Source organism: Streptomyces sp. NPDC012508 (genome assembly GCF_042902595.1).
Classification (GTDB): Bacteria; Actinomycetota; Actinomycetes; order Streptomycetales; family Streptomycetaceae; genus Streptomyces.
This window is the reverse complement of the sequence record NZ_JBIBEO010000002.1, coordinates 392,573-447,188: the sequence shown is the minus strand read 5'-3', so window position 1 is coordinate 447,188 and position 54,616 is coordinate 392,573. Positions and strand designations below refer to the sequence as shown.

Here is a 54,616-nt window from a genome sequence, read left to right as displayed (position 1 = left end):
TCGACGGCGTTCTCGCTCCCACCGACAAGCAGCGTGAGAGGGCCGGCACGGACTACCGCAAGTGGCAGAAGCTCTGGGAGAAGAACGGCAACCCGGGCGACCGTGTCATGGAGATGTACGCCCGCTACAACGCCCAGTACAACAACGCCACCGGGTACAAGAACTGGGACGACTGGAAGCAGATACGCTGGCTCGCCCCGCACGGCAACCCTCCGCGCGGATTCGCGTTCATGCAGCGGATGGTCAAGAAGTACAACATGGTCGGCCCGGACTGGTGGTGCGAGGACACCCTCGAATACACCGACGAGAAGGGCAACAAGCAGGAACGCCGCATCGACGCCCGCAACCGGGCCAAGGGCATCAACGTCGAGGCCAAGTCCAACGGTCACATCGAGAACGACCAGTTGAAGGGCGACAAGCAGCTCGCCAAGCAGTACCCGAAGGACAAGTTCCAGTACCTGACCGGGCAGACGACCGAGAAGGGGACCAAGGACAAGGTCGCCGCCTTCAACAAGGAGATGAAGGAGGCCCGGAACACCAACGAGCGGCAGGCCAACATCGTCGAGCGCCGTTCGAACGCCATCGAGCGCCCGCTGAAGCCGAACGTCTACACCAGCTCCGACCCGCGCTTCAACGCCGACCCGCTCAAGGCCGGACGCTCCTCGATCATGGACCAGGCCCTTCGCTCGGGGAAGACCCCCCAGGAAGCGGCCCGTATGCAGAAGCAGTACGAGGCCAACAACCGGGGCGGCTACTTCAACCGAGGTCCCGGCGGCATCGACTTCTCCAGCATGGAACTCAACTACGTCTCCACCCCCGCCAAGGGCAAGGGGATGCGGTACTCCATGAAGACCACATACGTCCCCGACTCCCAGGGCAAGCCCGGGTGGGGCGGTGAAGCGCGTCTGAACCTCGCCAACGACGCGTTCTTCACCTGGCTGGCGCTGACCCCCGACAAGTTCTGGGTGAACCTGAACCCGGTGCAGCCCGACGTCATCATGGACAAGGAGTTCGCCAAGACCGACGCCGGCCGCATCCTGCTGGAGGCGGACCTCACCCTCAAGCACGACTACGCCGACGCGATGAACCCGGACAAGTACGAACGCGGGGAGCGCTTCTGGCGCGCCGCGCCGCGTACTCCCGAGGGAGCGCCGTGCCTGCCGATCATCCGGCAGTGGATCACCCCCAAGACGGCGACGGTCCGCGAGCAGGACGGCGGCATCTACATCCTCGACGCGCCGCTTAAGGTCAACATGGAGGTGGCCAGCGGCCCCAACAAGCCGCCGAACACCTGCAGCATCACCGAGGCGCAGTCCAAGCAGGCCGAAGCGCTCATCCGCAGTGAGATCCTGCCGGAGGTGGAGCGCCGCGTGAACGAGGAAGCCGGCTACGCCGACCTGCGCTACGTCTACCGTTCGCGTGTCGCCGCCGAGCACGTCCGCCGCGCGGACGCCGCCCAGCCCACCGACTTCCGCACGGTCATCAACAGCAACGACGTCAAGCGGTGGCCGCTCAGGGGCGAGAACAAGGACTGGGACAAGAAGACCGTCTACGACAAGTACGTCCACTCGTTCAAGAACGGCGACTACAAGTTCGAGCGGGTCTACGACGGCAAGGTCTGGATCCTGTCCATGGGCGGGGTCGACTTCTCCAAGTCCCCCAAGCGCAACATCACTCGGACGCAGTTCAACGTCCAGCACCGTGACCTGGACAAGACCACGAAGACCTCCCTGCAGACCGAGACCACGCACCGCGGTTCCGAAGAGGTCTTCCTCGGCTCCTCGGGTGAACGTGACGGCGGCGGTGGCGATCCCACGCCGACGCCGACGCCGACGGACCCCGGCAAGCCCACCGGGCAGCCGACTACGCCGGCACCCGACCCCTCCACGCCCGGAGGCGGCGACCACAGCACGCCGCCGGCGACGAAGGACCCCGAGGGCGACCTCGCCGACACCGGCAGCAACACCCCCGTCGGCCTGATCGTGGGCATCGCGGCGGTCCTCGCCGCAGCCGGCGGAGCACTGCTGTGGTGGATGCGACGCCGCAGGACGACCGGAGGCTAGGCCCTCCGGGGGCACCTGGTGACAGGCCCTGGCGGCGGGCCGGGAGGCGCGAACGTGCCGACCCGCCGCCGGGGCCTCCTCGGCCGACGCGTGAAGACTCCAGAGGTGGCCGACCCGTGAGCCCGACGCCGCCCGATGCGACAAGACTCCCGACAGCTACCTCGCCGGTCTCCACCTGCGCGCCTCGATGATCTGGATCAAGGACCTCACCATGACCACCCGGTGATCACGACGCGGGCTGCCCCTAGGTGACGCGCTGAGGTGCCGGACGCCAAGGGCGGGCAGGAGTTGAGTCAACGGTCAACCAGCCGTGGACGCGGGGCCTCACCCGTGGAATCCGCGTCGGTGTCGTCGGTGCCGACCGGGCCGCGGGGAAGCATCCGGTCCAGCCACTTCGGCAGCCACCAGTTGGTCCGGCCGAGGAGTGTCATGGTCGCCGGTACCAGCACCATGCGTACGACCGTGGCGTCGATGAAGATCGCGGTGGCCAGGCCGAGCCCGAACATTTTGGTGGAGGGGTCCTCGGCGACGGCGAAGGACAGAAAGACCGCCACCATGATGAGGGCGGCCGAGGTGATGATCCGGGCGGTGCGCGAGACGCCCTCAACGATCGCCGTGCCGTTGTCGCCAGTGCGCAGGTACTCCTCGCGTACGCGGGAGAGGAGGAACACCTCGTAGTCCATCGACAGGCCGAACAGGATGGCGAAGAGGAACATCGGGATGAACGACACGATCGGAACCGTCGCTTCCAGCCCAATGAGTGCGCCTCCCCAGCCCCACTGGAAGACCGCGACCATGATGCCGAAGGCCGCGCCGATGCTCAGCAGATTCAGCAGTACCGCCTTGAGCGGTACGAGTATCGAGCGGAACACCAGCATCAGCAGCAGGAACGACATCGCCAGCACGGCGGCGACGAACACCGGCAGGCGTTGGCTGGTGCGTCGGCCCACATCGGACAGGCTCGCGGCGGCGCCGCCGATGTGGGCCCTGGCCGGGCCGTGCCCGATCGCCGTGGGCAGCACGTCGGTGCGCAGCCGGGCGATGGTGTCGGCCGTGGCCTTGTCCTGAGGGCTGGTGGTCGGGAACACCACGAGGGTCGCGATGCCGGTGGCCCGATCGATGTGCGTCGGCGCGACGGATGCGATGCCCGGATCCGCCGCGACCGCCCCGACGAGTCGGTCCAGCACTCCCGGATCACCGGTGGGGTCCGCGGCGATGACGAGGGGACCGTTGGTGCCCGGGCCGAACCCCTCGGCGACGAGGTCGTAGGCCCGGCGCTCGGTACGGCTGTGGGGCAGTGAGCCGTCGTCGGGCAGGCCGACGCGCAGGCCGAGCACGGGCAGCGTCGCCGTCAGCAGCAGCCCCGCCGCGCCGACCGCGTACGGCACCGGGCGCCGGCCGACGTGCCCGATCCAGCGACGCCACCCGGCGGCGTGGGCGGCGCCTGCCGCCGGGTTCCGCCGCCGTGCGAGTCGGCCCAGCTTCCTGGTCTGCAGAGCCCGGCCGATCCGGCCGACCCGGGCCAGGCGTGGGCCGGCGGCGCCGAGGAAAGCCGGCAGCAGCGTCACCGACGCGAGCACCATGGTCAGGACGACGATCGAGACGGCAAGCCCGCCCACCGTCATGAACGGCACGTTCGCGACCGCCATGCCGAGGATCGACACGACGACGGTTCCGCCGGCGAACACCACCGGCCGCCCCGCCGTGGCCACCGCTCGTCCGGCCGCCTCGTGCGGATCGAGCCCGCGCGCGAGGTACTCCCGGTGCCTGGCGAGCACGAACAGCGCGTAGTCGATGCCCACTCCGAGCCCGACCATGCTGCCCAGGACCGGTGCGAAGGTGGGGACGTCCGTGACCCCCGCCAGTACCGTCATCGTGGCGACCCCGACGGTCAGTCCGAATACCGCCATGCCGATCGGCAGCGCGGCGGCGACGAGCGAACCGAACGCCAGGAACAGGATCGCGGCCGCGGCGACGAGGCCGATCAACTCGCTCACGCCGCCGTCGGGGTCGGAGAAGGCGTAGAAGAGGTTCCCGCCCATCTCGATGCGCAGGGGCAGTTCGGCGCGCAGCCGGTCGCCGAGATCGACGAGGGCGTCGAGGTCTTCGGCCGACAGCCGGCTCTGGTCGGGGTACTGCACCCGGACGACCGCGATCCGCCCGTCGGCCGAAACGAGGCCGCCGCGCACGGCGGTGTCCCCGCCCGCGTCGAGCGCTCCCGCCGGGTCGCTCGTGCCGAGCACGTGCGGCAGCCGCTTCACCTCGGCCCGCAGCCGCGTGAGAGCGGTGCGCGCGCTGTCGTCGTCGAAGAACGTCGCACCGTCGTCGAGGGGGGTGACGACCAGTTGCGCGGTCATCCCCTCCTGGCCGGTGCCTGCCCGCTCGATCAGTTCCGCTGCCCGCTGGGAGTCCAGTCCCGGAGCGGTCATCGAGTCCGCGGTCCGCCCGCCGAAGGCGACGGCGGCGAGGACGGCGAGCGTGGCGGCGATCAGCCATGCCGCGATCACCCGCCAGGGATGGCGGGCGGCGCTTGCGCCCAGGCGCAACAGTGCTTTCGAGAGCATCGGGTCCTCCAACCACCTCGTCGGCCGTCCTTGTACGGCCGCCGATGCCGAGGCTCGTCGCCACGGCGCTCCGCGACATCGGCCCGCGGGCCGCGGATCCGTCGGCCCAGGGGCGGAGTGACGACCCGTCCTTTCGGCCGATGCGCGGCACGCCGCGGTCCCTAGGCTGAGAACCGTGCTCCGAGACGACCTGCGAACCCTGTGGACCGAACCCCGGCCGCCCGACGCGCCCGCCCGGGTGCGGCGGGACTGGGCGCTGCTCGCCGCGGGCCTTGCCGGTGTGGCGCTGGAGGCCACCCTGCGCGAGAACGTCGTGTGGCGGCCGGTGGCGGTGGTGCTCGCCGTATGGCTGTGCCTGCTGCCCCTGTGGCGCCGGACCCGCCCGCTGGCGATGGTGACGCTGGCGTTCGGCTCGGTGATCCTGCTTCCGGTGGCCTCGCTCGTCGCCGCACCGCGCGAGCCCGTCGGCCTGTACACCGGCGCGGTCGTGCTCGTGCTGGTGTACGCGCTGCCCCGGTGGGGATCGGGACGGGAGATCGTGCTGGGCGGCGCGGTGATCGTCGCGGCCGGCGCGCTGTGTGTCGTCACGGACGAGACTCCGGTAGTCGAAAAGGTCGTGGGCTTCGTCTTCCTGCTGCTGCCCGGCGTGGTCGGGGCTGCCGTGCGGTTCCGGGTGACCGCTCGCGAGCGGCAGTTGGAGCAGGTGCGCTCCCGCGAGCGCGAGCAGCTCGCCCGGGAACTGCACGACACGGTGGCCCACCACGTGTCCGCCATGGTGATCGTCGCCCAGGCGGGCCGGGTGCTCGCCGGCACCGACCCGTCCGCCGCCGTCGAGGCGCTGGAGGGGGTCGAGGAGGAAGGGGCGCGCACGCTGGAGGAAATGCGCGCCATGGTCGCCGCGCTGCGCGACCGCGGGGTCGGCGCCGAGCTGGCGCCCCCTGCCGGAGTCGCGGATCTGGAGCGCCTGGTGCGCACCCCGGGTGGTCGCCTCAGGGTCGACCTGGGGCTCGACGGCGAACTGGACGCGCTGCCCCCGGCCGTGGACGCGGCCGTCTACCGGATCGTGCAGGAGTCCGTGACCAACGCGCTGCGCCATGCGGTCGACGCGACCGAGCTCGTCGTCCGGGTCGCCGCGGAACGGCACACGGTACGGGTGAGCGTGCGCGACAACGGCCGGCGCACCGGCCGGGGTCGCGACGGATACGGACTTACCGGACTGCGCGAGCGCGCGACCCTGCTCGGCGGCACACTACGAGCCGGCCCGGGTACCGACCGGGGCTGGCATGTCGAAGCCGAACTGCCGAGAGCGAGGAGCGAGAGCGGTGTCCATTCGCGTCCTCGTCGCTGACGACCAGACGATCATCCGCACCGGGTTGCGGATCATGCTGAACGCCCAGCCCGGCATCGAGGTGGTCGGCGAGGCCGCCGACGGGCGGGAGGCGGTACGTCTGGCCCGCGAACTACGCCCCGACGTCTGCCTGTTCGACATCCGCATGCCCGTACTCGACGGGCTCGAGGCCACCCGGCTGGTCGCCGGCCCGGGCGTCGCCGACCCGCTGGCCGTGGTCGTCATCACCACGTTCGACCTCGACGAGTACGTCTACGGCTCACTGCGTGCCGGCGCCCGCGGATTCCTCCTCAAGGACACGGGACCGGACCTTCTGGCGCAGGCCGTACGGTCGGCGTCCGACGGTGAGGCGCTCATCGCGCCCAGCGTCACCGTCCGTCTGCTCCAGGCATTCGCGGACCTGCCCGCCGGCCGGCCCGTGGCCCAGCCGGTCTCCCCCGTCACCGCCCGCGAGGAGCAGGTGCTCCTCGCCGTCGCTCGCGGGCTGACCAACACCGAGATCGCCGATGCGCTGCACATCAGCCTCAGCACGGTGAAGACGCATCTGGCCAGCCTGATGGCCAAACTCGGGGCCCGCAACCGGGTCGAGATCGCGATGTGGGCCTACGAAACGCGCCGTATCCTCCCCGGGACCTGAGGGTGGGACGACCCAGACCGGAATCCCCGTCTTTCAGGACGGGGAGTACGTCAAGGACTCAGGCGGTGAACGCCAGGCCATGGCCGTTCCGTTCGCGCCGCCGACGAGACGCGGCACCTCGACCGAGGCCGCGGCCCCACCCCTCCCGTGCCCCGTACGACGTGCGGCTCCCGGCCTCGCCGGGAGAGGATGGGCGCATGCTTCTGGCACGACTCGCCGACGCGTCCCAGCAGGTCGCCGCCACATCTTCCCGCTCGCGGAAGATCGCGGTCCTGGCCGAGCTGTTCTCGGAGGCCGTGCCCGAGGAGAGCCCGCTCGTGATCGCGTACCTCTCCGGCCGGCTCCCGCAGGGGCGTATCGGCGTCGGCTGGAGCGTCCTCAAGAACGCGATCCCGCCTGCCGTACCGCCCGCGGAGCGCCCCACCCTCACCCTCGCCGGGACCGATGCGGCGATGACCGAGCTCGCCGCCGTCTCCGGTGCCGGGTCGCAGACCGAGCGGGCCCGCCTCGTCCACCAGCTGATGGGCGACGCCACCGTGGAGGAGCAGGAGTTCCTGATCCGGTTGCTCTCCGGGGAGGTACGGCAGGGGGCCCTCGACGCCATCGCCCTCGAAGGGGTCGCGCGCGCGGCCACCGTGCCCCCGGCTGAACTCCGCCGGGCCGTGATGCTGGAAGGTTCGCTGCCCCGCGTCGCCCAGGCCGTGCTCGCCGACGGGCCCGCCGCCCTCGACAGGTTCGCGCTGAGGGTGGGCGTCCCCGTACAGCCGATGCTCGCCCACACGGCCGGTTCGGTCACCGAGGCCGTCACGGGTCTCGGAAGGTGCGTGGTCGAGGAGAAGCTCGACGGCATCCGAATCCAGGTCCACCGCCAAGGCGACGAGGTGAGGGTGTTCACCCGCTCGCTGGACGACATCACCGGCCGGCTGCCCGAAGTCGTCGCCGTCGCCCGGGAGACGGCCGCCGACCCGTTCATCCTGGACGGTGAGGTCATCGCCCTCGACCCCGCCACCCGTCGGCCGCTGGCCTTCCAGGACATCGCATCCCGGGTCGGCTCCCGGGTCGACGTCGTCACCGCCAGCGCCACGCTGCCCCTGTCACCCGTCTTCTTCGACGTGCTCGCCGCTGATGGCGAGGTCCTCATCGACCGGCCGGGTCAGGAGCGCCACGCCGCCCTGGCCCGCCTGCTTCCCGAGCACCGGCGGGTCCGCCGCTTCGTCGTCGACGACCCAGACGCGCCCGAACAGGTGGTGGCGGCGGAGCGGTTCTTCACCGACACCCTGTCCCGAGGGCACGAAGGTGTGTTGGTCAAAGCCCTGGACGCGCCGTATGTGGCCGGCCGGCGCGGCCGTACCTGGCTCAAGGTCAAACCGGTGCACACGCTCGACCTCGTCGTCCTCGCCGCCGAATGGGGCCACGGCCGCCGAACCGGGCTGCTCTCCAACCTCCACCTGGGCGCCAGGGCCACCGACGGGACGTTCGTGATGCTCGGCAAGACCTTCAAGGGCCTCACCGACGAGATGCTGCGCTGGCAGACCGAGAAGCTGGGCGAACTCGCCGTGGACGACGACGGCTTCACCGTACGCGTACGGCCCGAGCTCGTCGTCGAGATCGCGTACGACGGCATTCAGCGCTCCACCCGCTACCCCGGCGGGGTCACACTGCGCTTCGCCCGTGTCGTACGGCACCGGCCGGACAAGCCGGCTTCCGAGGCGGACACCGTCGAGAGAGTCGTCGCCGGAGCATGACCCTGGGGGCCCGCTCACTCTCCGCCGGGGTGGCTCAGTCTCCGTTGGTGTAGCGGTGCCGCACCCAGAGCGGCAGCGCGTACCAGCACAGCAGGTACCAGGCGACCAGACCGGTGACCAGCCACGGCACGTAGTCGTCGTCCGTGGCCACCCGCAGGACGAGCAGCAGAGCCGAGGTCAGCGTCGCGAGCAGCAACATGAGCCCGAGGAACGTCAGCCGCGAAGCCCAGGCCACGGTCTGGGGCTTGATCCGCCGCCCTGCCACGATGCGGTGGAAGGACACCGGCCCTATCAGCGCCCCCGTCGCCGCCGCGCCCAGCGAGACCGTGACCACGTAGATGGTCCGGTCGGTATCCGACAGGTCGGAGAACCGCGGTGCGAAGACGACGGTGAGCAGGAAGCCGAACAGGATCTGCACGCCCGTCTGGGCGACCCTGATCTCCTGCATCAGCTCGCCCCAGCGCCGGTCCGCGCGTTCCTCCGGCGTCTCGTTGCGCCCACGGACGAGCCTGCCGGCGTCCGTCTGCTCCTGGGCTGGTCGAGTGGACACGGAACCTCCTGTTGTCGTCCTCCTCTTCGCGGGTAACCGCAGGGAGCCGCTTCAATCCTGCGTCGCCCGAGCCAGGGGGCGACCGCACCCGCCCAGGGTGTACGGGAACGTCGCGGGACGCCCCGGCGCGAGGGATGCTGGAAGCGTGGCAGGACCACAGGAACGCCTGGCAGCGAGGAGATGAGCGACGTGTACGACACGCACATCGACACGGATGTCACCGTGCAGCTGAGCGATTGCGACCGGGAGGACGCCAAGGCGGTCTTCGATGTCCTCGACCATGTCTACAAGCTCGAGGACATGAGCGCGCCCGGACCGAAGGCGGCCACCGCGCCCGCCCCCACCGTCTGGATGGCGACGTTCGACACTGCCGGCGGGCGCCGGGAGGAGGCCCGCCCCGTGCCTCTCACCGGGATGGTCGGGGCCCTCCTGACCGGTGGGTACCGCGCGGTGGACGAGGTGGAGAAGACCCTCGCCGCCACCTTCGACGTACAGTCGCTGCAGTCCGTCTCGGGCGACCAGGAGACCGAGGCCCGGCTGCTGCTCGCATCCCGCTGACCCGGCCGGCCACGCCGGCCCACTGACACCCCGGGCGGAGCGGACGGGCGCCGTCCGGGGCACACGTCTGCCCCGAACCCCCTATGCATCACGTGTATACACCCTGTGTAGAGTGCTCCGTACGTCACGACGCGATGCCCCTGACCAGGCGCGCGTCGCCATTCGAAGCCGTCTACGGGGAAAGCGGGTTGCAGCATGTTCCGAACCGATACGCGGAAGCGCAGGGGATCGGCCGTCGCCCTTCTGGCGGCGGCCTCGCTCATGCTCGCGCTCACCGGCTGCGGGGTCGACCCGATCACCCCGGCCGACGCCAGGGGCGACGCCGCAGGATCGGACGACAAGCAGGGTGCGCACGGAGCAACCGGATCGGCCGAACCGGTCGACTGTGCCCGGACGAAGTGCATAGCGCTGACCTTCGATGCCGGCCCCGGCAAGGACACGCCTCACCTCCTCGACGTGCTCAAGGAGAAGAAGGTCCCCGCCACGTTCTTCCTGCTCGGCAAGAAGCACGTCGACCGCTATCCCGAGGTCGTCAAGCGCATCGCGGACGAGGGGCACGAGGTCGCGAACCACACATGGACCCACCGCATCCTGACGGATCTGGAGGCCGACGAGGTGCGCGACGAGCTGTCCCGCACCCAGGACGCCATAGAGAAGATCACCGGCAGCCGCCCCACTCTGATGCGGCCCCCGCAGGGGCGGACCGACGACACGGTCTCCGAGGTGAGTCGCGACCTGGGTCTGGCGCAGATCCTGTGGAGCGTCACGGCCAAGGACTACTCCACGACCGATTCGGAGCTCATACGGAAGCGGGTGCTCGAAGGAGCGCAGGGGGACGGGATCATCCTGCTTCACGACATCTACGACGGGACCGTCCCCGCCGTGCCGGGCATCATCGACGAGCTCAAGGAGCGGGGCTTCACCTTCGTGACGGTTCCTCAGCTCCTCGCGCCCGGCAAGGCCGAACCGGGGGCCGTCTACCGTCCGTGATGTGAGACGCACGAGCGGTTAAAACGGGGTGAGGTGTCTCACATCGGACAGCCTGGGCTCCGCGGAACCCGTCTTGAAGGTTTATCGTTCATCAATGTGTGACGGCGAAGGGGCCCGGTCCCCAGGTCCCCCCCTTGCGGTGACCGCTCTTCGTTGTCGCGGCAATCGGCCCCGGTTGGAATCCCCCGTCCAACCGGGGCTTTGTCGTTCCCCGGGCCGCGCCTGTGGTCGTTTCGCAGGCGTGGGCCGCACATGAGCGGCGCGCACTCCGGCGCGTTCAACCCCTTCGAGTGACTCCTCGCATGCCCTTTCCGCGGCCGGGCAGTGATCGTCACGGGCTGTGACGAACCCGTCGCCGGCCCGCTGACCAGGGACGTCATGAGGGGGCCGCCATGCCGAACACGACCGCGCACATCCGTCGCGTGCTCGGCACCCTCGCCGCCGGGCTCCTGCTCACGGGATGTGTCACGACCGAGTCCCGTCCGGCCGTCCCACCGACGCCGCAGGCCCAGGACGAGCTGCTCAGAACCGTCGAGCGCACCCTCGTCGACCGCTGCCTCGACGCCCGCGGACTCAGCCTCGCCCGGCGGCCGGACACTCCCGAGGAGGACCGGCGCCTCCAAGGGGCTCTTTTCGGAAGGGGCCCCCGCGAACTGTCGCTCACCCTGGCCACCGGTCACACCGTCACCGCCCACACCGACGGCTGCCTCGCCTCCGCCCGGCAGACCCTGTACGGAGACCAGAGGCGCTGGTTCCGCGCGCAGGTGACCGTCGACAACCTGCGCGCCGAGGCTCAGAACCGGATGAAGGACGCCCCCGCGCACCGGGCCGCCCTCGCCCGCTGGAACCACTGCGCGACCCCCTCCGGCCGCCCGCCCACCGAACGCCCCGACCCCGCGGTCGTCACCCGCTGCGACACGGAGAGCGGCCTGGCCGAGGTGCGGGAACGGCTGGAACCCGCCGAGCTGGCGACAGTGCGCGCCCTGCGCGCCGACCAGCTCACCACCTACCAGCAGCTGCGCACCCGCGCACTGCGGCGGGCAGCCGAGCTGTCCGCAACCCTCACCGCACAGGAAGGCAACAACGCTTCATGAAGCGCATCCTCACCACCGCGGCCGCGGCCCTGCTCGCCCTCACCGGCGGACTCGCCCTGGCGGCACCCGCCCAGGCGGCGGATTGTCCGAGTGGTGAATTCTGTACATGGCAGGAAGCCAACTTCGGCGGCCAGCGCGCCAACTGGAGTGGCGACGACGGCTGGTGGGAGAGCTGGATCGCCGACACCGACTCCTCCTGGGCCAACCACGGCATCTCGGGACCGGGCATCAAGGATCACGTCCGGGTCTACGAGAGCGCCCATCAGGGCGGCGCGATGACGATCTGCCTGACCCCAGGGCAGGAGGTCGGCTACAACGGCGTCGCCAACGACCGGGGCGACTCCCACACCTGGGCGATGAGCTGCTGAGCCGTTCCTCGTCCCCTGACCCGCTCCCGCACCTCCTGGGTGCGGGGCGGTCAGTTCTCGGCGCCGAGCCACAGGTCCGGACCGAAGACCTCGTAGTGGACGGCCGAGGCGGCGACGCCGCCCGCCAGCAGGTCTCCGCGTCCCTGACGCATGAAGGGCAGCGGGCCGCACAGGTACGCCGTCACGCCCGCGGGCAGGTCGAGGGTGCTCACGTCCGCGCGGCCCGGGCGAGCGTCCGTCGTCCCCGGCTGTTCGTACCAGAGGTGCAGGGAGCCGTTCGGCAGTGCGCCGACCAGCCGGTGCAGCTCCGAGCGGTGCGCGTGGTCCGCGGGGGAACGGTCGGCGTGCACGACGGTGACCGAACGGCGCGGACACCTCGACGGTGTCGCCCACGACCGCGTGGTCGTGCAGCCAGGTCGACACCTCGCCCACCGGGTCGCCGTCCACCCGCTTCACCGTGATCCTCCACTGAGGGCGGTCCGGCGCGGCGGAGAGGCTGTACTGGCGGATCTGCCGGGCGCCGTCAGGCAGTCCCACGCGGACGCTCACGTACTGCCCCGGCCGGAACGACCCCGTCGGACGTCCGCCGGTGTGGCGCAGGACGAAGGAGGCCGTGTCGGCCGTCTCCTGTTGCCGTTCGACGATCTCCATGGGGCGGCGGACATCGCCCTCCGCGACCCCCTTCTCCGCGTAGAGCCCGGCCTCCAGCGAGATCAGGGCGTTGGCCATCAGCCAGTAGACCTCGTCCCAGGCCTGGGCGACCTGCGGTGTGACGGCCTCGCTGAGCACGTCGACGATCGCGGCGAAGAGGTGCTCATGGACGACCTTGTACTGGTCGGACGTGACGCCCAGCGAGGCGTGCTTGTGGGCGACGCGGGAGAGCATGACGTCCGGACGCGTGTCCGGGCTCGCCAGGAGCGCCCCGGCGAAGGCGGCGATCGAGCCGGCCAGTGCGCGCCGCTGGTCGCCGTTGGCCTGGTTGCCGCGGTTGAAGAGGTCGCGCAGCAGCGCGGGCCGGGCCGCGAACAGCCCGGCGTAGAAACGCTCGGTGATCTCATCGAGCGCGGCTCCGACGGCGGGGAGGGTGGCTCGGACGACGGGGGCGGCCTGCTCGGACAGCATCGAGTCTCCAGGGGCGGGGTCAGCGGGAGCGGCGCTTCGAGTGGTGGCTCCAGAGCCACACGCCACCCACCACCACGGGAGCGGCCACAATCACGAGGGCGAGCAGCGGCCACCGGCCGCCGCCGAGCTCATGGTCCGAGAAGAGGACCAGGGCCGCAGCCACCACCGGGACGACGATCGACGCCAGCGCCCGCAGCGCGGACGCCACCATCTCCGGCTGGAGACGGCCGGTGCGGGGCGGACGCGGGTCTCGGGTGCCGAAGTAGAAGAGGGTCGCCCGATCCGTCAGCCGGGTGGTGGCGCGGTGGTACGTGACCCCCAAATACGGCAACCACACGAGCGGCGCCACGAGACCGGTCAGGAGCACCACGCCGAGGAGCGCCCACTGGCCGAGCCGGGCGAGCCTGCCCCGACCGCCGTCGTCCGGAGTGAGGATGCCGAGGAGCCGGGCCATCCGCATCGTCAGGTTCCACAGTGAGGCGATCCGGCCGGGGCGGGGCCGTGTGTCGTCCTCGGCCGGCTCGGGCCGGGCGCGCAGACCGGCCTCGGCGGCCGCCGTGTCCGCGTACACCCCCTGCAGGACCAGGAGCTCGGCGGCGCGTTCGGGGGCGCTGGTGTCCTGACCGTTCAGGCCTGCCAGTTCGAGGATCGTCCGCGCCTGGATCAGCAGGGCACCGCAGAACGCGACGGGGATGAGCAGGATGAACGGCCCGCCCACGAACGCCCCTTCGGTGGTGACCGTCCGCCGGCCACGCGCCGAAACCAGGGCCCGGAGTTCGGCGGGAGTCGCCTCCGGGCGCTCCCGGCGCAGCCGCTCCACTGCACGGCCGGCCGGCGGGCCCATGTGCCGCAGGGCGAACATCGCGAGCAGCTCCGGCAGTCGGCCCGGTTCGGCCCATGCCTCCCGCAGCAGCGAGCGGGAGAGCACGGGAGCCGGTGTGTCGGCGGAGCCGTTCCTCAGGACAGGACCTTGGCCTTCGCCCTCTCGAACTCCTCGTTCGTGATGGCGCCCTTGTCCTTGAGATCGGCCAGCCGGGCGAGTTCGTCCACGCTGCTGCCCTTGGTCGCGTCACCTGTACCCGCGGCCTGGCGGATGTACTGCTGGAACGCGGCCTCGTTCTCCTTGGCCTGCTTCACGTCGCGGCGGCTCATGCCCTTGCCGCGCGCGATCACGTAGACCAGCACGCCGAGGTAGGGGAGGAGGATGCAGAAGATCAGCCAGCCGGCCTTGGCCCAGCCGTTCAGCTCGTGGTCCCGGAAGATGTCGGTGATCACCTTGAACAACAGGAAGAGCCACATGATCCAGAGGAAGAACCAGAGCATGGTCCAGAAGACGTTGAGGAGGGGGTAGTCGTCCATTCCTGCGCTCCGTTCCGGCGGCGGCCGCAGTCGGCCACGCGTATGAGCGAGTGTCGCCCACCCCCTGTCGGCTCGCATGTCGAGGCGTCTGGATCACGGATCATCGATATCGGATATCGGATATCGGATATCGGATATCGGATATCGGATCCACGGTCCACGATTCGTGATCAGGTCGTGCGCGCCCTCAGCGCCGCCAGGGCGCGGTCCGCGTGGGCGCTCATCCGCAGCTCACTGCGGACCACCTCGAGGATCCGGCGGTTCTCGTCGATGACGAACGTGACCCGCTTGGTCGGCGCGAGCGAGAAGCCCCGCTTGACTCCGAACCGGTCGCGGATGGAGCCCTCCGGATCCGAGAGCAGCGGGTAGCCGAGGGAGTGGCGGTCGGAGAACTCCTGCTGCCGCTCGACGACGTCGCCGCTGATGCCGACGGGGCGCGCTCCCGCAGCCTGGAACTCGGCGGCCAGGTCACGGAAGTGACAGGCCTCGGCCGTGCACCCGGCTGTCATGGCCGCCGGGTAGAAGAAGAGGACTATGGGCCCGTCCGCGACGAGGTCGACCAGCGATCGGGGCTTCCCCGTCTCGTCCGGCAGAGTGAAGTCCTCGACGATGTCACCGACGTTCATCCGGCCCACCCCTTGTCTCCGACCGGCCCGTCCGGTCGTCGACGGGTGACGCTACCGCAGGGTAGGAATGTGCGTCACCGGTGGGCCGCCCCGTCTCAGGCCCGCTGCCGGGCCGCGAGCCGGCGGTCCAAGATCGCCAACACCTGCTCGCCCCAGCGCAGGTTCTCCTCTTCGAGATACCGGCCGCGCATCAGCGTGAGATACGGCCCGATCCGCTCGGCCTCGCGCAGGTACGTGGCCTCGTCGCGCCCGGCGAGCATCCACTCCCGCAGCCTCTCCCACCGGGCGAGCTTGCCCCGCGCCCACTCCATCCGCTCCTGGACGAAGCCGCGCACCGCCTCGGTGTCGCCCTCGTCGCACGCCTGCACCTGGACCATCAGCTCGTCGCGGATGGCGGTCGGGCGCGGCGGCTGGGCCGTGTACGCCATGAGGTCCTGCCGACCCGCGTCGGTGAGGGAGAACATGCGCTTGTTGGGGCGCCGTTCCTGCTCCACGACACGGGCGCCGATCAGACCGGCCTCGGAGAGCCGGTCGAGCTCGCGGTAGAGCTGCTGCGGCGTGGCGGCCCAGAAGTTGGCCACGGACACGTCGAAGATCTTGGCCAGGTCGTATCCGGACGCCTCGCCCTCCAGGAGGGCTGCGAGGACCGCGTGCTTCAGGGACATCCGGACACGCTAGCAGCACCGTTGATCAGGTGGTTTCGCACCTATTCAACAGATTGGCCCCGCGGCTACCCCGGGGAGGCGCGGCGGGGTCCAGTCGGCGTGCCGCAGGATCATCCGGAGCGTGGCGCCCGACGGCGCGAGACGCATGGCGGCGTTGCGCAGCGCCACGGCCCCCGGCCTGGAGAGCTGTTGTCCCACCCGTCCCGCCTTGCGGGCGGCGACGGTGACGGACTGGGAGCGGGGGCGCCGCTCCGCGTCGTACGCCGCCAGGGCCTTGTCCGTGTCCGGTCCCTTCGCGAGCGCGGCGGCGAGGACGACGGCGTCCTCCAGGGCCTGGCACGCGCCCTGGCCCAGATTCGGGGTCATCGCGTGGGCCGCGTCACCGAGCAGGGCGACGCGGCCCACGACGAAGGACGGGAGCGGGGTGGTCAGTTCGTGGATGTCGTGGTGGAGGACGGCTTCCGGGCGCGTCGCGCCGAGCAGCGCCGGGACGGGCTCGTGCCAGCCGGCGAAGCGCCTCCGGATCTCCGCGAGCGGATCGTCGTACCGGACTCCGGCGGGGGAGTTGAGGACGGCGTGCCACTCCGCCCGTCCGTCGGTGAAGGCGATGTGTCCGAACTCGGCGCCGTGCCCCCAGGTGATCTCGAAGTCCGTGGGGAGGTCCAGCGGGCCGTCCGTGAGGGCGCGGAGCACGGTCGAGCCGCTGTAGGCCGGACCGGGATGGTCGGGGAACAGGGCCGTCCGCGTACGGCTGCCGACGCCGTCGGCGGCGACGACCAGGTCGGCGTCGAGGCAGGGTCCGCCTCCGATGGCCGCACCCCCGCCCGTACCGGCTCCCCCTGACGCCGTACCACCGCCCGTCCCGACTCCCCCTGACGCCGTACCCCCGCCGGTGCCGTGCTCGTGCCCGGCCGAAGACTCGACAGCTCGCGTACGGACCCGGACGCGGCCCGACTCCGTGCGGTCCAGGCCGGTGACCTCCGCGCGGACAGCCAGGATCTCGGGCGGCAGGGCCGCGCGCAGCAGGCGGTGGAGCGTGGCGCGCGGGATGCCGACGATGGGCGTACCGAGGGCGCGTCCGAGTGCGGCGCCGTCCATCCGGGCGAGCCAGGAGCCGTCCGGCGTACGCGTACCTCCGGTGTACTGGCCGCGGGCAGCGGCGCGGACGGCGGCCCCGACGCCGAGCGCGTCGAGGGCGCGTATGCCGTTGGCGGCGAGCGAGATCCCTGCGCCCGCGTCGCCGAGAACGGGTACGCGCTCCACGAGCGTCACCTCCCAGCCCACACGCCGCAGCCCGATGGCCGCGGCGAGCCCCCCGATGCCCGCACCCACGACGACAGCGACGTTCCCCATGGCGATCAGCCTCTTTCCGCTCACCGGTACGCTCTTCTACACCTGTAGAAGAGCGTACCGTGCGCCCTCTACAGGTGTAGAAAGAGGGGGTGACTTCTGATCGCCCCGCCGAGAAACGCCCCCAATCCGACCGCCGTACCGTGCTCGCCGACGTCGCGCTCGATGTCCTCGTCGATGCCGGGATGCGCGGGCTGACCCATCGCGCCGTCGACGCCGCCGCCGGACTCCCGGCCGGTACCACGTCCGCGTACCACCGCACCCGTTCGGCCCTGTTGGCCGCCCTGGTCCGGCGCTTGGTCGAGCTCGACCAGGCCGAGTTGCGGGCGGCGGGGGAGCGCGTCGGTGAGCTGCACTCCGCCGCCGAACTGGCGGACGCGGTCATGGCCCTCGTCGCCGCGCGGCTCTCCGGCGAGGGCAGGCGCCGTTCCCTCGCCCGCTACGCCTGCACGGTCGAGAGCGTGCGGGACCCGGAACTCCGCGAAATCCTGGTTCCAAGGGAGAACCCGGGGCGAGAGGTGGTCCGCCGCTTCCTCGCCGCCCAAGGGGTCGAGGACCCCGAGGGGCGCACGCTCGCGCTGCTCGCGTGCGTGGACGGGCTCGTGCTCGACCGGGTGGTGCGAGGCGGAGGCGTCTCCGCGGAGGAGGTGGAAGGCCTGGTGGTGGCGGCCCTGCGGCCTGCCGGTGCGGTAAGTCGTTGACGCGCAGCCAATTGGCTGCCTATCGTAGAGGCAGTCAAACGGCTGCATGTTGAGGTGGGGCGATGGATGAGGTGTTCAAGGCGCTGGCCGATGCCAGTCGGCGACGGCTGCTCGACAGTCTGAACGCCCGCAACGGCCAGACCCTGCGTGAACTCTGCGCGGGTCTGGACATGGCACGGCAGTCCGTCAGTAAGCATCTGGCGCTCTTGGAGGCGGCGGGGCTGGTGGTCACGGTGCGGCGCGGGCGGGAGAAGCTGCACTACCTGAACGCCGCTCCGATCCACGCCATCGGGGACCGCTGGATCAGCCGGTACGCCCGCGAGCGCGTCAGCGCGCTCGCCGACCTGAAGTCAGCATTGGAGCAGAACCCGATGGACAGCAACGCGTTCGTCTACACCACCTACATCCGCACCACGCCCGAGCAGCTCTGGCAGGCCCTGACCGACCCGGACTTCACCCGGCGCTACTGGGGTGTTGCCTTCGAGACGACCTGGACCGCGGGATCCCCCATGGTCTGGGACGAGGGCGGCCGGAAGACGAGCGACCCCGAGCAGGTCGTCCTCGCGGCCGAGCCCGGCCGCCGGCTCTCCTACACCTGGCACACCTTCACGCCCGAGTGGGCCGAAGCGGTCGGGATCGGCGACGAGGTGTACGCACAGCTCACGAAGGAGCGCCGCTCGAAGGTCACCTTCGACATCGAGCCGGCCGGGGACATGGTCAAGCTCACCGTCGTCCACGACGACCTGGAACCCGACAGCACGATGCGCGGCATGATCGGGGAGGGCTGGCCGGCCCTGATCTCCAGCCTCAAGTCCCTGCTGGAGACGGGCGAGGAGCTGCCGGAGCCGCCGCGCTGATCCAGCCGGGACGCAAGGGGCCCGGGACGCAACGGGCCCGGGCCGGGCGGGCCCTCGCCCCGGCCGCCCACTCCCGGCCCGCCCGCTCCCGGCCCGCCCGCTCCCGGCCCCTCATGCCTCCGTCGAGCCGCCCGGGGTGACCAGGCCCGTCTCGTACGCGAGCACCACCGCCTGCGCCCGGTCGCGCAGCGCCAACTTCGCGAAGATCCGCGCCACATGGGTCTTCACGGTCGCCTCGCTCAGCGTCAGCACCTCGGCCAGTTCCGTGTTGGAGAGCCCGCGCCCCAGCAGCGTGAGCACCTCCCGCTCCCGGGGAGTGAGCACCGCCAGATCGCGGTGGACCGCCGGCCCGGCGCCGGCGCCCGGAGCGCTGTCACCACCCGCGAACCGCTCGACCAGACGGCGGGTGATCGACGGCGCGAGCAGCGCGTCGCCCGTGTCCACCAGCCGTACGGACGCGGCGAGATGCTCCGGCGTCACGTCCTTCAGCAGAAAGCCGCTCGCGCCCAGGGCCAAGGCCGCGTACACGTACCGATCGAGGTCGAAGGTCGTCAGCATCAGCACCTTGCAGCTCGGCGACTCCGCAAGGATGCGCCGAGCGGCCTCCAGCCCGTCCGTCCCCGGCATCCGGATGTCCATCAGGACCACGTCCGGGCGCAACCGCCGGGCCTCCGCCACCGCCTCGGCGCCGTCCGAGGCCTCCCCGACGACCTCGATGCCGCGCGATGCCAGGATCAGCCGGAATCCGGTACGGATCAGAGCCTGGTCGTCGGCGATCAACACGCGAGGCGCCCCTGGGAGCGGGGTCGCGCCGGTGCCCGTCATGCGCCGTCCAACGGGATCCGGGCGCGGACGCGGTAGCCGCCGCCCAGGCGCCGCCGGGCGTCCAACTCCCCGCCGTACACCGCGACCCGCTCGCGCAGCCCGATCAGCCCCCGGCCCGCCCCCGCGTGGTCACGGAGCGACAGCTTCGGCGCGGAGCCTCCGGTCAGCACACTCGGACCGCTGCTGAGCACCTCCACCCGCACATAGCGCTCCCCGTACCGCACCGACACCTCCGCCTTCTCCCCGTCCCCGTGTCTGAGCGCGTTCGTCAGCGCCTCCTGCACGATCCGGTACGCCGTCACATCCACGCCGGTCGGCAACGACCGCGGCTCGCCCGAGATCCGTACCTCGACGGGCAGCCCGGCGAAGGCGATCCGGTCGACCAGCGGACCGAGCCGGCCGAGACCCGGCTGCGGGGCGAGGTCCGCCGCGTACGGCTCGTCCCCGCCGCTCTGCGAGGGTGCGAGCAGCCCCAGCAGATGACGCAGCTCGGTCATCGTGTCCCGGCCCGCCGACTCGACGGCCTCGATCGCCTTCGCCGCCTCCTCCGGCAGCGTGGCCAGCACCTCGCGGGCCGCCCCCGCCTGCACCACCATCAACGCCACGTTGTGACTGACGATGTCGTGCAACTCGCGCGCGATCCTGGCACGTTCGTCCTCCACCGCGATCCGGGCCGCGCTCTCCCGCTCGCGTTCGAGCAGCCGGCGCCGCTCCTCCAGCGTCCTGCGCTGCAGCCGCCGGCACCGTACGAGCGCCACCGCGAGCCACGCCGCGACGGCCCCGAGCCCCACCACCACGCCGGCCACCCACCAGCCCACCCACGATCCACCCACGGGTTCACCCTCGCAGAACGCCAGGTCATCCGCATCATCACCGGGATGCAGCCGCGTACATCCCGAGGATGACAGGGCCGCGTGGATACCTCGGGGGAGTGATGCGACGCCCCGCCCCCGGATCGTAGTTTCCTGCCATGACCACGCAGAGAGACACCGCCACCGGCCGGACAGGCCAGATCGTCGTACGACTCGACGGCATACGTAAGGAGTTCGGCGGGACGACCGCCCTGGACGGGGTCTCGCTGGAGATCCGCAGCGGCGAGGCCGTCGCCGTCATGGGGCCCTCAGGCTGCGGCAAGTCCACCCTGCTGAACATGGTCGCCGGACTCGACCGCCCCACCTCCGGAAGCGTGCTCGTCCACGGCGACGAGCTCACCGGCATGAACGAGAAGGAACTGGCCCTCTTCCGGCGACGCCGGATCGGCATGGTCTTCCAGTTCTTCAATCTGCTCGACGACCTGCCGGCCCTCGACAACGTCGCTCTCGCCGCGCAGCTCACCGGTACACCGGCCGCGCAGGCACGCCGCCGCGCCCTCGAACTCCTCGACGAACTCGGCATGGCCGACCGCAGAGGCGCCTACCCGGCCGTGCTCAGCGGAGGGGAACGCCAGCGGGTCGCGGTCGCCCGCGCGTTGATGAACCGGCCCGCCCTGCTCCTCGCGGACGAGCCGACCGGAGCCGTCGACACCCGGGCCGGCGAACAGATCATGGATCTGCTCCTCGACCTCAACCAGATCGGCCAGACCCTGCTCATGGTCACCCACGACGAGCGGATGGCGGAGCGCTGCGCCGGACGGATCGTCGACATGGTCGACGGCCGGGTGGCAGGCGAACGCAGCGCGGAGCGCACGGCATGAGCGCGGTGTGGCGCGCCTCGCGCGCGGCCGTCCGGCGCCGCCGACTCCAGACCTTCGTCATCGGCCTCGTCGTCCTCTTCTCCACGGCCACCATCGTGGTGGCCCTCGGCCTCCTCGAAGCGGCCTCGGGCCCCTTCGACAAGGGCTTCGCCCAGCAGCGCGGGGCACACGCCGTCGCCGCGTACGACACGGCCAAGGTCTCGGACGCGCGCCTGGCCGAGGCGTCCGGGACGCCAGGCGTCGAGGCGTCCGCAGGCCCGTACCCGCTGGCCGTCCTCCAGGTCCCCGAGGGCAACTCGCCACGCCACGTCGGCCCCTTCAACGTGGTGGGCCGCTCCGGACCCGGCGGGGACGTGGACCGCGTCGACCTGTGGCAGGGCCGCTGGGCGACCGCCCCCGGCGAGATCGTCGTCAACGAGTCGCGGCCCGCGCCCGCCCTGCTGCCCTTCGAGGCGGAGCGCCCCGGCCCGCCGCTCGGCGACACGATCAAAGTGCCCGGCCTGCCGGTCCTCACCGTCGTCGGCTACGCGCACAGCCTGAGCAACAGCGCCGACGGCTGGGTCTCACCGGACCAGATCGACGCGCTCGGCCCCACCATGACCGAGATGCTCTACCGCTTCACCGGCCACGCGACGGACGCGGACGTGGCGGCCGCGCTCGCCACGGTCGACTCCGCGCTCCCGTCCGACTCCCTGGTCGCCGCGCACTCGTACCTCACCATCCAGCGAGCCGTGGCCTCCGGCCCCGGCGCGTACGTGCCCTTCCTCCTGGTCTTCGGTCTCCTCGGCCTCGCGGTCGCCGTGCTGATCGTGGCGAACGTCGTGAGCGGCGCCGTGGTCTCCGGCTTCCGGCACATCGGTGTGCTCAAGGCGCTGGGCTTCACGCCCGGTCAGGTCACTGCCGTCTACCTCCTGATGGTGTCCCTGCCGGCCGTGATCGGCTGCGTGCTCGGGACCGTCCTCGGCGACCTCGCGGCCCGCCCACTGCTCTCCGGCGCCTTCCAGGGCACCGGAATGCGCATCGAGGGGATCAGCCTCCGAGTGGAGCTCGCCGCGCTGACCGGGATGCCGCTCGTGGTGCTCCTCGCCGCGCTCGTCCCGGCGCTCCGGGCCCGTCGGCTCTCCGCGGCCGAGGCGATCAGCGCGGGCAGCGCACCGCGTCGGTCCGGCCGCGGCCTGCGGATCCAGCGACGACTGAGCCGGACACGGCTGCCGCGCGCGGTCAGCCTGGGCCTCGGCCTGCCGCTGGCCCGCCCCGGCCGAACGGCACTGACGCTGTCCGCGATCGTCCTCGGCGTGCTCACGGTGACCTTCGCGAGCGGCCTCGCCGACACCGTGGTCAAGGTGACGGAGGCCTCGCAGCAGGACGTCGATCTCACCATGCGCCCGGCGAACCCCTTCTTCGACGAGAAGACGGCGAAGGACCGGAGCGACGCCGAGATGGAGGCGCTGCTGCGCTCCGCTCCCGGCGCGGCCGAGGTGACACCCGACCTCATCGTCTCGCTCACCCTGGCCGGACAGGCGGACGCCGTCGACGGATTCTTCCTGCGCGGGGACCACGCGGCGCTCGGGTACGGGAAGCAACTCGTCGACGGCCGGTGGCTGAACGGCGCCGGGGAGACCGTCGTGGCCTCGGAGTTCCTGAACCAGACCGGCGGGAAGGTGGGCGACCGGCTCACCCTGGGCCTGGCGGGGAAGCGGACCGAGGTGACCATCGTCGGCTCGCTCATGAGCCACGAGCCCGACCGTCTGCTGTTCGACCGGCGGACGCTGACGCGGCTCGACGCGAACTACCGGCCGCAGACGCACCAGTACCGGTACCACATCAAGCTCGACTCCGGCACCACGCCGCAGAAGTACGCGAAAGCGGTCGACCAGGCGGCGGGCCCCGGTCTGTACCCCATCTTCAACGAACCCGCCTCCTTCACCGTCGCCGTCATCAGCCTCTCCACGGCCCTGTCCCTGATGCTCGGCACGGTCGCGGCGCTCGGCGTCTTCAACACCGTCGTCCTCAACACGCGCGAGCGCCGCCGCGACATGGGCACGCTCAAGTCGATCGGCATGACCCCGCGTCAGGTGATCGCCATGGTGGTCACATCGATGGCGGCGCTCGGTCTGGCGGGCGGTCTCGTCGGCGTTCCGCTGGGGATGGCAGCGCATCGGGTGGCCGTACCGCTGGTGGCCGAGGCAGCACTCGTCACCCTCCCGAGGTCCGTCCTCGACGTCTGGACCGCCCCGACGCTCGCCCTGACGGCACTGGCCGGCGTCACGCTCGCCGTCCTGGGCGCTCTGATCCCCGCCCGCCGCGCCGCGCGACTGACGATCTCGGAGGCCCTGCGCGGTGAGTAAGGCACCGGCCGGCGGACACCGCGCCGCCGGCGGCGCATGGCCGCGGGGCCTGAAGCGGAGGACAGCGCTCTTCAGGCCCCGCGGGGTTCGAGGGCGGGCACGGCGGGTGCGGTCAGGCCGGTGCGGTCTGCCGGGAGCTCACGCGGCACACCAGCGCGTTGTTCACGACGTCCGCCACCACTGCTCCCACCACTCGACCAGTTCCCCGGCGTCCCCACCCGCCGAGCCCCGGCTACGGAGCGTGGCAGGGGTGTGCTCCCGCCGCCCCGGCTCCCCGTCTCGGCGGCTCTCGCGGACCGGGAGGTCGCGGCCACCCGGTCCGCCGATCGGGTGATCCGGCTTCCCGGTGGGCCCTGCCTCTCAGCGAGGTGCCGGGTCGCTCCGGCGTCGGAGCGACGCCAGGGTGAGGAGCGGGCCGACGGCCAGGAGCATGGCGAGGGCAGCGAAGCCGTACGTGAGAGTGGAGGCGGCGGCGACGGCGGCGACCAGCAGAGGGCCTCCGGCGTCGCCGAGTTCGCGGCCGAGCTCGGCGGACCCCATGGTCTGGCCCATGCGCTCCTCGGGCGTGCTGGTCGCGAGGGCGGTGAAGCCCAGAGGAGTGATCAGCCCGGTGCCCGCACCGATGAGGACCGCCGCGGAGAGGACGCCGACCAGGCCGGGCAGCGTCGCGCAGAGCAGGCCGGCCGCGGTGACCGCGAGTCCCACGGCGAGACCGGTACGCGTGGTGAGGCGTCCTGCGTCCAGGGCGCGACCGGCGTACGGCTGGACGACGGCTCCACAGGCGGCCAGGACGGAGACGGCCGCGCCGGTGGCCACGGTTCCGAGACCGGCCACGGCCCCGGAGACGGGCAGGAAGCCGACGCCGACCGACAGCGCGGCCGTGGCGGCGGCCAGGGCGGCGGTGGGGGCGAGGAACGAGCGGTCGGCCAGCCGGCGGGCGAGGTCGGCGAGGGTCTGGCGCCGCTTGGGCAGTGGCGGCACGGCCGGTACGGCCGGCACGGCCCACACCGCGACGGCCGCGGCGAGCACGGCCATGACCGTGAACAGCAGACGCAGCCCGCCGGCCCAGACCAGGAGACCGCCGAGCAGCGGGCCGAGGGTGTAGCCGATGGACTTGTAGAAGCCGTAACTGCCGAACGCGCGGCCGCGTTCGGCGGCCGGGTTGAGGCGGGCGACGAGCGCGGAGGCGGACGGGGAGAACGCGGAGGCTGCGGCGCCCTGACCGAGGCGCGCGGCCCACAGCCAACCGGGGCTGTCCGCGACGGCGTACAGGGCGGACGCGGCGGCGAAGAAGACCAGGCCGCCGAGGAGCACGGGCTTCGCGCCGATCCGGTCGGCCAGGGATCCGAAGAGGGGCTTGAGGACGACTTCGGCGCCGTCGTACAGCGCGAGCAGACCGCCGAGGACGAGCAGGGACGTGACGGCGTCGTCGGAGAAGCCGCCGAGGTTGGCGGCGATGCCGTGCGCGCCGAACGCGGTGGTGAAACCGGCCGCGTACAGGGGCCACATGGCCCGCCTGGGAGCGGCGGCCCGACCGCTGCCGGACGCGGAGGACCCCGGGGGCGCAGGGGCTCCCGCGGATCTACGGGGGGTGCGGGGCACATCGCTCATGGCCGGCCTTCCTGACCGCCGTGCAGGGCGGTGAAGACGCGCTCGGCGTAGTCCTCGCAGACCGCCTCGCGCAGCTTGAGGCGTTCGCGTGCCTCGCGTGCCTCGGGCGCCCCGAAGACATCGCGCGCGGTCGTCACGCCGGGGAATGTAGCAGGCGTTACACCTGGCGCGGTACGGGAAGACCCCCGCTGGTCGAACTGCGGGGGCCCATGCGCGCGTACGCCGGTCAGCGGTACTCGACCGTCAGGGTCACCGGCGTGTCCTTGTTCACGAAGAGGTACGCGTTCGAGGTGGGGGCCGTCTCGAAGCGCAGCCGGACCTGCGTCGTGCCGCTGCGGTCGAGGGCGGCGAGCGCCGGGGCCGACAGGTCCGAGGAGGCCGCGGAGCCCGAGGAGAAGGCCGCGATCTGCGCGCCGCCCGCCACGGTCGAGGGCGCCGACCAGTCCGAGGGCTCGACGGCACACCCGCCGAAGCAGCCCTTCGCCACGTCCGCCAGGAGCCGGTTGCCCGCCGGGGAGGCCCAGGGGTCGCCCGCACCGCTGCTGCGCGCCACCGTCAGATACGCGCGCGTGATCTCCTTGCCCGCCGGGATCTTCGACGTGTCGAAGGAGAGCAGTGTCCGGTTCACCTTGGCGTCCGTGCCACGGCCGAGCGCGAGCCCGTACGTGTCCTCCAGCGTGCCGACCGCGGCACCCGTGCCGTCGGCCGAGGCCTTCACGTAGCCGTCCTGGGCGTCGACGCTCGGCAGTGTCACCCGGTCGGTCACGGGCGGGGAAGTGGTTCCGCGCAGCGCCCGGACCATCCCCATGATCGTCTCGATCTGCTTGCCCCCGTGCCGGGCGTGGGCAGAATCGCCGAGATAACCCCACCAGTTCCAGCAGCCGTTGGGGTTCTCCAGCGTGGCCGTCGCTTTCGCCTGCGGGTAGAGCACGATCATGTCGTTGGTGTCGGCGTACTCGTTCAGATACGCCTTGTCCACGAACTGGGTCCCGAAGCCCTGGTACCCGTACCCCTGCTTGCAGCCGTGCAGCGCCACCATCAGGGAGCAGGACGCGCCGCCGGAGCAGGACTTCGGCACGTAGACGAAGCCGTTGTCGTCCAGCGACAGCGCCGCGGCGGCTCCGCCCGGGGCGTAGGCGTTCTGGTCGAACCGGATCAGCGTGCCGCCGGGGGTCGTACCGGGCGCGGTGACGGAGCCGCGCAGGTGGCCGAGGAGATCGCGCTCGGCGTCGATGCCGCAGTTGTTGATGAACGGACTCTGTGTGACCGTGCAGGAGTTGGGGCCGAGCGGGCTGATCCAGGCGTGACCGGCCGCCGTGCTCCGGTCGTACTGGACGCGTGCGCCGAACCGCCCGTAGTAGTCGGCGAGCGCGTCCGCCACCGGGCGCTTCACGGTCGAGTCGCCCGAGCCGCTGAAGACGTACACCGGGTCCCCCGCGAGGTTCGCGACGGGGTCGACGAGCCCCTGCGCCGACCAGGTCCGCGTGGTCTGCTCCAGCTGTGCGAGCTGGAGGTCCTGGACGGTGTTCATGCAGGCGTTGAGGGCGGTGGCGAGCGTGTTCTGGGCGCAGTTGTACGGCCCCGACGCGAACACCGCCGAGCCGCTGAACGTGCCGGAGTACGCCACATGGAGCTGCGTGGCCATGTATCCGCCCGACGAGATCCCGGAGCTGTAGACGGCATCGACGTTGTACGGCCGCAGCTCACCGGGTACGGGCGTGGGGGCGGCGGCCGAGGCGGGTGTCACGGACGGGAACAGGGCCGCGGCGGCGAACAGCAGTAGGGCTGCCAGCCGGCGCGGTCCGCGTGGGCGGGGTGTGTGGGGCGGACGCATGGGATCTCCCGGGCGGCTCGGTCATGCCAAGGGCATGTCGGGGTGGTGGCCGGGAGATTAGGGGCGGGCGACGCGCGCCCCCTATGGGGCCGGGCGCCACAACCACCGGGCAGGAGTATGGCGTTCCGTCATCTGGCAGCCGCCGCACCACACTCCAGGGGGACCTGCGACGATGCGACCATGAGCGACTCCCAGAACGACGAAGGCCCCGTGCACGGCTCAGGCTCCGCGGGCGCCGGCTCCGCGAGCTCCGGCTCAGGCTCCGGCTCCGACGCGGGCCCCGACTCCTCTGACGGCCACGTGAGGGGCGGCGAGCGGGACGGTCTGCTGGCCGCGGCGGTCGCACTGCGCGAGCAGGGCCGTCAGGAGGAGGCACGGGACCGCCTGGTGGCGCTCGCCGCCCGCCACCCCGACGACGCGGAGGTGGCCTACCAGACCGCGTGGGCGCACGACGTGCTCGGCCTGGAGGCCGAAGCCGTGCCCTATTACGAGCGGGCGCTGAAGGCGACGACCGGCGAGGGGCTCTCCGAGGAGGACCGCAGGGGCGCGCTCCTCGGACTCGGCAGCACCTTCCGCGTCCTCGGCCGGTACGAGGAGGCCGTCGCCACCCTGCGCGGCGGCATCGAGGAGTTCCCGGACGACGGCGCGCTGCGCACGTTCCTGGCGATGGCCCTGTACAACACCGGCGAGCACCACGAGTCGACGCGTCTGCTGCTCCGCCTGGTCGCCGCCACGAGCGAGGACCCCGGCGTACGCACGTACCGCCGTGCCATCGAGCACTACGCCGAGGACCTGGACGAGACCGTCTGAGCGCCGCCCGGGCGGCGGATCAGTCCATGACGGCGGTCAGCAGGACGACCGCGTCCTCCAGAGCGGTGAGTCCGTGCCGCTCCTTGGGGATGATCTTCAGCTCTCCCGCCGCAAGCTCCTCGGACCACTCCGCGGCCGTCAGCTTCACCCGCCCCCGCAGCACCTGCAGACTCGCGGCGGGCGGCGCGGTGTGCTCGTCGAGCGACGCGCCGGCAATCAGGGCGATCACGCTCTGCCGGAGCACGCCGTCGTGCATCACGACCTGGGCGCTGCGGTCGTGCGGCGCGGCGCGCGCGGCGGCCAGATGCTCGTCGGCGAGGGCTGCGAGATCACTCATCATCTCTCCTGCGGCTACGCGGGTACGCGGTGGCGGGTACGCGGGTCCAGTCCCAGCCTCTCGCCTGTCACGCACGCCGCAACTCGGGGGCTAGGGGGCCAGTGCGCCGGTCAGATGGTCGTACGCCATGTGCGCGTGCAGCCGGACGCCGGTCACGAGGGTGTCGTCGTCGGCGTAGAAGTGCGGATTGTGGTTGGTGACCAGGCCGCGCCCGCCAGGCAGCGGGACCGGTCGGCCGTCCGCGTCCAGCGAGGCGTCCTGGACGCCCAGCATCACGTACAGGCCGCCGAACCGGTTCATGAACTCGGACACGTCGTCGTACCCGAGCGTCGCCCCGGTCTCGACCGTTCGCTCCTCGCCGACCACCCGGCGGATCGTCGGCAGTCCCGCGGCTACCCACTCCGCGCTGTTGTGCACGGGAGGGACCGCCTGCAGATACTCGACCGTCGCCGTGGCGCCGTACGCCGCGGCCGAGTGCTCGGCGAGCGTGGTGAGCCGCCGCTGTACCTCGGCCATGTCCGACTCGACCGCGCACCGGACCGTGCCCCACAGGGTGACGGCCTGGCCGATGATGTTGAAGCGGCCGACGTCCTCGATGTGGCCGATGGAGACCGTGATCGGGTCGAACGCGGAGACCTGCCGGTAGAGCTGTCCGATGCCGGTGAGCACCGCGCCCACCGCCGGCATGGGGTCGACGCCCTGCCAGGGCGTGGAGCCGTGCACCTGCTTGCCGGTGACCACGATCTTCACCAGGGTGGAGGCGCCGTACTGATTGCCCACCCGGTATCCCACATACCCCTTGGGATAGGGGGTGACATGCATCCCGAACGTCATCGTCGGCACCGGGTCGTCGCACGCGCCCTCGTCGAGCATCGCCCGCGCCCCACCACGCTCGGTGACCGGCGGGCCCTCCTCGGCGGGCTGGAAGACGAACAGCACGGTCCCCGGCAGCCGGTCGCGCACTCCGGCGAGCACGGTGGCGGCGCCCATCAGCATCGCTGTGTGGCAGTCGTGGCCACAGGCGTGCGAGACGGGGAAGGGGCCCCCGGGGTAGTCGGCGTCGACGGTCCGTGAGGCGAAGTCCGTACCGCACAGGTCCTCGACGGGCAGCGCGTCGATGTCCGCGCGCAGCGCCACCACCCGCCCGCCTTCATCCCCCTGGCCCCCGCCGCCGCGCAGTACCCCCACGACGCCGTGCCCGGCGATGCCCGTACGGACCTCGTCCAGGTCCAGGGAGCGGAGATGCTCGGCGATCAGGCAGGCGGTGCCGGCCTCACGGTTGGACAGCTCGGGGTGCCGGTGCAGATGGCGCCGCCAGGCGACGACCTGAGCGGCCGTCTTCTCGGCACGCCGGTCCAGCTCCTCATGGATCTGATCGGTGCTCACGGGCCACCCCTCGTCGTCGGACCGTCCCTCCAGGGTGACATTCCGGCCCGGCTAGGCTCGCCGAAAGCCAGGAACGATCACTGCGAACGGGTGACCATGAGTGAGATCACGCTGATGTCGGACCCTCAGATCGCCGCTCTGCCCGTCGAGGAGTGCGGCGAACGGCTCGTGGACGTACGGGAGGCCGAGGCGCTGCTGGTCGACAACCGCTGTCACGACGGAACCGGCGCCTTCGCCCACCTTCGGGAGGGCGTCCTCGAACGGCTGCTGGCGGCACAGTCACGACTCCCGGACGGGATGCGCCTGTTGTACGTGGAGGGGTACCGGCCGCCGTCGCTGCAGCGCAGGTACTTCGAGGAGTACGGCGCCGAACTGCGCGCCGCCCACCCGGAGTGGTCCGCACCGGAACTGCACGCCGCCGCGAGCCGCTACGTCTCCCCGCCCGAGATCGCACCGCACAGCGCCGGTTCGGCCGTCGATGTCACTCTGGCCGCCGCCGACGGGCGCGAACTGGACCTGGGCACCCGGATGAACGCGAGCCCGGAGGAGAGCGAGGGCGCCTGCTACACCGCCGCCACCGCCATCCCCGCCGAGGCCCGTCGGCACCGCGAGATCCTGGGCGCAGCGCTGACCGGAGCGGGGCTCGTCAACTACCCGACCGAGTGGTGGCACTGGTCCTTCGGTGACCGTTACTGGGCCCTCGCCACGGGAGCCCCCGCCGCGCTCTACGGGCCGAAGGAGCTCTGACCGGGGAAGCGTTGTCGGTGGCGTGGTGCACGATGGGGACGTCTGATGATCACGCGGGGAAAGGGACACAGATGTCGATCACGAACGAGCAGGTGGCGGGGTACGCCTTCCTCAAGGCGCTGTACGAGGACGGGTACTACCCGGACCACGTCGTCGACAAGGGCCGGGTGATCCTGCTGAGGCTCTGCGAGCGGATCGAGGCGGAGCAGCCGGCCGACCTGGCCGCGCTGTACGCGCTGACGGAAGTGGCCACCGAGGAGTTCAACGCGCTGGAGGCGGACTTCGACGAGGCGGGGAGCGAGATCGAGACCGTCGCGCGCGAGGAGATCGCCGAGAACTTCTGGTTCGTGGCCACGGCCTACGGATTCGCGGACGCCGACGCGGAGGAACTGGTGGCCGCCCGCGAGTGGTGACGGCTCGTCGGGGGTTCGCTTGCCGACGAGCAGGCCGAGAACCCGGTGGTTCGTCGGGCGGAGTTCCGGAGGGGCTTGCGGAACTACGAGGGAGACACGTGCCCCGGCCGGCGGCCGGCCGGGGCACGCGCGTGGAGCGGGGGAGCGCGCGAGTGGTGCGGTGGGGGTGGCGGGCCAGTGTGTCAGCCGACGAAGATCTCGGTCAGCGACCAGATCGCCAGCGCCGCCATGCACAGGCCGCCGATGCGCTGGACCGTCTTCAGCGGCACGCGCTTGGCGATGAAGCGGCCCGCGACCAGAGCGAGGGCCGAGACGCTCATCAGGGCGGCGGCGGAGCCGATCGCCGTGGACCAGGTGCCGTTCGTGGCGGCGAGGTTGGCCGTCGTGATCTGTGTCAGGTCGCCCCACTCGCTGATGAAGACGGCCATGAACGCGGTCGAGTAGACCGGCCAGAAGCCGGTCACCGCCTTGCCGCCCGCCTCGTCGTCCTCGTCGTCGCCCCCGCCGCGCAGCAGCATGAAGGCGCCGAAGGCGAACAGCAGGGCCGAGATCAGTTTGACGATCCAGTCGGGCAGCAGACCGATGAGGCTGCCGGCGCCCACGGCGATGGCGACATGCGCGACGAACGCGGTCGACGTGCCGAACCAGACGTACAGCGGGCGCATGCGCGTGCCCATGGCGAGGGACGCGAACATCGTCTTGTCGGGCAGTTCGGCGAGGAAGATCAGCCCGAAGGCGGTGAGGATCGCCAAGGGGTCGAGGTGCATACCGGGGCTCTCTGTTTGATCCGGGCCCGGGATCCGCACGGCACCACGGCGGGCGACGGGAAGAACCACTCGGCCCGGCATGACGGACCACGCCCACGGGATGCGGACATGGCGAATGCCTGGCCGAAGGTCTCGCCCGTCCGCGCTTCGCACGGACCCGGTCACCGGGAACCCGAGGGCTCCAGTGTGTCGACGACCGGTTCGCAGGGCTACTCCCCTTCGCTGTCGAACAGTGTAGCGGAGGGCGCTCTCGATCTTGACGCGAGAGGAACGTAGACGCTGTCTACGACTGCCTGGTAGACAGTGTCTATGAGCGATGAGAGCGAGGCCGGACTGCCCGGCCGACTGATCGACGCGGGCGTCGAGCTGGTGCACATGGAAGGCGCGCAGGCGCTGTCCCTCCGGGAGATCGCCCGGCGCGCCGGCGTCTCCCATGGCGCGCCCCGCCGGTACTTCCCGACCCACCTCGACCTGCTGTCGGCCATCGCCCGCGAGGGCTTCGCCGAGCTCGCGACACGCATTGCCGCCGCCGTGGGGGAGGAGGCGGAGACACGCGACGGCGCGCGGGCCCAGCTCGACGCCCTCGCCCGCGTCCACCTCGACTTCGCGCTGACCCGGCGCGGCATGTACGAGCTGATGTTCCGGCACGACCTGCTGGAGAGCGGCCGCCTCGGGCTGCGCGAGACGAGCCTGCCGCTCTTCGACCTCCTCGGCCGGCTCGTCGCCCGCGCCCGTCCTGGAGCCGCCCCGGAGCCGACCGTCGTCGCGGCCGCGCTCTGGGCGAACCTGCACGGCATCGCCCAGCTCTGGGCCTGGGGAAGCCTCCAGCTCGCCGCGCGCACCGACGACGCCGGGCCCCTGCTCCGGGCCGCCCTGGACGCACACCTCGGCCCCGCCGGGCGGGAGGGGTGATACGGCAACGGTGGGTGACCCTCGCCTGCAGCGTCGTAGGTGCGGCCGTCGTGGCCCTTGACGGCACCCTGCTCACGATCGCCCAGCCCACGCTCCAGCACGATCTGCACGCGGAATTCGCCGAGGTCCAGTGGACCAGCACCGGGTATCTCGTCGCGGTCGCGAGCCTCCTCGTCTTCGCGGGCCGGCTGGGGGACGCGTACGGCCACCGGCGGCTCTTCGCCCTCGGCACGTTCGGCTTCGCCGCCACCTCGGCCGCCATCGCCCTCGCGCCGGGGATCGGCTGGGTGATCGCCCTGCGGATCCTCCAGGGGGTGTTCGGGGCGCTTCTGCAGCCGGCCACCCTGGGCATGCTCCGGGCGGCCTTCCCGCCCGACCGCCTCGCCATGCCGATCGCCCTCCGCATGAGCGCGATCGGTCTCGCGGCGGCGTTGGGCCCGCTCGTGGGCGGCGCCCTCGTCGCGGCCTTCGGCTGGCGCTCGGTCTTCGCCCTGACGGCGATCCCCGCCCTGGCCATCGGCCTCCTGGCAGCCGTCACCGGGCCGACGCGCCCGGCGGACGACTCCGAGGGCGTCGCACCGCGGCCGAGGACACGGGTGAGCGGTTCGGCTCCGGCGGCAGGCGGCTCCCGTGGGGCTCTCGACCTGCCCGGTGCTGTGCTCCTCGCGGTGATGCTCGCCTGTCTGGTCCATGTGCTCGTCGCGGTGCCGGAATCCGGCTGGACGACGGCGACCGGTCTCGCCCTCGGCGGCGCCGTCGCGTCCGGAGCCGCCTTCGCCCGCCACGAGAGGCGTACCGCCCGGCCCCTTCTGCCGCCCGCCCTCCTGCGGTCCCGGCCCGTCGTGGCGGGCCTCGCCACGCTGCTGGCGACCTCGGCAGCCCTCTTCGGAGCGCTCTTCGTCGCGACCTACTTCCTCCAGGACGTCCGCGGACTCGACCCGCTGTCGACCGGCCTGTGGGTGCTTCCTCTCGCCGTCCTGATGGTGCTCGGAGCGCCCGCCGCGGCCCTGCTGCAACGCCGGTTCGGGCCCCGCCGTACGACCGTCGGGGGTGCGGCCCTGCTCGCGGTCGGCGTGCTCCTGCTCTCCCGGCTCGACGAGTCCGCCACGGCGGTGCCGGCCGGCGTCTGCTTCGCGCTGCTGGGCGCCGGGTTCGGCACGGTCATGGCCACCGCCACCGCCGTCGTCGTGCACCAGGCCTCCGTGGCCGACGCCGGAGTCGCCGGCGGCCTCCAGCAGACCGCCATGAACATCGGCCCCGCGCTCGGCGTCGCCGCCGCGACCCTGCTGATGACGCTCGACCCGGACTCGGGCTTCGTACCGGCTATGGGGACCACGCTTCTCGTCCTGACAGGCCTGGCGGCGCTGGGCTCCGCCGCCGCGCTCGGACTTCCCGGCCGCCCCGCCCTGACGGGCGATCCCGAGGCAGCAGCTGAGCCTCAGCCGCAACCCGCGCCTCAGCCCTGACCCCGCCTGCACCCCGTCGCAGTTTCTCAACATCGACCTGTGCCCTCGCCCGGCCCTGAACCCCGGCCCGGACACGCCAGCGCGGCGCGGGCGCCCAGGCCACGCCGCCCCCGCTGCGTACGATCACGAAATGCCCTCTGGTGCTCACCGTGGCGGCCCCTGGGCGCGGCCGCGCACGCAGATCGTCATCGGCCGGGTCCTGCCGGTACTGGTCATGGCCCTGACGGTGCTGGCCGACCTGATCACCGCGGACGAGGAACGCTACGACCGGCTCCTGGGGGCCGCGCCCGCCCTCGCCGCCGTCACCTGGAGCGTCCGGGGAACCATCCTCATCGGTGTGGCGGCCATGGCTCTGGGCGCGATGCTCGGGGTGATCAGCGGCGACCCCTTCTTTCCTGTCATCGCCGCCAACGAGGTGGCCCTGATGCTGGTGACCGCGGCCGCCGCCTGGGTCAGCCGGGCCCGGCTCCGCTACGAGCGGGACCTGCGCGAGGTGACCGCCGTCGCCGAGGTCGTCCAGCGCGTCGTGCTCCGCCCCCTCCCGCCGTGGCTCGGCCCCGTCGACCTCCATCTGCTGTACGTCGCGGCCGCGGCCAAGGCCCGGATCGGCGGCGACTTCTACGAGGCCGTACGCGTCCCTGGGGGCGTACGGCTGATGCTGGGCGACGTCCAGGGCAAGGGCCTGGGCGCCGTGGAGACCGCGTCCGTCCTGCTCGGCTCCTTCCGCGCCGCCGTCAACGACGCGCCCGACCTGCCGGCCCTCGCCGACCGCCTGGAGGAGGGCCTCGGCCGCTACGGAGCCTGGGACCCCGACTCCGACGCCGCCGAACGCTTCGCCACCGTGGTCCTCGTCGAGATCCCCGACGCCGGGGCCGTCGCGCGCCTCCTCAGCTGCGGGCACCCGGCCCCGCTCCTCCAGCACGGCACGGACGTGCGGCCCGTCCCCTTCGCCGACCCGTCCCTCCCGGTCAACCTGTCCGGCCTCCTCGACGCCCGCCATCACGTGGAGGAGGTCCCCTTCGCGCCGGGCGACCGGCTGCTGCTCTACACCGACGGCGTGAGCGAGACCCGCGACCGGGCCGGGACCTTCTACCCCCTGGAGGAGCGGATGAGCCACTGGGTGGACGAACCGGGCGAGCGCGTCCCCGCCCTGCTCCACGACGAGCTGGACGCCTATGCCGATCACGGCGTCGACGACGACGTCGCCGCCATGCTCGTCGTACGGCGGTCCTAGACGACGGGTCCCGGACGGCGGTCTCGGACGACGGTCGTGTGGGGCGGCGGGCCTGGAGAGCGGTCCTACCCCTGCCGACCCGCCGGCGCCGACTCGAACAGCACCGTGTGGAACCGGCCCGCCGCCTCGCGGCCCTCCGGATCCACCCCCCGCTCACGTACGGCCTCGATCGCGAAACGCTGCTCGCGCGCGTCCGTGAAGAGCCGCTGCGGATAGGTCCGCGACGGGTCGGAGACGGTCCGCAGACCGTAGTCGGCGAGACACTCGGCGATCGGCTCGTACGACACGGTCCGCAGGACGAACGCGCTGACCCGCAGTGGCCTGCCCGCCCATTCGAGGAGTGCCGCGAAGGTGCGCCGGGTGAGATAGCTGCCGCCACCGGTCAGGGTGATCAGGCCGACGTCCGCCATCGCGGCGCGCAGTCGCGGGCTCGGCGCCGCCCCCTCCTCCAGGTTCTCCGCGAACGCGTCGTCGAGGAGCCCGACCTCCCGGGCGTAGCGCAGAGCGCTGCCCGCGACGTCGAGACCGATGACCGGGACGGCGTCCCGCCGCCGCCGGGACGCGTAGAACCCCTTGTCCTCCACAGCGAGTTCGGCGGCCGTCAGCCCCGTCACCGCCGGGTCGGTGTAGCGGGCGTACAGCTCGGCCAGCGTGACGTCGTGGTTGAGCAGGGCGGCGTTGATCCCGTACGAACAGCACAGGTCGAGGACCGTCCCGCCGTCCCGCTCGGCTGCCGCGCGCCGGAACGCGCCCTGAGCCTGCTGAGGTATCTCGTACTCGAGCGGTGCGAGGCGCCGGAAGTACGCCCGTGGGTCGGGCCGGTCGTAGATGTCCTCGAATCGAGCCTTGCCGGCCGCAGCGCCCGTCCCGGTCCCTGACCCTGCTTCGGAATCGCTCATGTGTCCCGCCTCCCTCGAAGCCCGCGGTGGGCATCGTGTGCGGAACGTGACCCGGCGCTCGCGTCCGCATCGGGGGCGCACGGGCGCACCACCCGCACCGCCGCGCGGCCTCCGGGCGGTGCCCACCCCTCCAGGATGGTCCGCCCACCGGCCACCCGCACGGGACGCGGCGGCGGCCACGCGCGCGTGCGCCTGGGTCCGCCCGTCGAAACGTGGAGAACCGGGCAAAGGGCGTCGTTCCGGCGTGGCTCAGTGCCTCGTGCGCCGGCCGCCCGGCGGTCACCCCGCGGCGCCTGTGAGAATCACGCGCCCAGTGCGTGGCCCGTCGTCGCGTCCACGTGGTCGGGGATCTCCTCGTGGCGGTCGCCGACCGTGAGCGTGCCCGTGGGCTCGAACATCAGGATGGACGCGCCGGAGGGGGCGTAGGGGCGGTGTTCCACGCCCTTGGGGACGGTGAAGACCGAACCCCGGGGGAGGGCCACCGTCCGCTCCGCGCCGCCCTCGCGCAACGAGATGTGCAGCTCGCCCTCGATCACCAGGAAGAACTCGTCGGTGTCGTCGTGGGCGTGCCACACGTGCTCGCCCGCCACCTTCGCCACGCGCACGTCGTAGTCGTTCACCCGCGTCACGATGCGTGGGCTCCACAGTTCGTCGAAGGACGCGAAGGCAGTGGCCAGGGCGATGGGTGCGCTGGTATCAGCGGTATTCCGGCTCATGAAGCCATCCTGACCCGTGGCCGTCACTCAGTGTGAGTGCTAGAAATAGCATATGCCGCAAGGATCCTCGCACCCCGCAGCGCACCGTGTCGTCGTGATCGTCGACGCCAACTCCAACCCCTTCGAACTGGGCTGTGCCACCGAGGTCTTCGGTCTGCGCCGCCCCGAGCTCGGGCGCGACCTGTACGACTTCCGGCTCTGTTCGCCCGAACCCGACACCCTCATGCGCGACGGCTTCTTCACCCTCACCGGCGTGGCCGGGCTCGAAGCGGCCGACACCGCGGACACGCTCATCGTCCCCAACCGTCCCGACGTCGAGGTGCCACGACGGCCCGCCGTGCTCGACGCCGTCCGCCGCGCCCACGCACGCGGAGCCCGTCTGATCGGCTTCTGCAGCGGCGCCTTCACCCTCGCCGAGGCGGGGGTCCTCGACGGCCGGCGGGCCACCGCCCACTGGCAGTGGGCCGACAGCTTCCGCGCCCGCTTTCCCTCCGTACACCTCGAACCGGACGTGCTGTTCGTCGACGACGGCGACATCCTCACGGCCGCAGGCAGCGCCGCCGCGCTCGACCTCGGACTTCATGTCGTCCGCCGCGACCACGGCGCCGAGGCCGCCAACGCCGTCAGCCGCCGGCTCGTCTTCGCGGCTCACCGGGACGGCGGTCAGCGGCAGTTCGTCGAGCGGCCGGTCCCCGAGACCCCCGACGAGTCACTCGCCCCGCTCCTTGCCTGGGCGCAGGAACGTCTCGGCTCTCCGCTCACGGTCGCCGGCCTGGCGGCCCGCGCGGCGGTCAGCCCGGCGACGCTGCACCGCCGGTTCCGTGCGCAGCTCGGCACCACCCCGCTCGCCTGGCTCACCGGAGAGAGGGTGACGCTGGCGTGCCGGCTGATCGAGCGCGGCGAGTCCCGCTTCGACGTCGTCGCCCGCGCGAGCGGGCTGGGCACCGCCGCCAATCTGCGCGCCCTGATGAACCGCGAGACGGGGCTCTCCCCGTCCGCGTACCGCCGGCGCTTCGGCCCCACGGCACCCGCCGGACCCCGGGACGCGTCGGACAGCGCGGCGGTGTCGGTGTCGGGGTCGTTGTCCACGTCAGCATCCGCGGCGGGATCCACGGCATCCGCGGCGGGATCCGCGACCGGATCCACGGAGAGCGCGCCGCCGCCGGCGTGCTCCTAGGAGCGGTACGGAGTGTTCTCCGCCGCCCATTGCGCCAGCGACCGGGCACATTCCGCGACCGACTCCCGCCAGGTCCTGGCCGCCCCGTCGCCCGCCTCGTCGCTCACGTGCTTGACGATCCGGATCGGCACCCCCGCCAGGCCCGCCGCGGTCGCGAGGGCGTAGCCCTCCATGTCGACCAGCGGAGCACGGGCCGCGAGCCGGGCCCGGGCGGCCTCGTCCGAGATGAAGGCGTCGCCGGTCGCCAGGGTCACATCGCCGCCGTCCGGCAGGGCGAGCGGAGCGCCGTACGTCTCACCGGTCAGCGTCGCGAGCAGCTCTCCGTCGAGGTCGTGCTGGATCACCGTGCCCACCACGTGCGTCCCGGTCCACCCCGGCCGCAGCGCCCCGGCCGTCCCCAGATTGACCACGCCCGAAGGGCGCGGGCCCCGGCCCAGGACGGTGGCGAGCGAGGACGCCGCGTTCACCTTGCCCATGCCGGTCAGAAGGATCGGCAGATCCGTGTCGAGGAACTGAGCCTCTTCCTTGACGGCAAGGACGAGCAGGGGCCGGTCGGCCGTGATGTCTCCGATGAGTTCCATGCCGCCACGCTACCCGCCGGGACTTCCGGCCCGTGCCGAGAGAGGATGGAAGTGTTCGTCAGTGCCGAGGAGATCACCATGGCCACCGGAACAGTGAAGTGGTTCAACGCCGAGAAGGGCTTCGGCTTCATCGAGCAGGACGGCGGAGGCCCCGACGTCTTCGTCCACTACTCGGCCATCGCCAGTACCGGCTATCGCGAACTCACCGAGGGACAGAAGGTCGAGTTCAGCGTCGTTCAGGGCCCGAAGGGCCCCCAGGCCGAGAACGTCAGTCCCGCCTGAAGCGCCGGCCCCGCTCTCATTCCAGCAGGTCCGTGGGGACGTACGGCCCGAGTTCCCGTACCGCCCGCTCCGGATCGGGGTCGGAGACGGCCAGCCGGCCGTAGGGCGCGTCCCGGCGCAGCTCGACGCAGACGACCGGCCTGCCCGGCTTCACCGCCGCGAAATCCCGGCCGTCCGGCAGGACGCGGGTCCCCACGCAGATCCGGTCGGGGATCCACAGGCCCCGGCCGCGGCTTCCGCGCAGCGCGCGCCACCAGTCGGGCTCGATCCGTACCTCCCGCAGAAAGGTCACCGGCACCCGTACGGTGCGGCGGCGCGCGGCCAGCTTCTCGCGCGGGGACAGCCGGACGACGATGTACGCGCCGTCCACCGTCACCCGTGCCATCGCACCTCACCGACCGTTCCGATCGTCGACCCCGTCGGGACATCTCCCTCCATGATCGGGCCGTGGGTGGGTAGGTGCCAGACGGGGACGACGGGCTGAGGAGAGGGCCATGTCACGAGCAGTCGGTATCGACCTCGGAACGACGAACTCGGTGGTCTCCGTCCTGGAGGGCGGCGAACCGACGGTCGTCACGAACACCGAGGGAGGCCGGACGACGCCGTCCGTGGTCGCCTTCGCGAAGAAGGGCGAGGTGCTGGTCGGCGACGTGGCGAAGAGGCAGGCGGTGACGAACGTCGAGCGGACCGCCCGCTCGGTGAAGCGGCACGTCGGCGACGCGAACTGGCGCTTCCCCGAGAGCGGCGAGATAGACGGCCGTCGCTACACGGCGCAGGAGATCTCGGCCCGGGTGCTGCAGAAGCTGAAGCGCGACGCGGAGGCCTATCTGGGCGAGGACGTGACGGACGCCGTGGTCACGGTGCCCGCGTACTTCAACGACAGCCAGCGCACGGCGACGAAGGAGGCGGGGGAGATCGCCGGGCTGAACGTGCTGCGGATCATCAACGAGCCGACGTCCGCGGCGCTCGCCTACGGCCTCGACAAGGAGAACGACCAGACGATCCTCGTCTTCGACCTCGGTGGCGGCACGTTCGACGTGTCCCTCCTGGAGATCGGCGAAGGGCTCGTCGAGGTGAAGGCCACCAACGGCGACACGCACCTCGGCGGTGACGACTGGGACCAGAGGATCGTGGACCACCTGGTCAAGGAGTTCAAGAACGGTTACGGGGTGGACCTGGCCAAGGACAAGATGGCGCTCCAGCGTCTCCGTGAGGCGGCCGAGAAGGCGAAGATCGAACTGTCGGCGGCGACGGAGACATCCATCAACCTGCCGTACGTCACCGCGTCCGCCGAGGGGCCGCTGCACCTCGACCAGAGGCTGACGCGTGCTCAGTTCGAGCAGCTGACGGCCGATCTGCTCGAGCGCTGCAAGACGCCGTTCCATCAGGCGGTACGGGATGCCAAGATCGACGTGTCCGACGTCGACCATGTGATCCTCGTGGGCGGTTCGACGCGCATGCCCGCCGTGAGCGAACTGGTACGGGAGTTGACGGGGAAGGACCCCCACAAGGGTGTGAACCCGGACGAGGTCGTCGCCATCGGTGCCGCCCTGCAGGCCGGTGTGCTGAAGGGTGAGGTCAAGGACGTCCTGCTCCTCGACGTGACCCCGCTGTCGCTTGGTATCGAGACCAAGGGCGGCATCATGACCAAGCTCATCGAGCGCAACACCACGATCCCGACCAAGCGGTCGGAGATCTTCACGACGGCCGAGGACAACCAGCCGTCGGTGCAGATCCAGGTCTACCAGGGTGAGCGCGAGATCGCGGCGTACAACAAGAAGCTCGGCATGTTCGAGCTGACCGGTCTGCCGCCGGCCCCGCGTGGTGTCCCGCAGATCGAGGTCGCCTTCGACATCGACGCCAACGGCATCATGCACGTGACCGCGAAGGACCTGGGCACGGGCAAGGAGCAGAAGATGACCGTCACCGGTGGCTCCTCGCTGCCGAAGGACGAGGTCGACCGGATGCGCCAGGAGGCCGAGCAGTACGCGGACGAGGACCACCGCCGCCGCGAGGCCGCCGAGACGCGTAACCAGGGCGAGCAGCTCGTCTACCAGACGGAGAAGTTCCTCAAGGACAACGAGGACAAGGTCCCCCGTGACGTGAAGACCGAGGTCGAGACCGCCGTCGCCGAGCTGAAGGAGAAACTCAAGAGCAAGTCCGACGACGACGCCACCACGGCCGAGATCCGTACGGCCACCGAGAAGGTCGCGGCCGTCTCCCAGAAGCTCGGCCAGGCCATGTACGCCGACGCGCAGGCTGCGCAGGCCGCCGGCGGCGACGCCCCGCAGGGCGAGGCCAAGGCCGACGACGATGTCGTCGATGCCGAGATAGTCGACGAGGACGAGGAGAAGCGAAAGGGCGGCGGAGCCTGACGTCCGAGGCTCAGCCGAGCGACAGGCCGCGCTCCTCCAGGCTCTCCTGGAGCACACGCAGGGCCTTCGGCCCCACGCCGTGGAGGGCCGCGAGTTCGGCCCTCGGCACCCCGGCGAGCGCGTCGAGCGTGGTGTACCCGGCGGCGGTCAGCGCCCGCGTGGCGGGCGCCCCGATCCCGCGCGGCAGGTCCGTGGCAGATTCCTCAGGCGTGGTCACAGGCGTGATGGTGCCACGCGGGCGCTCAGACCGGCAGGACCCTGCCGATGAGATCACTCAGCTGCCGCGCGTTCCGGCAGGGACGCATGTCGACCAGCTCGGCGTAGGCGAGGGCGGCCGAATCGCCCGTCGACCACAGTGCCGGCTGCTCCGGGTTGAGCCAGTGGACGCGGCGGGCCCGGCCCACGATCCGCTTCAGCGCCGCGAGATTCGGGTCACTCATGTTCGTACGGGCGTCGCCGAGGACGAAGACCACGGTGCGCGGGCCGACGGCGTCGGCGTACCGCTCGTCGAACTCGCCCAGTGCGGTGCCGTAGTCGCTCTGACCGTGCCAGCCGGTCAGCACCGCCTCGTCGAGGATGCGCGCACCGAGCCCTGCCGGGTCCGCCGCGCCCCGCGCGATCAGGTCGGTCACCTCGTCGACCCGGTTGACGAAGGCGAACACCCGCACCCTGCTGAACTGGTCGTGCAGCGCCTGCACCAGCAGCATGGTGAAGTTCGCGAACCCCGCGACGGACCCCGACACATCGCAGAGCAGGACCAGTTCGGGGCGCGCGGGACGGCGGCGCCGCAGCACCGGCCGCATCGGTACGCCTCCGGTCGACAGCGAGCCGCGCAGCGTGCGCCGCAGATCGATCCGTCCGCGCGCGGCGCGCCGCCGCCTGGCTGCCAGGCGGGTCGCGAGCTTGCGTGCCAGCGGCCGTACCGTCGTCCGTAGCTCGTCGAGCTGAGCCCGGCCGGCGAGCAGGAAGTCGACGCTGTCCGGGGTGCCCGCGACCGCGCGCCGCGCGACGCGGTCCCGGCCCTGCCGTTCGGCGACCCGCCGCCGTGCCTCCGTGCGTACCCGCTCCCGGAACGCCTCGATCCGCCGCCGGATCTCGTCGTCCGTCAGCCGGTCGGTGAACTCCGGCCCGCCCACGGCCGCGTCGCGGAGCATGGCCCGTACGCGGGCGAGCAGTGTCTCCGGCCGGAGGCGGGCGAGAGTCTGGTACGAGGACCAGCCGTCCGAGTCCGGGGCGGAGCCGTAGCGGCCGAGGCCGCCCACCGCCTCGCCGGCGAGCCGTGTCAGCGCCGAACCGTCGCCGGCGGCCAGGGCGGCGGCCAGCCGTTCCCGCAGCGCTGCCGTGTCGAACTGCCCGGCGGAAGAGGCGGAAGAGGCGGAAGGTTCGGAGGCGTCCGCGTCCGCGTCGGTGCTGGTCAGGGGAAAGTACAGGTCGAAGACGCGGTCGAACAGCGGGCGCTGGCCCTCCTTGTGGAGCAGCGTGGCGGCGAGGGCCTCCCGCATCCGCTCCCGGTCGGTGAACCCCACCGCCTCCAGCGCGTGCCCGGCGTCCACGCTCTCGCCCGTGCCGATCGACAGGCCGTGCGCCCGCAGTGCGTGCACCAGACCGGTGAGCCGGTGCGTCACCCCGGCCGGCGCAGTGGTCACACCGCGTCCAGGTCGAGCTTGGTGGCCGCCCTCTGGATGTCGTCCTGATGCTTGAGAATCACGCCCAGACTGTCGCGGACCACCGTCTCGTCGAGAGTGTCGGCGCCGAGGGCGAGGAGCGTGCGGGCCCAGTCGATGGTCTCCGCGACCGACGGGACCTTCCGCAGCTCCATCGCGCGCAGCGCGCCGACCACCCGCACCAGCGACGCCACGAGCGCCGCGTCGAGGCCGGGCACCTTCGATGTCACGATCCGGCGTTCGAGCTCCTCCTCCGGGAAGCCGATGTGGAGGAAGAGACAGCGGCGGCGCAGCGCCTCCGACAGCTCGCGGCCGGCGTTGGAGGTGAGGACGACGAAAGGGCGCCGGGTCGCGGTGATGGTGCCCAGCTCGGGCACGGTGATCTGGAAGTCGCTGAGCACTTCGAGGAGGAGTCCCTCCACCTCGATGTCGGCCTTGTCGGTCTCGTCGATGAGCAGCACGGTCGGCTCGGCGGAGCGGATGGCGGTGAGGAGCGGGCGGGGGAGCAGGAACTCCTCGCTGAAGATGTCCGTACGCGCCTCGTCCCAGGACTCGTCGCGGCCCGCCGTGATCCGCAGCAGCTGCTTGGCGTGGTTCCACTCGTACAGGGCCCGCGACTCGTCGACGCCCTCGTAGCACTGGAGCCGTACGAGCCGGGCGTCGGCGACCTGGGCGACGGCCTTGGCCAGCTCGGTCTTGCCCACCCCGGCCGGGCCCTCCACGAGGAGCGGCTTGCCGAGACGGTCGGCGAGGAAGACGGTGGTCGCGACGGCGGGGGAGGCCAGATAGCCGGTCGCGGCGAGTCGCTCGGCGACATCGTCGACGGAGCTGAAGTACCCGGTCGTCGTCATCGTTCCCCCACATGCCGCGCGGTTCCGTACTGGCCGGTAGCCATGTGCGTACTGGATCAGTTCCCGCCACGTTGCACAACCGTCCCGACCACACGTGCGGCCAAGGTCACGGGTGTCACGGGTGGTGCGGCCGTCACGGGCAGAGCGCTTCGATCGTCTCCTCGAAGTCCGGGAACTCCGCCGCGGCGGCCGCGAGGATCTCCGGGGCGGGGCGACGGGACCCGGCGTCCGCGTACCGCTCGGCCACGGCCGGCAGGCCGGGTTCGGGGAGGGGCTCGCGCCGGCCCGGGTAGGCGACGTCGATGGGGCCGTAACCGTCGGCGAGCAGCCACAGGAAGCCGGACAGGTCCTGGGCGAGGACGCACATCTCGCCCTCGGAGCCGCAGAAGACCACCGGCTGGTCGGTCACGGGCCGGTCCGGGCGGACCCGCCAGAGGGCCACGTAGCCGCCGGCGCCGTTCTGTCCGATGACCCGGAACGCGTCGCCGTCGAGCGCTTCGTCGCCCGTCCAGGCCCGCAGCCATGCGGTGGTGTCCCCGGGGGAGAGGAAGCCCTCGAACGGCTCGTAGTCGATGCCCTCGTCGCCCTCGTGCGCGCGGGGGGTGGCCGCCACCGCGGTGAGTGCCGAGGGGAAGTCGTGAAGATCGGACGGGATCACCGGCGCAGCGTAGCGTGGGGGCGGAAAGTTCTGGCTAAGAGGTCACTCAATGTGATGGACTCCTGGTTCGGCCGGTGTGGCGCGCGGGCATGTCGCGCCGCTGGTCCAATGGGATATGTGCGCTGCTCGGGGCCGTCGCGGCGGTGGAGGTGTCTTGTCGGAGCGAGCGGGGGAACAGGCCTCCCTGGTCGAGGAGCTTGCCGCGGTCCTGGCCCGGCTGAAAGCCGCGACGGACGCGATCGAGGAGATCGGCTCGCACCCCGACGAGCGGAACGTCTGCGAGGACCTGGCCGGGTTCCTCTGCCGACACGGGTTCGAGGCGGCGGCCGTGGACGTCCGGCCCGAGGACGAGCCCGGCTGGGCACGTGTCGCGGTGGCCGGGGACCCCAAGCTCGTCGACCGGGTGGAGCCGGGGCGCGAGAAGGGGGCGCCCCACACCTACGCGGACATGGCTCCCGGCGGCGTCCCCGTCCGCGTCGTGTCCGCACCGCTGCAGTGGCAGGGCCGCGTCATCGGCTCCGTGAGCGCGGCGAGCGCCCGCGCCCACGACCTCGGCGAGCACGAGACCGCCACCGTCCACGACGCGGCGCGGATCGCCGCCGTCCACCTGGGACACGCCCGCCGGCTCGCCGCCACCGAGCGGACCGCGTTCCACCTCCAGCAGGCCCTGGTCGCCGAGCCGGGCCGGCCGCACCCCAATCTGGAGGTCGCGGGGCGCTATCTGCCGGTCGGCGCAAGGACGCTGGTGGGCGGCGACTGGTTCGAGAGCGTACGGCTCCACTTCGGCCGCAGCCTGCTCGTCGTCGGGGACGTGATGGGGCACGGCCTCGACGCCGCCGTCGACATGAGCGCGTACCGCTCGGCCCTGCGCGACGTGGCCTCCACCGACCTGCCGCCGCACCGCGTGCTCCGCCAGCTCGACTCCGTCGTCGCCGACGACGGCGGGCTGCGCCCCGCGACCTGCCTGCTGGTCCAGGTCGACCCGGCGCGCGGCTCGGCCACCTTCGCCAGCGCCGGCCATCTACCGCCCGTGGTCTTCACCGCGGACGGCTCCGCCGACCTCGTCGACCTCCCCGTCGGTCCCCCGCTGGGCACCGGCGTCGGCGGCTACGAACCCGTGACCCGCACCCTCGCCCCCGCCGACACGCTCGTGCTCTTCACGGACGGTCTGGTCGAGCGGCGCGGCGAGGACATCGACGTCTCGCTCGCCCGGCTGTCCTCCCTCCGCGTGCGTCCCGGCTCCAGTCCCGAGGAGCTCGTCGAGGAGGTCCTCCAGCGGCTGGACGCCCGCCACGCGGAGGACGACGTCGCCGTCCTCGCGGCACGCATCCGCGAGCGCTCGTAGTCGTGGTCGGGCGCGGAGGGGCTGTGTGGCGGGTACGCATGTGCCGGGGCCGTGCGCGTTCACCCGGACGCCCCGGCCCCCTTGCCGTCCGCGCGTCCAGGCCATCGCATGGACACCGGGAGGCGGTCGACCCGCGCCCGCCCATGCCGGCGAGCCCTCGCCGGCATGACGCCCGGCAGACGAAGGGACCGCTGTGTACGTGCGCACGCTGTATGCGACAGGAGATCCGGCCAAGCTCGACGCGGCGGTCGACGCGACCGCCTCCGAAGGCCGCGCCCTGGTGTCGGAACAGCCGGGTTTCCGGGGCATGGGGCTGTTCGTCGACCGGGAGGTCGGCAAGCTCCTGACGGCAACGTGGTGGGAGGACGAGAACTCCCGCGACACCAGCGACGAACTGCTGCGCGAGCGGCGGGCCACGCTGCTCGCGCCGTTCGCCCAGACTGCGGCAGTCGACAACTGGGAGGCGGCGGTCGCCCGGCCGCCACGGTCCGTCGGACCCGGAGCGTGGTTCCGGCTGGCACGTCTGGAGTTCGACCCCGCCGGGACGGACGCCCTGGCGGAGGTCTTCCGGGACATGGCGCTCCCGAGGCTGGAGGCCCTGTCCGGATTCGAGGGCGGATCCCTGCTCGTGGACCGCGCCAAGGGCCGGGCGAATGTGGGCGTCGTCTGGAGCGACCGCGAGGCCCTCACGGCCTCCCGCGCCGGAGTGGCGGCGATCAGGGGCGAGGCCACCGCGAAGGCGCATGTGATCACGAGGAGCGTCGAGGAGTTCGAGGTCGTCTACGCCGGAGTCGCCCCGCCCTCCTGAACGCGAGGCGTCGCCGCCGGCTCCTTCCTCGCCACCCCGACCCAACCGACCTGATCGACCTGATCGAGCCGATCGACCCGACCGACCTGACTGCCCAGTGTGCCCCGGCCGGCCCGACCCGGCCACGAACGGTCCCGACCGGTCCGACCGCCCCGAACCGCGCTCGCCACGCGGCGCGTTGTGAGACGGCGGACGCCGTGTGTGACCAGGAACGGCCGTTTTCACGCCTCGGCGCGATTCTTTCCGCCGGACGCTTGTGCAAGCCCCTCCGTCCCGGCACGCTCCAGGGTATGAACACCGCCCGGCACGCCAGTGAACGTCTGATGAGCTGGCCATCGCTGGCCCCCGGCCGCGCCCAGTGCGGCGCCGAGCTCGGGCTGCGTAGCGCGACGCACGACATCGTGCACTTCCACGGCGAGCACGAGGCCGACGTCCACCTCACCCGAGCCATGATCGCGAAACTGCGTCCCGCCCTCCTTGGGTCCAGCGCCGTGCGACTGCGCGCCGGTTCGGGGTGGGTGACGGTCCGTCTGGACATGGGATCCGACATCGACCTGCTGGCGACCCTGGTCAGCGCCGCGCTCCAGGCCTCCTCCGGCCGCCCGGACGCCGCACCGGACGGCTGCACACGTACCTGCCTCACATCCGCCCGATCCTGAACCCACCGGCGCGGGGGCGGGTGCGCTCGAACGAACGGCCTGCCCGCCTCCCTCCACCGGAAACCCCCATTCGGCTGCATGTCGGAGGGGTCCCCCGTCCGGGCGGGTACTCCCCGTGGCATGCCCCCCACTCCCGGTGCGCCCCACGACGGTGCCCCCACCGAGCACGGCCACTGGTTCCACAGGCTCCACCGGTCCATCCTCACTTCGGTCGTGGGCCTCGCCTGGAACCGCGGCCGCGAGGTGGAGCTGATGCACCGCGCCATGGGCTTCGCGGCGCTCAGCCTCCTCACGCTCGTCCCGCTGCTCATCGTCATCGCCGCCGCCGACCTCGCCAGCGGCCAGGGCTTCGCCCGCTGGCTGATCCAGGGGCTCGGCGTCTCCGAGGTCTCCCAGGAGGAGGTCGAACAGCTCTTCGGCAAACCGGGGCAGGCCCTGCAGCGCACCACCGCCTTCGGTCTCGCCGCCCTCGCCGCGTTCGGGGTGACCTTCGGATCCGCCGTCCAGACCGGCTACGAACGCGTCTGGGACCTGCCCACCGCCCGCTGGCACACCATGTGGCGCCACGTCGTCTGGCTCGCGGTCCTCGTCGTGGCGCTCCTCCTCTTCGTCACCGCCCCCGTGCCCGCGCAGTCCTCCACGGCCACCACCGTCCTCGTCGCCGTCAGCGACGTCACCGGCGCCTTCCTCTTCTTCTGGTGGTCGCAGCGCTTCCTCCTCTGCGGACGCATCCGCTGGCGCGCCCTCGCCCCAGGGGCGGTCTGCACGGCCCTGGGGCTGTTCGGACTCCGGATCTTCTCCCAGTTCGTCTTCTCGCCGCTGATCGCCTCCAACGCCTTCACGTACGGACAGTTCGGCACGGTCCTCGTGCTGCAGTCCTGGCTCGTCGGCGTCGGCTTCGTGGTCTACGGCGCCGCCCTCGTCGGGCGCCTCATCCACGAACACCTGGTCCTGCGCCACATCGACCGGCTTCCGGCCGAGCTGCCGGACGACCACGTGTGACGCCATGTCCACCCGGGCCCGCCCGCCGACGTCGCGTACCGGACGGGCCCGGTGGCTCCGTGATCACACGATCCGGTGGACATGATCACGGAGCGCGGGGACAGCATGCCGTGGCCGGTTGGATGGAGGTGATCCACCCGGTCCGTCGAAAGAGAGCTGACCCATGGCGAACACCTGGCTGCCGCCCGCCGAGTACATCGCGACGCTGCCGAGGGCGACGGCGTACGCCTGCCTGTACTTCACCGACACCGACGGCCGGCCCTTCCAGCTGCGCGCCACCTACAGCACCGAGCTGTGGCAGTGGCCCGGCGGCAACATGGACCCGGGGGAGACGCCGTGGCAGACCGCGGTCCGCGAGTGCCACGAGGAGACCGGGATCGTCTTCGAGGGCGAGCCGAGGCTCCTCGGCACCCATTTCGTCTCCGACCGGGGTGAGGAGTGGCCCGCCAACCACATCGGATTCATCTTCGACGGCGGCGTCCTGACGGACGAACAGCTCGCCGGAGTCGTCCTCGACCCGGACGAGCACAGCGAGTTCCGCATCCGCAGCCTCGCCGAGTGGGAGCGGGAGATGTCGCCGGTGAGCTTCGCCCGGCTCGCCGAGATCGACCGCGCGCGGCGGGACGGCACGACCGTGTACGTGGAGACGGGCGTCGACCTCTGAGAACGGACTGCCCGGCGGGGGCGCAGAGGTACGGCCCCGCCGGGCGTCCTCCCTCAGGCCCGGCAGCCGGCCGGGTGGTTGATGTCGATCACGAGGCGCTCGGGGGAGTGGAGCGTTCGGACCTTGTAGACGGGCTTGGTGTCGAAGGCCGCCCCGATGCTGACCACACCCTCGAAGTCGCCGGTGAGGGCGACGCCCTTGAGCGTCGGCAGATAGATCTTCAGGAGCCGGGGGCCCTGGTAGACGGACCGGCCGGACTCGTCGTGAGCGGCGGCGGGGGAGAGCCTGATCTCCAGGAAGTACTTTCCCGCGAGCGGAACCCGCTGGCCCGAGCCGTCGTAGTGGAGTGCCGAGGCCGGGGTCACGGTGACCGGGGGCATCGCACCCCGGATGTCGATGACGAGCCGGTCGAAGGTGGCGTGCCCGCCCCAGCGGGCGTCGACCACAAGCGCGGTCGAGGGCGGGGCCGTCGCCCCTGACCGCTCCGTGGAGGCGCCGGCGGGGATCGTGGCACCGATCCCGGCGGCCAGAACGATGCCGGCGGCCATGGCCGCGAGGCTCTGACGGTGAAGCATGACGTCCCCCATTTCTGTTGCTGTGGGGACTGTGGTGTCACTGGGGAAGACATCCACCACAACCATACGGTTGCAATGGTTTGGTATGAATTATGGCGATAGGAAGTATGCGTTCTGTTCACCTGGGTCGCGGACCGTAACCCCTCGGCTTCTCGACAGTTGACCAGGGCATGAAGAAGCGCAGCATGCTCGCCATCGCCTCCCTCGCCGCCGGTGTCGTCACGGCCCTCGTCACCCCGCCGCCGCACGCCTCCGCGGCCGACCACGGCGCGACCGGCACCACCGGTCTCCTGCAGAACGACAATCCGGTCGGCCCCCTCCTGGACGAGGCCGCCCCGCTCGTGACCGATGCCGTCCCCCAGGCGCCGGACGCCGGCGGACTGGTGTGACCCTCCGAAGGGCAGCCCGTGCGCGCACAGCGTGAGCGGGAATGACAGGATGTCCCCATGAGCAACAACGTTTACTTCGACATCACGATCAACGACGAGCCCGCGGGCCGCATCGTCTTCAAGCTGTTCGACGACGTGGTCCCGAAGACGACGAAGAACTTCCGTGAGCTCGCCACCGGCGAGCACGGCTTCGGCTACGCCGGCTCCCCGTTCCACCGCGTCATCCCCGAGTTCATGCTCCAGGGTGGCGACTTCACCAACCAGAACGGCACCGGCGGCAAGAGCATCTACGGTGAGAAGTTCGCCGACGAGAACTTCGACCTCAAGCACGACCGGCCGTACCTGCTGTCGATGGCGAACGCGGGCCGCAACACCAACGGCTCCCAGTTCTTCATCACCACGGTCCTGACCCCGTGGCTCGACGGCAAGCACGTCGTCTTCGGTGAGGTCGTCGAGGGCCAGGACCTGGTCAAGAAGATCGAGTCCCTCGGCTCCCGCTCCGGCGCGACCAGCGCCAAGATCGCCGTCGCCGCGTCCGGCGTCGTCGAGGCCTGAGCCGTACCGATTCCGTACGACCGCCCCCGCAGAACACCACGCGGGGGCGGTCGACCGTTTCCGGCGGGCACCGCCGTGGCCGAGGCGCCTTCGCTGCCGTCGCCTATCCGGATGCGGGCCCTTCTGACCTGCCCGTACGGTCGGAGGTCATGGGAAGCACACCGTGGCGCGGCGGGCGTTTCATGGCACACGAGGAACCCGAGCAGGTCGCTGCCGCACTGCGCACCATCTTCCGCCCGTTGAGGTGAGCACGGTGCGCGAGGACCGGTGCCACGGCCAGGGTCAGTCCCGGTCCACGGCCAGGGCGCGCGCCAACGCCTCCGCGAACCCGTCCGGATTGTCGAGCATCAGGTTGTGTCCGGCCTTGGCGACCTCGAACACCGGGACACCGAGCGCGCGCATCCGCTCGGCGTCCGCGTCCGGGAGGCTGTACTCGCCGACCATGAACGCGCACGGCAGGTCGAGCCCGGCCAGCAGCTCGCCCTCCGGCGGCGAGGCACCTTCGACCAGCGCGACAGCGCTGCGGTGCACCGCGAGCGGATCGGCCAGGCGCAACCGTGCCGCGTAGTCGGGCCGGTCCACGGAGGCCACCATCCGCGCGAAGCCGTCCCGGACGAAGGACTCCTCGTCCTGGGCGGCGACCGGCGTGCTGAACGCACCTCCGCCGGGATACAGATTCGGCTCCGCCACCACGAGCCGGCCGACCAGGTCCGGCCGGGACGCCGCCAGCCGGACGGCCACCGCCCCGCCCATCGAGTGCCCGACCAACTCCACGCCCGCCGCGCCCCGATGCTCCAGGATCCGCGCCACGACGGCGGCCTGCGCCGCCATGCCGTAACCGAAGTCCCGGGGCCGGTCGCTCAGTCCATAGCCGAGCAGGTCCACGAGCAGCGCGGAACCGCCCCGCAGCGCGGGATGCGTCGCGACATGGGCGAAGTCGGACGCCCCCGTGCATCCGAGGCCGTGCAGGAAGACCCGAACGGGCCCCTCCCCGGGCAGCTCGATCCATCTGATGTGCGCCCGCACGTCCGCAAGGAACAACTCCCGCACGACCGACCCCCGTACCGTCCTTCTCGTACCGACCCGATCACCCTACGGGGCGGCACCGACAATGCCGCCTCAGGACTCCTCGCCGCCCTCCCCGTACCGGCGCTCGAACTTCGCGACCCGCCCCTCGGTGTCCACCGTCCGCGCCTTGCCCGTGTAGAACGGGTGGCTCTCGGAGGAGATCTCGACATCGACCACGGGATAGGTGTTGCCGTCGTCCCACTCGATGGTCTGCTCGCTCGTCGCCGTGGACCGGGTGAGGAAGGCGAACCCGGCGGTGCGGTCGCGGAAGACCACGGGGCGGTACTCCGGCTGCTTGTCCTGCTGCACACGTCCTCCTCGGGCTGCCCTGTCTGATGTCCCCAGCCTCTCCGCCCCCGGCCCGGCCGACCAGTGCCACGGGCCGACCGGGTGAGGGCGCCCGGCCGGGGACGGCGGCCGCCGTCGGTCTGGCGACCGCTCAGTCCGTCCAGCGGGCCGCGAGCAGAACGGCGATGTCGTCCGGGCGGTCCGTGGCCTGCCGCGCGTCGCGGATCAGCCGGTCCGCCGTCTCCGTAAGGGGGATCGCGCCCGTGACGGCGAAGGTACGGCGCAGCCACTCGACCCCCTCGTCGATGTCCCGGCCCGGACGCTCCACGAGACCGTCCGTGTACAGGGCGAGGACCGCCCCCGGCTCCAGGTGCAGTTCGGTGACCGGATACGTGGCCTCGGTGTCGATCCCCAGGACCAGACCGCCCGCCAGCTCCAGGACCTCGGTCGTCCCGTCCGGGCGCCGCAGCAGCGGCTGGGGATGCCCTGCCCGGACGGCCTTGACCACACCCCTCGCCGGGTCGAGCTCCATGTAGCAGCAACTGGCGAACTGCCCGGGATCGAGGTCGATCAGCAGCCGGTTGGTGCCCTTCAGCACGTCCTCCGGGGACTGGCTGCCGAGCGCGAAGGCCCGAACCGCGCTGCGCAATTGCCCCATCGTCGCCGCGGCGGCGACACCGTGGCCCTGGACGTCGCCGACCACCAGGGCCAGCAGCCCCCGCCCGGTCTCGATGACGTCGTACCAGTCGCCGCCCACGTCCATGCCCTTCGTTCCGGGCAGATAGCGCGCCACCGTGTCCACGTGGTCGAGGACCGGTAGCCGCGTCGGGAGCAGCGCGTCCTGGAGCCCGCGGGCGAGGGCGGACTCGCTGTCGTACCGCCGGGCACGCTCCAGGGCCTGCGCGATCAGCCCGGCCAGCGCGGTCAGGACCGTACGCTCCTCCGGACTGAAGCCGCGCGGCCGGTCGAAGCCGAGGATGCACGAGCCGACCGGCCGGCCCGAGGCGATGAGCGGCAGAAAGGCCCGTGCACCGGTGAGTGCGTCCAGGGGGAGGTCCGGATAGGCCTGGGACATCTGCTCGATCGACTCGAAGAACAGCGGCCGGCCGGTGGTGAGCGCCTCGACGCCCGGCAGCTGGGCGTCGAGACCCACTCCGTCGAAGGGCTCCAGGAATCCGGCCGGGAACCCGGTCTCCCACGCGAGATAGAGATGACGATCGCTCAGCAGATAGATCGCCAGCTGCCGCCCGCCGAACGCGGGCAGCAGCTCGTCGGTGACCACCGCCGACACCTGGCGCGCCGTCACCGCCTCGGTCAGCGCGATGGCGAGCGCCACCGGCCGGTACAGCGCCGACGCCCGGTCCGCCGGTGAGCCGAGCCCTGTGTCCGGCTGGACGACGGAGCTCGGCTGGTAGGCGGGGTCGCTCTGGGGGAGCAGCACCACCGTGACGCCGTCGTGGCCCGGGTAGAGCGAGACCGATAGCCATTCGTCGTCGGTTGTGTGGGCCAGGAAGTGCACGGGCTCGTCGGAGAGCAGTGCCGCGCGCAGATTCTCCTCGTACGCGGGATTGCCGAACCACGGCAGGGCCTCCCACACGCTCCGCCCGGCGAGTGACGCACGGGGCCGGCCGAGCAGCGCCTCGGTGAGATGGTTCACGTACGTGATCCGGCCCAGGCGGTCGATGGCGATGATGGCCCGTGGCAGCCGGTCGGTGGCGTCGGAGCCGACCAGGCCGGTACCCAGGTCGACGAGGGAGCCCTTCAGCCGCCCTGGACGGTCGCCCGCGGCGCGGGCGGAGACCTCCAGGAGGTGGAGCCCGCCGTCGGGCCCCTTGAGCCGGATCCGGCGTGCCACCTGCGCACCCGACTCGGCCGCGCGGCGGGCCATGGTCCACAGCGCGTAACTGTCCTCGGGAGCGAGGCGCGCGGTCAGCGCCTCCATGGTCCCGGGGAACGGGTCGTCGGCGCTCTCACCGATGATCGCCCGCAGCCCGGCGTCGGCGCTGACGGTTCCGCTGGTCAGGTCCCAGTCGAAGTAGCCGATGCGGACGGGCTTCGTGCCGCCCGAGGGGAGCTGGACGCACACGGGCTCCTCGGGCCATTCGACGACGGTGCCGCTCTCGGAGAGCTCCATCAGGATGTCCCCGAGGCGGCGCGCCTCCCGTGCCATCCGCATCCGGTCCCGGGTGTTCACCGGCACGCCGGGGCTCGGCGTGCGGAGCACCACGAGCACCCCGAAGCGTTCCCGGCCGCTGACGATCGGCGCGTACAGGGAGGCGAAGGGGAAGGGGAGGCTCGCCACGAGCTGCGGGAACTGGCGCATCGCCTCCTCGACGTCGGCGAGGTGCACCGGCTGGCCCGACCGGTGGGCCTCGGCCACCGGGAAGGGGCGGTTCACATGCATCCGCCACCAGGGCCGGAACAGCTGGCCGGGGAGCCCGGCGAGCACCGCCATCCGGAGCAGGTCCGGCGTCCCGGAACGCAGATAGACGGCGCCGGCGTAACCGCCGACCGCCTCGATCGACCGCAGCGCGCCCTCGGCCAGAACCAGGGGCAGGGCGTCGAGCAGCCGCCCGTCGGTCTCCACGTTCCCAGGAACGTCCCCGGTCCGGGCCGACGGGGCGGGGCCGGCCTCGCGGTGCGACGTCACACAGCCAGCATGCTCCCGGGCCGTGCGGCCCCGCATCTCGGGTGGTCGCACGGCGCCTCGCCCCGGTCACGCCGGGTCACGCCTCTGTGCGGACCTCGCGGTCTGCGCGACCATGGGCGGAGAGAGGCAGGTGGCATGGACGGGTCCGTGATGACCGCGGTGACAGCCGCCGCGGCGCTGGTCTGCCGCGCCGCTGTGCTCGAGATGCGTACACCCGGCGCCGGCCGCCGCGCCTGGGCCTTCGCAACCGACCGGCGGGCGCTGGGCGCCGGGGCGGGCGCGGCGCTCGCGCTCGGAGCCGTCGGAGGGGCCACGGTCGGCGGCGCGGCGACGCTGGTGTGGGCGGGCCTGGCCGGGGTGCTCGTCGCCTCCGTGACGGCGGAGCGGCAGGGCCCACCCGGAGAGTGAACGCGCGGCCGGTCCGGGTAGG

At 71.9% G+C, this 54,616-nt stretch carries 56 protein-coding genes and 1 pseudogene (1 of these 57 only partly in view); 29 read left to right on the top strand and 28 right to left on the bottom strand.

Annotated features, from left to right (window positions below):
* Positions 1-2,063 carry the 3' portion of an LPXTG cell wall anchor domain-containing protein gene (locus ACFY8U_RS08080; protein WP_389567201.1) on the top strand. 283 nt of this gene lie to the left of the window's left edge, so 2,063 of the gene's 2,346 nt are visible here — the last part of the coding sequence; its start codon lies beyond the left edge, outside the window; it ends in the stop codon at positions 2,061-2,063.
* A gap of 293 nt (positions 2,064-2,356) precedes the next feature.
* Here the strand turns inward: ACFY8U_RS08080 and ACFY8U_RS08075 are convergent, their stop codons facing one another.
* A complete protein-coding gene (locus ACFY8U_RS08075; protein WP_389567198.1) occupies positions 2,357-4,627 on the bottom strand; it encodes an MMPL family transporter in 2,271 nt (756 codons plus the stop codon).
* A gap of 175 nt (positions 4,628-4,802) precedes the next feature.
* Between ACFY8U_RS08075 and ACFY8U_RS08070 the strand changes: the two genes are divergently transcribed.
* The 3 genes from ACFY8U_RS08070 to ACFY8U_RS08060 all read left to right on the top strand — a co-directional run bounded on the left by ACFY8U_RS08070 (position 4,803) and on the right by ACFY8U_RS08060 (position 8,357).
* Entirely contained in the window at positions 4,803-5,975 is a 1,173-nt protein-coding gene (locus tag ACFY8U_RS08070; protein ID WP_389567195.1) for a sensor histidine kinase, read from the top strand.
* Entirely contained in the window at positions 5,950-6,612 is a 663-nt protein-coding gene (locus ACFY8U_RS08065) for a response regulator transcription factor (RefSeq protein WP_150497990.1), read from the top strand. The genes ACFY8U_RS08070 and ACFY8U_RS08065 overlap by 26 nt, the downstream gene beginning before the upstream one ends.
* A 197-nt stretch (positions 6,613-6,809) precedes the next feature.
* The gene (locus tag ACFY8U_RS08060) at positions 6,810-8,357 is read left to right on the top strand and encodes an ATP-dependent DNA ligase (protein WP_389567192.1); all 1,548 of its coding nucleotides are present in this window, start codon (positions 6,810-6,812) and stop codon (positions 8,355-8,357) included.
* A 34-nt stretch (positions 8,358-8,391) separates the two neighbouring features.
* Here ACFY8U_RS08060 and ACFY8U_RS08055 read toward each other — a convergent pair whose 3' ends face one another.
* On the bottom strand, positions 8,392-8,907 hold the full coding sequence (locus ACFY8U_RS08055; RefSeq protein WP_389567190.1) for a DUF6328 family protein: 516 nt from the start codon (positions 8,905-8,907) through the stop codon (positions 8,392-8,394).
* Between the two features lie 180 nt (positions 8,908-9,087).
* Here ACFY8U_RS08055 and ACFY8U_RS08050 point away from each other — a divergent pair, with 180 nt between their 5' ends.
* The 4 genes from ACFY8U_RS08050 to ACFY8U_RS08035 all read left to right on the top strand — a co-directional run bounded on the left by ACFY8U_RS08050 (position 9,088) and on the right by ACFY8U_RS08035 (position 11,917).
* The gene (locus tag ACFY8U_RS08050) at positions 9,088-9,465 is read left to right on the top strand and encodes a hypothetical protein (RefSeq protein WP_361444667.1); all 378 of its coding nucleotides are present in this window, start codon (positions 9,088-9,090) and stop codon (positions 9,463-9,465) included.
* A 195-nt stretch (positions 9,466-9,660) separates the two neighbouring features.
* The gene (locus ACFY8U_RS08045; protein WP_389567187.1) at positions 9,661-10,455 is read left to right on the top strand and encodes a polysaccharide deacetylase family protein; all 795 of its coding nucleotides are present in this window, start codon (positions 9,661-9,663) and stop codon (positions 10,453-10,455) included.
* Between the two features lie 392 nt (positions 10,456-10,847).
* Complete coding sequence (locus ACFY8U_RS08040) at positions 10,848-11,549, top strand: hypothetical protein (protein WP_389567184.1); 702 nt, start codon at positions 10,848-10,850, stop codon at positions 11,547-11,549.
* A complete protein-coding gene (locus ACFY8U_RS08035; protein ID WP_361444658.1) occupies positions 11,546-11,917 on the top strand; it encodes a peptidase inhibitor family I36 protein in 372 nt (123 codons plus the stop codon). The genes ACFY8U_RS08040 and ACFY8U_RS08035 overlap by 4 nt, the downstream gene beginning before the upstream one ends.
* 50 nt (positions 11,918-11,967) lie before the next feature.
* Here the strand turns inward: ACFY8U_RS08035 and ACFY8U_RS08030 are convergent.
* The 6 genes and pseudogenes from ACFY8U_RS08030 to ACFY8U_RS08005 form a co-directional block, all read right to left on the bottom strand.
* A pseudogene (locus ACFY8U_RS08030) lies at positions 11,968-13,039 on the bottom strand (globin domain-containing protein).
* A gap of 19 nt (positions 13,040-13,058) precedes the next feature.
* On the bottom strand, positions 13,059-13,967 hold the full coding sequence (locus ACFY8U_RS08025) for a hypothetical protein (protein ID WP_389567180.1): 909 nt from the start codon (positions 13,965-13,967) through the stop codon (positions 13,059-13,061).
* 29 nt (positions 13,968-13,996) lie between these two features.
* Entirely contained in the window at positions 13,997-14,398 is a 402-nt protein-coding gene (locus ACFY8U_RS08020) for an SHOCT domain-containing protein (protein ID WP_389567177.1), read from the bottom strand.
* Positions 14,399-14,568: 170 nt separating this feature from the next.
* On the bottom strand, positions 14,569-15,024 hold the full coding sequence (locus tag ACFY8U_RS08015; RefSeq protein ID WP_389567174.1) for a peroxiredoxin: 456 nt from the start codon (positions 15,022-15,024) through the stop codon (positions 14,569-14,571).
* Positions 15,025-15,119: 95 nt separating this feature from the next.
* Positions 15,120-15,689, bottom strand: coding sequence for a PadR family transcriptional regulator (locus ACFY8U_RS08010; protein WP_389567171.1), 570 nt, complete (start codon positions 15,687-15,689; stop codon positions 15,120-15,122).
* A gap of 45 nt (positions 15,690-15,734) precedes the next feature.
* Positions 15,735-17,042, bottom strand: coding sequence for an FAD-dependent monooxygenase (locus tag ACFY8U_RS08005; RefSeq protein ID WP_389568265.1), 1,308 nt, complete (start codon positions 17,040-17,042; stop codon positions 15,735-15,737).
* A gap of 182 nt (positions 17,043-17,224) precedes the next feature.
* Here ACFY8U_RS08005 and ACFY8U_RS08000 point away from each other — a divergent pair, with 182 nt between their 5' ends.
* A complete protein-coding gene (locus ACFY8U_RS08000; RefSeq protein ID WP_389568263.1) occupies positions 17,225-17,740 on the top strand; it encodes a TetR/AcrR family transcriptional regulator in 516 nt (171 codons plus the stop codon).
* A gap of 62 nt (positions 17,741-17,802) precedes the next feature.
* Positions 17,803-18,597 carry an ArsR/SmtB family transcription factor gene (locus tag ACFY8U_RS07995; RefSeq protein WP_389567169.1) on the top strand — a complete coding sequence of 265 codons (795 nt, stop codon included), beginning with the start codon at positions 17,803-17,805 and terminating at the stop codon, positions 18,595-18,597.
* A 111-nt stretch (positions 18,598-18,708) separates the two neighbouring features.
* Here the strand turns inward: ACFY8U_RS07995 and ACFY8U_RS07990 are convergent, their stop codons facing one another.
* Together ACFY8U_RS07990 and ACFY8U_RS07985 are read right to left on the bottom strand one after the other, a co-directional pair.
* A complete protein-coding gene (locus tag ACFY8U_RS07990; protein WP_389567166.1) occupies positions 18,709-19,422 on the bottom strand; it encodes a response regulator in 714 nt (237 codons plus the stop codon).
* Entirely contained in the window at positions 19,419-20,255 is an 837-nt protein-coding gene (locus ACFY8U_RS07985; protein WP_389567164.1) for a sensor histidine kinase, read from the bottom strand. The genes ACFY8U_RS07990 and ACFY8U_RS07985 overlap by 4 nt, the downstream gene beginning before the upstream one ends.
* A 137-nt stretch (positions 20,256-20,392) precedes the next feature.
* On the opposite strand from ACFY8U_RS07985, the gene ACFY8U_RS07980 reads away from it, so the two are divergent.
* Positions 20,393-21,115 carry an ABC transporter ATP-binding protein gene (locus tag ACFY8U_RS07980; protein WP_389567161.1) on the top strand — a complete coding sequence of 241 codons (723 nt, stop codon included), beginning with the start codon at positions 20,393-20,395 and terminating at the stop codon, positions 21,113-21,115.
* Positions 21,112-23,463 carry an FtsX-like permease family protein gene (locus tag ACFY8U_RS07975; protein WP_389567158.1) on the top strand — a complete coding sequence of 784 codons (2,352 nt, stop codon included), beginning with the start codon at positions 21,112-21,114 and terminating at the stop codon, positions 23,461-23,463. The genes ACFY8U_RS07980 and ACFY8U_RS07975 overlap by 4 nt, the downstream gene beginning before the upstream one ends.
* Before the next feature lie 360 nt (positions 23,464-23,823).
* Here the strand turns inward: ACFY8U_RS07975 and ACFY8U_RS07970 are convergent, their stop codons facing one another.
* From ACFY8U_RS07970 to ACFY8U_RS07960, 3 genes are all read right to left on the bottom strand, one after another.
* Entirely contained in the window at positions 23,824-24,972 is a 1,149-nt protein-coding gene (locus ACFY8U_RS07970) for an MFS transporter (protein ID WP_389567155.1), read from the bottom strand.
* A 98-nt stretch (positions 24,973-25,070) separates the two neighbouring features.
* On the bottom strand, positions 25,071-25,211 hold the full coding sequence (locus tag ACFY8U_RS07965) for a Chromate resistance protein ChrB (protein WP_389567152.1): 141 nt from the start codon (positions 25,209-25,211) through the stop codon (positions 25,071-25,073).
* Positions 25,212-25,300: 89 nt separating this feature from the next.
* Positions 25,301-26,908, bottom strand: coding sequence for a poly(3-hydroxybutyrate) depolymerase (locus ACFY8U_RS07960; RefSeq protein ID WP_389567149.1), 1,608 nt, complete (start codon positions 26,906-26,908; stop codon positions 25,301-25,303).
* Positions 26,909-27,088: 180 nt separating this feature from the next.
* Here ACFY8U_RS07960 and ACFY8U_RS07955 point away from each other — a divergent pair, with 180 nt between their 5' ends.
* Positions 27,089-27,718 (top strand): tetratricopeptide repeat protein, encoded by a 630-nt coding sequence (locus tag ACFY8U_RS07955; protein WP_389567146.1) that lies wholly within the window; start codon positions 27,089-27,091, stop codon positions 27,716-27,718.
* Between the two features lie 19 nt (positions 27,719-27,737).
* On the opposite strand, the gene ACFY8U_RS07950 is transcribed toward ACFY8U_RS07955, so the two are convergent.
* Together ACFY8U_RS07950 and ACFY8U_RS07945 are read right to left on the bottom strand one after the other, a co-directional pair.
* On the bottom strand, positions 27,738-28,055 hold the full coding sequence (locus ACFY8U_RS07950) for a cupin (protein WP_389567140.1): 318 nt from the start codon (positions 28,053-28,055) through the stop codon (positions 27,738-27,740).
* A gap of 90 nt (positions 28,056-28,145) precedes the next feature.
* Complete coding sequence (locus tag ACFY8U_RS07945; RefSeq protein WP_389567138.1) at positions 28,146-29,441, bottom strand: amidohydrolase; 1,296 nt, start codon at positions 29,439-29,441, stop codon at positions 28,146-28,148.
* Between the two features lie 96 nt (positions 29,442-29,537).
* Here ACFY8U_RS07945 and ACFY8U_RS07940 point away from each other — a divergent pair, with 96 nt between their 5' ends.
* Together ACFY8U_RS07940 and ACFY8U_RS07935 are read left to right on the top strand one after the other, a co-directional pair.
* A complete protein-coding gene (locus ACFY8U_RS07940) occupies positions 29,538-30,188 on the top strand; it encodes a M15 family metallopeptidase (protein ID WP_389567135.1) in 651 nt (216 codons plus the stop codon).
* Between the two features lie 71 nt (positions 30,189-30,259).
* Positions 30,260-30,601, top strand: a complete 342-nt coding sequence (locus tag ACFY8U_RS07935; RefSeq protein WP_389567134.1) for a DUF5713 family protein — start codon at positions 30,260-30,262, stop codon at positions 30,599-30,601.
* Positions 30,602-30,783: 182 nt separating this feature from the next.
* Here ACFY8U_RS07935 and ACFY8U_RS07930 read toward each other — a convergent pair whose 3' ends face one another.
* The gene (locus ACFY8U_RS07930) at positions 30,784-31,368 is read right to left on the bottom strand and encodes a TMEM165/GDT1 family protein (RefSeq protein ID WP_352192878.1); all 585 of its coding nucleotides are present in this window, start codon (positions 31,366-31,368) and stop codon (positions 30,784-30,786) included.
* 309 nt (positions 31,369-31,677) lie between these two features.
* Here ACFY8U_RS07930 and ACFY8U_RS07925 point away from each other — a divergent pair, with 309 nt between their 5' ends.
* The 3 genes from ACFY8U_RS07925 (at position 31,678) to ACFY8U_RS07915 (ending at position 34,980) form a co-directional block, all read left to right on the top strand.
* Entirely contained in the window at positions 31,678-32,280 is a 603-nt protein-coding gene (locus tag ACFY8U_RS07925; protein ID WP_389567131.1) for a TetR/AcrR family transcriptional regulator, read from the top strand.
* Positions 32,277-33,746: an MFS transporter gene (locus tag ACFY8U_RS07920; protein WP_389567128.1), complete on the top strand. Its 1,470-nt coding sequence runs from the start codon at positions 32,277-32,279 to the stop codon at positions 33,744-33,746. Before ACFY8U_RS07925 ends, ACFY8U_RS07920 begins: the two co-directional genes overlap by 4 nt.
* A 130-nt stretch (positions 33,747-33,876) precedes the next feature.
* The gene (locus ACFY8U_RS07915) at positions 33,877-34,980 is read left to right on the top strand and encodes a PP2C family protein-serine/threonine phosphatase (protein ID WP_389567125.1); all 1,104 of its coding nucleotides are present in this window, start codon (positions 33,877-33,879) and stop codon (positions 34,978-34,980) included.
* 65 nt (positions 34,981-35,045) lie between these two features.
* On the opposite strand, the gene ACFY8U_RS07910 is transcribed toward ACFY8U_RS07915, so the two are convergent.
* Entirely contained in the window at positions 35,046-35,879 is an 834-nt protein-coding gene (locus ACFY8U_RS07910; RefSeq protein ID WP_389567122.1) for a hypothetical protein, read from the bottom strand.
* Between the two features lie 302 nt (positions 35,880-36,181).
* The gene (locus tag ACFY8U_RS07905) at positions 36,182-36,595 is read right to left on the bottom strand and encodes a cupin domain-containing protein (RefSeq protein ID WP_389567119.1); all 414 of its coding nucleotides are present in this window, start codon (positions 36,593-36,595) and stop codon (positions 36,182-36,184) included.
* 52 nt (positions 36,596-36,647) lie between these two features.
* Between ACFY8U_RS07905 and ACFY8U_RS07900 the strand changes: the two genes are divergently transcribed.
* A complete protein-coding gene (locus ACFY8U_RS07900) occupies positions 36,648-37,772 on the top strand; it encodes a helix-turn-helix domain-containing protein (RefSeq protein ID WP_389567116.1) in 1,125 nt (374 codons plus the stop codon).
* Here the strand turns inward: ACFY8U_RS07900 and ACFY8U_RS07895 are convergent.
* Positions 37,769-38,353, bottom strand: a complete 585-nt coding sequence (locus tag ACFY8U_RS07895; RefSeq protein ID WP_389567113.1) for a nucleosidase — start codon at positions 38,351-38,353, stop codon at positions 37,769-37,771. The genes ACFY8U_RS07900 and ACFY8U_RS07895 overlap by 4 nt on opposite strands.
* Before the next feature lie 78 nt (positions 38,354-38,431).
* Between ACFY8U_RS07895 and ACFY8U_RS07890 the strand changes: the two genes are divergently transcribed.
* Positions 38,432-38,635 (top strand): cold-shock protein, encoded by a 204-nt coding sequence (locus tag ACFY8U_RS07890; RefSeq protein ID WP_361444587.1) that lies wholly within the window; start codon positions 38,432-38,434, stop codon positions 38,633-38,635.
* A 16-nt stretch (positions 38,636-38,651) separates the two neighbouring features.
* Here the strand turns inward: ACFY8U_RS07890 and ACFY8U_RS07885 are convergent, their stop codons facing one another.
* On the bottom strand, positions 38,652-39,020 hold the full coding sequence (locus tag ACFY8U_RS07885) for a hypothetical protein (RefSeq protein ID WP_389567110.1): 369 nt from the start codon (positions 39,018-39,020) through the stop codon (positions 38,652-38,654).
* A 109-nt stretch (positions 39,021-39,129) separates the two neighbouring features.
* On the opposite strand from ACFY8U_RS07885, the gene dnaK reads away from it, so the two are divergent.
* The gene (gene dnaK / locus ACFY8U_RS07880) at positions 39,130-41,010 is read left to right on the top strand and encodes a molecular chaperone DnaK (protein ID WP_389567107.1); all 1,881 of its coding nucleotides are present in this window, start codon (positions 39,130-39,132) and stop codon (positions 41,008-41,010) included.
* Positions 41,011-41,020: 10 nt separating this feature from the next.
* Here the strand turns inward: dnaK and ACFY8U_RS07875 are convergent, their stop codons facing one another.
* From ACFY8U_RS07875 to ACFY8U_RS07860, 4 genes are all read right to left on the bottom strand, one after another.
* A complete protein-coding gene (locus tag ACFY8U_RS07875) occupies positions 41,021-41,227 on the bottom strand; it encodes a DNA-binding protein (RefSeq protein WP_389567104.1) in 207 nt (68 codons plus the stop codon).
* 25 nt (positions 41,228-41,252) lie between these two features.
* A complete protein-coding gene (locus ACFY8U_RS07870) occupies positions 41,253-42,656 on the bottom strand; it encodes a VWA domain-containing protein (RefSeq protein WP_389567102.1) in 1,404 nt (467 codons plus the stop codon).
* On the bottom strand, positions 42,653-43,525 hold the full coding sequence (locus ACFY8U_RS07865) for an AAA family ATPase (protein ID WP_389567099.1): 873 nt from the start codon (positions 43,523-43,525) through the stop codon (positions 42,653-42,655). Before ACFY8U_RS07865 ends, ACFY8U_RS07870 begins: the two co-directional genes overlap by 4 nt.
* A gap of 133 nt (positions 43,526-43,658) precedes the next feature.
* Complete coding sequence (locus ACFY8U_RS07860; RefSeq protein ID WP_389567096.1) at positions 43,659-44,183, bottom strand: SMI1/KNR4 family protein; 525 nt, start codon at positions 44,181-44,183, stop codon at positions 43,659-43,661.
* Positions 44,184-44,337: 154 nt separating this feature from the next.
* Here ACFY8U_RS07860 and ACFY8U_RS07855 point away from each other — a divergent pair, with 154 nt between their 5' ends.
* The 5 genes from ACFY8U_RS07855 (at position 44,338) to ACFY8U_RS07835 (ending at position 48,661) form a co-directional block, all read left to right on the top strand.
* Positions 44,338-45,528 (top strand): PP2C family protein-serine/threonine phosphatase, encoded by a 1,191-nt coding sequence (locus tag ACFY8U_RS07855; protein WP_389567093.1) that lies wholly within the window; start codon positions 44,338-44,340, stop codon positions 45,526-45,528.
* A 199-nt stretch (positions 45,529-45,727) separates the two neighbouring features.
* Positions 45,728-46,336 carry a hypothetical protein gene (locus tag ACFY8U_RS07850; protein ID WP_389567090.1) on the top strand — a complete coding sequence of 203 codons (609 nt, stop codon included), beginning with the start codon at positions 45,728-45,730 and terminating at the stop codon, positions 46,334-46,336.
* Between the two features lie 290 nt (positions 46,337-46,626).
* Complete coding sequence (locus ACFY8U_RS07845; RefSeq protein WP_361605973.1) at positions 46,627-46,995, top strand: luciferase family protein; 369 nt, start codon at positions 46,627-46,629, stop codon at positions 46,993-46,995.
* Between the two features lie 120 nt (positions 46,996-47,115).
* Positions 47,116-47,997 (top strand): YhjD/YihY/BrkB family envelope integrity protein, encoded by an 882-nt coding sequence (locus ACFY8U_RS07840; protein ID WP_361605976.1) that lies wholly within the window; start codon positions 47,116-47,118, stop codon positions 47,995-47,997.
* 163 nt (positions 47,998-48,160) lie between these two features.
* Positions 48,161-48,661, top strand: coding sequence for an NUDIX domain-containing protein (locus ACFY8U_RS07835; protein ID WP_389567086.1), 501 nt, complete (start codon positions 48,161-48,163; stop codon positions 48,659-48,661).
* 53 nt (positions 48,662-48,714) lie between these two features.
* On the opposite strand, the gene ACFY8U_RS07830 is transcribed toward ACFY8U_RS07835, so the two are convergent.
* Positions 48,715-49,236, bottom strand: coding sequence for a hypothetical protein (locus tag ACFY8U_RS07830; protein ID WP_389567084.1), 522 nt, complete (start codon positions 49,234-49,236; stop codon positions 48,715-48,717).
* 170 nt (positions 49,237-49,406) lie between these two features.
* Here ACFY8U_RS07830 and ACFY8U_RS07825 point away from each other — a divergent pair, with 170 nt between their 5' ends.
* Positions 49,407-49,625, top strand: a complete 219-nt coding sequence (locus ACFY8U_RS07825; RefSeq protein WP_361605985.1) for a hypothetical protein — start codon at positions 49,407-49,409, stop codon at positions 49,623-49,625.
* A gap of 57 nt (positions 49,626-49,682) precedes the next feature.
* Positions 49,683-50,180, top strand: coding sequence for a peptidylprolyl isomerase (locus ACFY8U_RS07820; RefSeq protein WP_361445852.1), 498 nt, complete (start codon positions 49,683-49,685; stop codon positions 50,178-50,180).
* Between the two features lie 282 nt (positions 50,181-50,462).
* Here the strand turns inward: ACFY8U_RS07820 and ACFY8U_RS07815 are convergent, their stop codons facing one another.
* From ACFY8U_RS07815 to ACFY8U_RS07805, 3 genes are all read right to left on the bottom strand, one after another.
* Positions 50,463-51,230, bottom strand: coding sequence for an alpha/beta fold hydrolase (locus ACFY8U_RS07815; RefSeq protein WP_389567079.1), 768 nt, complete (start codon positions 51,228-51,230; stop codon positions 50,463-50,465).
* Between the two features lie 69 nt (positions 51,231-51,299).
* Entirely contained in the window at positions 51,300-51,557 is a 258-nt protein-coding gene (locus ACFY8U_RS07810) for a type B 50S ribosomal protein L31 (protein ID WP_361445846.1), read from the bottom strand.
* Positions 51,558-51,687: 130 nt separating this feature from the next.
* Positions 51,688-54,186, bottom strand: a complete 2,499-nt coding sequence (locus tag ACFY8U_RS07805) for a SpoIIE family protein phosphatase (protein WP_389567076.1) — start codon at positions 54,184-54,186, stop codon at positions 51,688-51,690.
* Positions 54,187-54,336: 150 nt separating this feature from the next.
* Between ACFY8U_RS07805 and ACFY8U_RS07800 the strand changes: the two genes are divergently transcribed.
* Positions 54,337-54,594 (top strand): hypothetical protein, encoded by a 258-nt coding sequence (locus ACFY8U_RS07800; protein ID WP_389567072.1) that lies wholly within the window; start codon positions 54,337-54,339, stop codon positions 54,592-54,594.
* Positions 54,595-54,616 lie beyond the last annotated feature (22 nt).

Excerpts from the sequence above, each read along its gene's own strand:
- ACFY8U_RS08075 (WP_389567198.1), bottom strand. The coding sequence starts at position 4,627 with ATGCTCTCGAAAGCACTGTTGCGCCTGGGCGCAAGCGCCGCCCGCCAT.
- ACFY8U_RS08060 (WP_389567192.1), top strand. The coding sequence starts at position 6,810 with ATGCTTCTGGCACGACTCGCCGACGCGTCCCAGCAGGTCGCCGCCACA.
- ACFY8U_RS08050 (WP_361444667.1), top strand. The coding sequence starts at position 9,088 with ATGAGCGACGTGTACGACACGCACATCGACACGGATGTCACCGTGCAG.
- ACFY8U_RS08045 (WP_389567187.1), top strand. The coding sequence starts at position 9,661 with ATGTTCCGAACCGATACGCGGAAGCGCAGGGGATCGGCCGTCGCCCTT.
- ACFY8U_RS08040 (WP_389567184.1), top strand. The coding sequence starts at position 10,848 with ATGCCGAACACGACCGCGCACATCCGTCGCGTGCTCGGCACCCTCGCC.
- ACFY8U_RS08035 (WP_361444658.1), top strand. The coding sequence starts at position 11,546 with ATGAAGCGCATCCTCACCACCGCGGCCGCGGCCCTGCTCGCCCTCACC.
- ACFY8U_RS08020 (WP_389567177.1), bottom strand. The coding sequence starts at position 14,398 with ATGGACGACTACCCCCTCCTCAACGTCTTCTGGACCATGCTCTGGTTC.
- ACFY8U_RS08015 (WP_389567174.1), bottom strand. The coding sequence starts at position 15,024 with ATGAACGTCGGTGACATCGTCGAGGACTTCACTCTGCCGGACGAGACG.
- ACFY8U_RS08010 (WP_389567171.1), bottom strand. The coding sequence starts at position 15,689 with ATGTCCCTGAAGCACGCGGTCCTCGCAGCCCTCCTGGAGGGCGAGGCG.
- ACFY8U_RS08005 (WP_389568265.1), bottom strand. The coding sequence starts at position 17,042 with ATGGGGAACGTCGCTGTCGTCGTGGGTGCGGGCATCGGGGGGCTCGCC.
- ACFY8U_RS08000 (WP_389568263.1), top strand. The coding sequence starts at position 17,225 with ATGCGCGGGCTGACCCATCGCGCCGTCGACGCCGCCGCCGGACTCCCG.
- ACFY8U_RS07995 (WP_389567169.1), top strand. The coding sequence starts at position 17,803 with ATGGATGAGGTGTTCAAGGCGCTGGCCGATGCCAGTCGGCGACGGCTG.
- ACFY8U_RS07990 (WP_389567166.1), bottom strand. The coding sequence starts at position 19,422 with ATGACGGGCACCGGCGCGACCCCGCTCCCAGGGGCGCCTCGCGTGTTG.
- ACFY8U_RS07980 (WP_389567161.1), top strand. The coding sequence starts at position 20,393 with ATGACCACGCAGAGAGACACCGCCACCGGCCGGACAGGCCAGATCGTC.
- ACFY8U_RS07975 (WP_389567158.1), top strand. The coding sequence starts at position 21,112 with ATGAGCGCGGTGTGGCGCGCCTCGCGCGCGGCCGTCCGGCGCCGCCGA.
- ACFY8U_RS07970 (WP_389567155.1), bottom strand. The coding sequence starts at position 24,972 with ATGTGGCCCCTGTACGCGGCCGGTTTCACCACCGCGTTCGGCGCGCAC.
- ACFY8U_RS07960 (WP_389567149.1), bottom strand. The coding sequence starts at position 26,908 with ATGCGTCCGCCCCACACACCCCGCCCACGCGGACCGCGCCGGCTGGCA.
- ACFY8U_RS07955 (WP_389567146.1), top strand. The coding sequence starts at position 27,089 with ATGAGCGACTCCCAGAACGACGAAGGCCCCGTGCACGGCTCAGGCTCC.
- ACFY8U_RS07950 (WP_389567140.1), bottom strand. The coding sequence starts at position 28,055 with ATGAGTGATCTCGCAGCCCTCGCCGACGAGCATCTGGCCGCCGCGCGC.
- ACFY8U_RS07940 (WP_389567135.1), top strand. The coding sequence starts at position 29,538 with ATGAGTGAGATCACGCTGATGTCGGACCCTCAGATCGCCGCTCTGCCC.
- ACFY8U_RS07935 (WP_389567134.1), top strand. The coding sequence starts at position 30,260 with ATGTCGATCACGAACGAGCAGGTGGCGGGGTACGCCTTCCTCAAGGCG.
- ACFY8U_RS07930 (WP_352192878.1), bottom strand. The coding sequence starts at position 31,368 with ATGCACCTCGACCCCTTGGCGATCCTCACCGCCTTCGGGCTGATCTTC.
- ACFY8U_RS07925 (WP_389567131.1), top strand. The coding sequence starts at position 31,678 with ATGAGCGATGAGAGCGAGGCCGGACTGCCCGGCCGACTGATCGACGCG.
- ACFY8U_RS07915 (WP_389567125.1), top strand. The coding sequence starts at position 33,877 with ATGCCCTCTGGTGCTCACCGTGGCGGCCCCTGGGCGCGGCCGCGCACG.
- ACFY8U_RS07910 (WP_389567122.1), bottom strand. The coding sequence starts at position 35,879 with ATGAGCGATTCCGAAGCAGGGTCAGGGACCGGGACGGGCGCTGCGGCC.
- ACFY8U_RS07905 (WP_389567119.1), bottom strand. The coding sequence starts at position 36,595 with ATGAGCCGGAATACCGCTGATACCAGCGCACCCATCGCCCTGGCCACT.
- ACFY8U_RS07900 (WP_389567116.1), top strand. The coding sequence starts at position 36,648 with ATGCCGCAAGGATCCTCGCACCCCGCAGCGCACCGTGTCGTCGTGATC.
- ACFY8U_RS07895 (WP_389567113.1), bottom strand. The coding sequence starts at position 38,353 with ATGGAACTCATCGGAGACATCACGGCCGACCGGCCCCTGCTCGTCCTT.
- ACFY8U_RS07890 (WP_361444587.1), top strand. The coding sequence starts at position 38,432 with ATGGCCACCGGAACAGTGAAGTGGTTCAACGCCGAGAAGGGCTTCGGC.
- ACFY8U_RS07885 (WP_389567110.1), bottom strand. The coding sequence starts at position 39,020 with ATGGCACGGGTGACGGTGGACGGCGCGTACATCGTCGTCCGGCTGTCC.
- dnaK (WP_389567107.1), top strand. The coding sequence starts at position 39,130 with ATGTCACGAGCAGTCGGTATCGACCTCGGAACGACGAACTCGGTGGTC.
- ACFY8U_RS07865 (WP_389567099.1), bottom strand. The coding sequence starts at position 43,525 with ATGACGACGACCGGGTACTTCAGCTCCGTCGACGATGTCGCCGAGCGA.
- ACFY8U_RS07845 (WP_361605973.1), top strand. The coding sequence starts at position 46,627 with ATGAACACCGCCCGGCACGCCAGTGAACGTCTGATGAGCTGGCCATCG.
- ACFY8U_RS07840 (WP_361605976.1), top strand. The coding sequence starts at position 47,116 with ATGCCCCCCACTCCCGGTGCGCCCCACGACGGTGCCCCCACCGAGCAC.
- ACFY8U_RS07835 (WP_389567086.1), top strand. The coding sequence starts at position 48,161 with ATGGCGAACACCTGGCTGCCGCCCGCCGAGTACATCGCGACGCTGCCG.
- ACFY8U_RS07830 (WP_389567084.1), bottom strand. The coding sequence starts at position 49,236 with ATGCTTCACCGTCAGAGCCTCGCGGCCATGGCCGCCGGCATCGTTCTG.
- ACFY8U_RS07825 (WP_361605985.1), top strand. The coding sequence starts at position 49,407 with ATGAAGAAGCGCAGCATGCTCGCCATCGCCTCCCTCGCCGCCGGTGTC.
- ACFY8U_RS07820 (WP_361445852.1), top strand. The coding sequence starts at position 49,683 with ATGAGCAACAACGTTTACTTCGACATCACGATCAACGACGAGCCCGCG.
- ACFY8U_RS07800 (WP_389567072.1), top strand. The coding sequence starts at position 54,337 with ATGACCGCGGTGACAGCCGCCGCGGCGCTGGTCTGCCGCGCCGCTGTG.